At 72.8% G+C, this 56,307-nt stretch carries 56 protein-coding genes (2 of these 56 only partly in view); 48 read left to right on the plus strand and 8 right to left on the minus strand.

All coding sequences use genetic code 11. The features are described 5' to 3' along the window. The 21 genes from rpsH to glmM form a co-directional block, all read left to right on the plus strand. On the plus strand, positions 1-176 hold the 3' end of the coding sequence (gene rpsH, locus ACFV04_RS03720; RefSeq protein WP_354641027.1) for a 30S ribosomal protein S8. Its footprint begins 232 nt before the window's first position; the window shows 176 of its 408 coding nt (coding positions 233-408); its start codon lies beyond the left edge, outside the window; the stop codon is at positions 174-176. Positions 177-198: 22 nt separating this feature from the next. Next, on the plus strand, positions 199-738 hold the full coding sequence (rplF, locus tag ACFV04_RS03725; protein WP_360254664.1) for a 50S ribosomal protein L6: 540 nt from the start codon (positions 199-201) through the stop codon (positions 736-738). A gap of 3 nt (positions 739-741) precedes the next feature. Continuing rightward, a complete protein-coding gene (rplR, locus tag ACFV04_RS03730) occupies positions 742-1,125 on the plus strand; it encodes a 50S ribosomal protein L18 (RefSeq protein ID WP_030280785.1) in 384 nt (127 codons plus the stop codon). A 48-nt stretch (positions 1,126-1,173) separates the two neighbouring features. Next, a complete protein-coding gene (gene rpsE / locus ACFV04_RS03735) occupies positions 1,174-1,797 on the plus strand; it encodes a 30S ribosomal protein S5 (RefSeq protein ID WP_030055834.1) in 624 nt (207 codons plus the stop codon). Continuing rightward, on the plus strand, positions 1,797-1,979 hold the full coding sequence (gene rpmD / locus ACFV04_RS03740; RefSeq protein WP_030055835.1) for a 50S ribosomal protein L30: 183 nt from the start codon (positions 1,797-1,799) through the stop codon (positions 1,977-1,979). Before rpsE ends, rpmD begins: the two co-directional genes overlap by 1 nt. A 2-nt stretch (positions 1,980-1,981) precedes the next feature. After that, positions 1,982-2,434 carry a 50S ribosomal protein L15 gene (gene rplO / locus ACFV04_RS03745; protein WP_360254666.1) on the plus strand — a complete coding sequence of 151 codons (453 nt, stop codon included), beginning with the start codon at positions 1,982-1,984 and terminating at the stop codon, positions 2,432-2,434. 368 nt (positions 2,435-2,802) lie between these two features. Beyond that, positions 2,803-4,113: a preprotein translocase subunit SecY gene (gene secY, locus ACFV04_RS03750; RefSeq protein ID WP_360254668.1), complete on the plus strand. Its 1,311-nt coding sequence runs from the start codon at positions 2,803-2,805 to the stop codon at positions 4,111-4,113. Then, positions 4,113-4,766, plus strand: coding sequence for an adenylate kinase (locus ACFV04_RS03755; protein WP_380341311.1), 654 nt, complete (start codon positions 4,113-4,115; stop codon positions 4,764-4,766). Before secY ends, ACFV04_RS03755 begins: the two co-directional genes overlap by 1 nt. Positions 4,767-4,882: 116 nt before the next feature. Continuing rightward, positions 4,883-5,722 (plus strand): type I methionyl aminopeptidase, encoded by an 840-nt coding sequence (map, locus tag ACFV04_RS03760; RefSeq protein ID WP_380341310.1) that lies wholly within the window; start codon positions 4,883-4,885, stop codon positions 5,720-5,722. Positions 5,723-5,853: 131 nt separating this feature from the next. Then, complete coding sequence (mscL, locus tag ACFV04_RS03765) at positions 5,854-6,279, plus strand: large conductance mechanosensitive channel protein MscL (RefSeq protein WP_360254674.1); 426 nt, start codon at positions 5,854-5,856, stop codon at positions 6,277-6,279. A 194-nt stretch (positions 6,280-6,473) separates the two neighbouring features. Next, a complete protein-coding gene (infA, locus tag ACFV04_RS03770; protein WP_003956442.1) occupies positions 6,474-6,695 on the plus strand; it encodes a translation initiation factor IF-1 in 222 nt (73 codons plus the stop codon). A gap of 32 nt (positions 6,696-6,727) precedes the next feature. Then, a complete protein-coding gene (rpmJ, locus tag ACFV04_RS03775) occupies positions 6,728-6,841 on the plus strand; it encodes a 50S ribosomal protein L36 (RefSeq protein ID WP_003956441.1) in 114 nt (37 codons plus the stop codon). A gap of 174 nt (positions 6,842-7,015) precedes the next feature. Beyond that, positions 7,016-7,396, plus strand: coding sequence for a 30S ribosomal protein S13 (rpsM, locus tag ACFV04_RS03780; protein WP_030259703.1), 381 nt, complete (start codon positions 7,016-7,018; stop codon positions 7,394-7,396). 72 nt (positions 7,397-7,468) lie between these two features. Beyond that, positions 7,469-7,876, plus strand: coding sequence for a 30S ribosomal protein S11 (gene rpsK / locus ACFV04_RS03785; RefSeq protein WP_030232513.1), 408 nt, complete (start codon positions 7,469-7,471; stop codon positions 7,874-7,876). A gap of 149 nt (positions 7,877-8,025) precedes the next feature. Next, positions 8,026-9,048 (plus strand): DNA-directed RNA polymerase subunit alpha, encoded by a 1,023-nt coding sequence (locus tag ACFV04_RS03790; RefSeq protein ID WP_380341304.1) that lies wholly within the window; start codon positions 8,026-8,028, stop codon positions 9,046-9,048. 127 nt (positions 9,049-9,175) lie between these two features. Beyond that, positions 9,176-9,655, plus strand: coding sequence for a 50S ribosomal protein L17 (gene rplQ, locus ACFV04_RS03795; protein ID WP_380341301.1), 480 nt, complete (start codon positions 9,176-9,178; stop codon positions 9,653-9,655). A 92-nt stretch (positions 9,656-9,747) separates the two neighbouring features. Then, positions 9,748-10,683, plus strand: coding sequence for a tRNA pseudouridine(38-40) synthase TruA (gene truA / locus ACFV04_RS03800; RefSeq protein ID WP_360254678.1), 936 nt, complete (start codon positions 9,748-9,750; stop codon positions 10,681-10,683). Between the two features lie 42 nt (positions 10,684-10,725). Next, complete coding sequence (locus ACFV04_RS03805) at positions 10,726-12,384, plus strand: ABC-F family ATP-binding cassette domain-containing protein (RefSeq protein ID WP_380341298.1); 1,659 nt, start codon at positions 10,726-10,728, stop codon at positions 12,382-12,384. A 231-nt stretch (positions 12,385-12,615) separates the two neighbouring features. Continuing rightward, positions 12,616-13,059 (plus strand): 50S ribosomal protein L13, encoded by a 444-nt coding sequence (gene rplM / locus ACFV04_RS03810; RefSeq protein WP_030055846.1) that lies wholly within the window; start codon positions 12,616-12,618, stop codon positions 13,057-13,059. A 45-nt stretch (positions 13,060-13,104) separates the two neighbouring features. After that, complete coding sequence (rpsI, locus tag ACFV04_RS03815) at positions 13,105-13,608, plus strand: 30S ribosomal protein S9 (protein ID WP_224273932.1); 504 nt, start codon at positions 13,105-13,107, stop codon at positions 13,606-13,608. A gap of 163 nt (positions 13,609-13,771) precedes the next feature. Then, complete coding sequence (glmM, locus tag ACFV04_RS03820) at positions 13,772-15,136, plus strand: phosphoglucosamine mutase (RefSeq protein ID WP_380526600.1); 1,365 nt, start codon at positions 13,772-13,774, stop codon at positions 15,134-15,136. A gap of 125 nt (positions 15,137-15,261) precedes the next feature. On the opposite strand, the gene coaA is transcribed toward glmM, so the two are convergent. Continuing rightward, complete coding sequence (gene coaA, locus ACFV04_RS03825; protein WP_360254684.1) at positions 15,262-16,257, minus strand: type I pantothenate kinase; 996 nt, start codon at positions 16,255-16,257, stop codon at positions 15,262-15,264. 99 nt (positions 16,258-16,356) lie between these two features. On the opposite strand from coaA, the gene glmS reads away from it, so the two are divergent. The 6 genes from glmS to ACFV04_RS03855 all read left to right on the plus strand — a co-directional run bounded on the left by glmS (position 16,357) and on the right by ACFV04_RS03855 (position 23,340). Then, positions 16,357-18,213, plus strand: a complete 1,857-nt coding sequence (glmS, locus tag ACFV04_RS03830) for a glutamine--fructose-6-phosphate transaminase (isomerizing) (protein WP_360254686.1) — start codon at positions 16,357-16,359, stop codon at positions 18,211-18,213. Between the two features lie 114 nt (positions 18,214-18,327). Next, on the plus strand, positions 18,328-19,803 hold the full coding sequence (locus ACFV04_RS03835) for an NAD(P)H-hydrate dehydratase (RefSeq protein WP_380526602.1): 1,476 nt from the start codon (positions 18,328-18,330) through the stop codon (positions 19,801-19,803). Positions 19,804-19,955: 152 nt separating this feature from the next. Beyond that, positions 19,956-21,155, plus strand: coding sequence for an alanine racemase (gene alr / locus ACFV04_RS03840; protein WP_380341288.1), 1,200 nt, complete (start codon positions 19,956-19,958; stop codon positions 21,153-21,155). Beyond that, positions 21,152-22,420: an alpha/beta fold hydrolase gene (locus ACFV04_RS03845; RefSeq protein ID WP_380341285.1), complete on the plus strand. Its 1,269-nt coding sequence runs from the start codon at positions 21,152-21,154 to the stop codon at positions 22,418-22,420. The genes alr and ACFV04_RS03845 overlap by 4 nt, the downstream gene beginning before the upstream one ends. A gap of 108 nt (positions 22,421-22,528) precedes the next feature. Further along, positions 22,529-23,035 (plus strand): tRNA (adenosine(37)-N6)-threonylcarbamoyltransferase complex ATPase subunit type 1 TsaE, encoded by a 507-nt coding sequence (gene tsaE, locus ACFV04_RS03850; RefSeq protein ID WP_360254694.1) that lies wholly within the window; start codon positions 22,529-22,531, stop codon positions 23,033-23,035. Positions 23,036-23,145: 110 nt separating this feature from the next. Further along, positions 23,146-23,340 carry a hypothetical protein gene (locus ACFV04_RS03855; RefSeq protein ID WP_360254696.1) on the plus strand — a complete coding sequence of 65 codons (195 nt, stop codon included), beginning with the start codon at positions 23,146-23,148 and terminating at the stop codon, positions 23,338-23,340. A gap of 7 nt (positions 23,341-23,347) precedes the next feature. On the opposite strand, the gene ACFV04_RS03860 is transcribed toward ACFV04_RS03855, so the two are convergent. Continuing rightward, a complete protein-coding gene (locus tag ACFV04_RS03860; RefSeq protein ID WP_360254835.1) occupies positions 23,348-23,926 on the minus strand; it encodes a hypothetical protein in 579 nt (192 codons plus the stop codon). A gap of 152 nt (positions 23,927-24,078) precedes the next feature. On the opposite strand from ACFV04_RS03860, the gene tsaB reads away from it, so the two are divergent. The 5 genes from tsaB (at position 24,079) to ACFV04_RS03885 (ending at position 27,583) form a co-directional block, all read left to right on the plus strand. Further along, on the plus strand, positions 24,079-24,735 hold the full coding sequence (gene tsaB, locus ACFV04_RS03865; RefSeq protein ID WP_380341282.1) for a tRNA (adenosine(37)-N6)-threonylcarbamoyltransferase complex dimerization subunit type 1 TsaB: 657 nt from the start codon (positions 24,079-24,081) through the stop codon (positions 24,733-24,735). A 23-nt stretch (positions 24,736-24,758) separates the two neighbouring features. Next, the gene (gene rimI, locus ACFV04_RS03870; RefSeq protein WP_360254837.1) at positions 24,759-25,247 is read left to right on the plus strand and encodes a ribosomal protein S18-alanine N-acetyltransferase; all 489 of its coding nucleotides are present in this window, start codon (positions 24,759-24,761) and stop codon (positions 25,245-25,247) included. Beyond that, a complete protein-coding gene (gene tsaD / locus ACFV04_RS03875; protein WP_360254700.1) occupies positions 25,240-26,346 on the plus strand; it encodes a tRNA (adenosine(37)-N6)-threonylcarbamoyltransferase complex transferase subunit TsaD in 1,107 nt (368 codons plus the stop codon). The genes rimI and tsaD overlap by 8 nt, the downstream gene beginning before the upstream one ends. Next, positions 26,343-26,609 carry a hypothetical protein gene (locus tag ACFV04_RS03880; protein WP_360254702.1) on the plus strand — a complete coding sequence of 89 codons (267 nt, stop codon included), beginning with the start codon at positions 26,343-26,345 and terminating at the stop codon, positions 26,607-26,609. The genes tsaD and ACFV04_RS03880 overlap by 4 nt, the downstream gene beginning before the upstream one ends. A gap of 74 nt (positions 26,610-26,683) precedes the next feature. Beyond that, on the plus strand, positions 26,684-27,583 hold the full coding sequence (locus tag ACFV04_RS03885) for a polysaccharide deacetylase family protein (protein WP_380341279.1): 900 nt from the start codon (positions 26,684-26,686) through the stop codon (positions 27,581-27,583). A 19-nt stretch (positions 27,584-27,602) separates the two neighbouring features. On the opposite strand, the gene ACFV04_RS03890 is transcribed toward ACFV04_RS03885, so the two are convergent. Further along, positions 27,603-28,781 (minus strand): methyltransferase domain-containing protein, encoded by a 1,179-nt coding sequence (locus ACFV04_RS03890; RefSeq protein WP_380341276.1) that lies wholly within the window; start codon positions 28,779-28,781, stop codon positions 27,603-27,605. 17 nt (positions 28,782-28,798) lie between these two features. Next, complete coding sequence (locus ACFV04_RS03895) at positions 28,799-29,122, minus strand: hypothetical protein (RefSeq protein WP_380526607.1); 324 nt, start codon at positions 29,120-29,122, stop codon at positions 28,799-28,801. Between the two features lie 248 nt (positions 29,123-29,370). On the opposite strand from ACFV04_RS03895, the gene groES reads away from it, so the two are divergent. From groES to ACFV04_RS03910, 3 genes are all read left to right on the plus strand, one after another. Further along, positions 29,371-29,676: a co-chaperone GroES gene (gene groES / locus ACFV04_RS03900; protein ID WP_014136232.1), complete on the plus strand. Its 306-nt coding sequence runs from the start codon at positions 29,371-29,373 to the stop codon at positions 29,674-29,676. A gap of 135 nt (positions 29,677-29,811) precedes the next feature. Further along, the gene (groL, locus tag ACFV04_RS03905; RefSeq protein ID WP_360209031.1) at positions 29,812-31,440 is read left to right on the plus strand and encodes a chaperonin GroEL; all 1,629 of its coding nucleotides are present in this window, start codon (positions 29,812-29,814) and stop codon (positions 31,438-31,440) included. A 145-nt stretch (positions 31,441-31,585) separates the two neighbouring features. Then, entirely contained in the window at positions 31,586-32,584 is a 999-nt protein-coding gene (locus ACFV04_RS03910) for a LysR family transcriptional regulator (protein WP_360254710.1), read from the plus strand. A gap of 100 nt (positions 32,585-32,684) precedes the next feature. Here ACFV04_RS03910 and ACFV04_RS03915 read toward each other — a convergent pair whose 3' ends face one another. Beyond that, on the minus strand, positions 32,685-33,011 hold the full coding sequence (locus tag ACFV04_RS03915) for a WhiB family transcriptional regulator (protein WP_380341270.1): 327 nt from the start codon (positions 33,009-33,011) through the stop codon (positions 32,685-32,687). A 562-nt stretch (positions 33,012-33,573) separates the two neighbouring features. On the opposite strand from ACFV04_RS03915, the gene ACFV04_RS03920 reads away from it, so the two are divergent. From ACFV04_RS03920 to ACFV04_RS03935, 4 genes are all read left to right on the plus strand, one after another. After that, positions 33,574-34,185 carry a response regulator transcription factor gene (locus ACFV04_RS03920; protein WP_014136228.1) on the plus strand — a complete coding sequence of 204 codons (612 nt, stop codon included), beginning with the start codon at positions 33,574-33,576 and terminating at the stop codon, positions 34,183-34,185. A 500-nt stretch (positions 34,186-34,685) separates the two neighbouring features. Then, positions 34,686-35,243, plus strand: a complete 558-nt coding sequence (shbA, locus tag ACFV04_RS03925; RefSeq protein WP_196948785.1) for an RNA polymerase sigma factor ShbA — start codon at positions 34,686-34,688, stop codon at positions 35,241-35,243. A gap of 288 nt (positions 35,244-35,531) precedes the next feature. Further along, positions 35,532-37,034 (plus strand): IMP dehydrogenase, encoded by a 1,503-nt coding sequence (gene guaB / locus ACFV04_RS03930; protein WP_360254713.1) that lies wholly within the window; start codon positions 35,532-35,534, stop codon positions 37,032-37,034. Between the two features lie 221 nt (positions 37,035-37,255). Continuing rightward, complete coding sequence (locus tag ACFV04_RS03935) at positions 37,256-38,383, plus strand: GuaB3 family IMP dehydrogenase-related protein (protein WP_360254715.1); 1,128 nt, start codon at positions 37,256-37,258, stop codon at positions 38,381-38,383. Positions 38,384-38,456: 73 nt separating this feature from the next. On the opposite strand, the gene ACFV04_RS03940 is transcribed toward ACFV04_RS03935, so the two are convergent. Beyond that, positions 38,457-39,032, minus strand: coding sequence for a hypothetical protein (locus ACFV04_RS03940; protein WP_380341267.1), 576 nt, complete (start codon positions 39,030-39,032; stop codon positions 38,457-38,459). 252 nt (positions 39,033-39,284) lie between these two features. Between ACFV04_RS03940 and ACFV04_RS03945 the strand changes: the two genes are divergently transcribed. The 8 genes from ACFV04_RS03945 (at position 39,285) to ACFV04_RS03980 (ending at position 54,296) form a co-directional block, all read left to right on the plus strand. Further along, complete coding sequence (locus tag ACFV04_RS03945) at positions 39,285-41,297, plus strand: protein kinase (protein ID WP_380341265.1); 2,013 nt, start codon at positions 39,285-39,287, stop codon at positions 41,295-41,297. Positions 41,298-41,643: 346 nt separating this feature from the next. Continuing rightward, positions 41,644-42,762, plus strand: coding sequence for a protein kinase (locus ACFV04_RS03950; RefSeq protein ID WP_380526611.1), 1,119 nt, complete (start codon positions 41,644-41,646; stop codon positions 42,760-42,762). Positions 42,763-42,923: 161 nt separating this feature from the next. Next, positions 42,924-44,684 (plus strand): protein kinase, encoded by a 1,761-nt coding sequence (locus tag ACFV04_RS03955; RefSeq protein WP_380341259.1) that lies wholly within the window; start codon positions 42,924-42,926, stop codon positions 44,682-44,684. Positions 44,685-44,801: 117 nt separating this feature from the next. After that, complete coding sequence (locus tag ACFV04_RS03960) at positions 44,802-46,433, plus strand: succinic semialdehyde dehydrogenase (protein ID WP_380526613.1); 1,632 nt, start codon at positions 44,802-44,804, stop codon at positions 46,431-46,433. A 59-nt stretch (positions 46,434-46,492) separates the two neighbouring features. Further along, on the plus strand, positions 46,493-48,355 hold the full coding sequence (locus ACFV04_RS03965) for a GMC oxidoreductase (protein WP_380526615.1): 1,863 nt from the start codon (positions 46,493-46,495) through the stop codon (positions 48,353-48,355). Positions 48,356-48,769: 414 nt separating this feature from the next. Then, complete coding sequence (locus ACFV04_RS03970; protein ID WP_380526617.1) at positions 48,770-50,488, plus strand: proline-rich domain-containing protein; 1,719 nt, start codon at positions 48,770-48,772, stop codon at positions 50,486-50,488. Between the two features lie 999 nt (positions 50,489-51,487). Further along, positions 51,488-53,056 (plus strand): glutamine-hydrolyzing GMP synthase, encoded by a 1,569-nt coding sequence (gene guaA, locus ACFV04_RS03975; RefSeq protein ID WP_380341249.1) that lies wholly within the window; start codon positions 51,488-51,490, stop codon positions 53,054-53,056. A gap of 220 nt (positions 53,057-53,276) precedes the next feature. Further along, positions 53,277-54,296, plus strand: a complete 1,020-nt coding sequence (locus ACFV04_RS03980; protein ID WP_380526619.1) for a Rieske 2Fe-2S domain-containing protein — start codon at positions 53,277-53,279, stop codon at positions 54,294-54,296. 37 nt (positions 54,297-54,333) lie between these two features. Here ACFV04_RS03980 and ACFV04_RS03985 read toward each other — a convergent pair whose 3' ends face one another. Then, positions 54,334-54,543, minus strand: a complete 210-nt coding sequence (locus ACFV04_RS03985) for a hypothetical protein (RefSeq protein WP_359911252.1) — start codon at positions 54,541-54,543, stop codon at positions 54,334-54,336. Further along, positions 54,540-55,970, minus strand: a complete 1,431-nt coding sequence (locus ACFV04_RS03990; RefSeq protein WP_380526621.1) for a PspC domain-containing protein — start codon at positions 55,968-55,970, stop codon at positions 54,540-54,542. The genes ACFV04_RS03985 and ACFV04_RS03990 overlap by 4 nt, the downstream gene beginning before the upstream one ends. Positions 55,971-56,104: 134 nt before the next feature. Between ACFV04_RS03990 and ACFV04_RS03995 the strand changes: the two genes are divergently transcribed. Beyond that, positions 56,105-56,307, plus strand: the 5' portion of a protein-coding gene (locus ACFV04_RS03995; protein ID WP_380341243.1) for a PspC domain-containing protein. It continues 1,258 nt past the right edge of the window; 203 of the gene's 1,461 nt are visible here — the first part of the coding sequence; the start codon lies at positions 56,105-56,107; the stop codon falls past the right edge of the window.

The raw sequence follows: 56,307 nt of genomic DNA on the forward strand, positions 1-56,307 counted from the left end.
CCGGCATCAAGCGCATCAGCAAGCCGGGTCTGCGCGTTTACGCAAAGTCCACCAACCTGCCGAAGGTTCTCGGCGGCCTGGGCGTGGCGATCATCTCCACGTCCTCCGGCCTCCTGACCGACAAGCAGGCCGCCAAGAAGGGCGTAGGCGGAGAAGTTCTCGCCTACGTCTGGTAATTCGGGAAACGGAGGTACAGCAATGTCGCGCATTGGACGGCTGCCCATCCAGGTCCCCGCTGGCGTGGACGTCACCATCGATGGCCAGACGGTCTCGGTGAAGGGCCCGAAGGGCTCCCTCACCCACGTCGTCGCCGCGCCGATCGAGATCGGCAAGGGCGAGGACGGCACTCTGGCTGTCACCCGCCCCAACGACGAGCGTCTGTCGAAGGCCCTGCACGGCCTGACCCGCACGCTGGTGGCGAACATGATCACCGGCGTGACCGCGGGCTACCGCAAGTCGCTGGAGATCAGCGGTGTCGGCTACCGAGTTCTGGCGAAGGGCTCCGACATGGAGTTCCAGCTGGGCTACAGCCACCCGATCCTCGTCGAGGCCCCCGAGGGCATCTCCTTCGTCGTCGAGTCCGCCACCAAGTTCCACGTGGACGGCATCGACAAGCAGAAGGTCGGCGAGGTCGCCGCGAAGATCCGCAAGCTGCGCAAGCCGGACCCGTACAAGGCCAAGGGTGTCAAGTACGCGGGCGAGGTCATCCGCCGCAAGGTCGGAAAGAGTGGTAAGTAAGCGATGAGTGTCTCTGTCAAGATCGGCAAGGGCAACGCCTACAAGAGCGCCGCTCGCAAGCGCCGCGCGATCCGCGTTCGCAAGCGCGTCGTCGGCACCGAGGTGCGTCCGCGCCTCGTCGTGACGCGCTCGAACCGTCACATGGTCGCCCAGGTCATCGACGACGCCAAGGGTCACACCCTGGCGTCGGCGTCCACCCTCGACGTGTCCATCAAGGGCGCCGAGGGCGACAAGACCGAGCTGGCCAAGAAGGTCGGGAGCCTGGTCGCCGAGCGCGCCAAGGCCGCCGGCATCGAGTCGGTCGTCTTCGACCGCGCGGGCAACCGGTACGCCGGCCGCATCGCCGCCCTGGCGGACGCGGCCCGCGAGGCCGGGCTCGACTTCTAAGCCGCTCGTCGACTCTGTCGGCGGACGTAATCGAGAGAGGTAATTCCAATGGCTGGACCCCAGCGCCGCGGTAGCGGCGCCGGCGGCGGCACCGGCGGTGGCGAGCGGCGCGACCGTAAGCGTGACGACCGGGGCAACGCCCCCGCCGTCGAGAAGACCGCTTACGTCGAGCGCGTCGTCGCGATCAACCGTGTCGCCAAGGTTGTCAAGGGTGGTCGTCGTTTCAGCTTCACCGCGCTGGTCGTGGTGGGCGACGGTGACGGCACCGTGGGTGTCGGTTACGGGAAGGCGAAGGAGGTTCCGGCCGCCATCGCCAAGGGTGTTGAGGAGGCCAAGAAGAACTTCTTCAAGGTCCCCCGTATCCAGGGCACCATCCCGCACCCGATCCAGGGTGAGAAGGCCGCCGGCGTCGTGCTCCTGAAGCCCGCCGCCCCCGGTACCGGTGTTATCGCCGGTGGTCCGGTGCGCGCCGTCCTGGAGTGCGCCGGCATCCACGACATCCTGTCGAAGTCGCTCGGCTCCGACAACGCGATCAACATCGTGCACGCCACCGTGGCTGCTCTGAAGGGCCTCGTGCGCCCCGAGGAGATCGCCGCCCGTCGTGGCCTGCCGCTGGAGGACGTGGCCCCCGCCGCTCTGCTGCGGGCGCGTGCTGCTGGGGTGAGCGCCTGATGGCTCGCCTGAAGATCACGCAGACCAAGTCGTACATCGGCAGCAAGCAGAACCACCGTGACACCCTGCGTTCGCTTGGTCTCAAGCGCATGCACGACGTCGTGGTGAAGGAGGACCGTCCCGAGATCCGCGGGATGGCCCACACGGTCCGTCACCTGGTGACGGTTGAGGAGGTGGACTGATCATGGGCGAGAACCCGATCAAGATCCACAACCTGCGTCCCGCCCCGGGTGCCAAGACCGACAAGATCCGCGTGGGTCGTGGTGAGGCCTCCAAGGGTAAGACTGCCGGTCGTGGTACCAAGGGCACCAAGGCCCGCTACCAGGTTCCGCAGCGCTTCGAGGGTGGCCAGATGCCGCTCCACATGCGCCTGCCGAAGCTGAAGGGCTTCAAGAACCCGTTCAAGATCACGTTCCAGGTCGTCAACCTCGACAAGCTGGCCGAGCTCTACCCGCAGGGTGGAGAGGTCACCGTCGAGGACCTGGTCGCCAAGGGCGCGGTTCGCAAGAACTCCCTCGTCAAGGTGCTCGGCACCGGCGAGGTCTCGGTTGCGCTGCAGGTGACGGTCGACGCCGTCTCCGGCTCCGCCGCCGAGAAGATCACGGCCGCCGGCGGTACGGTCACCGAGCTCGTCTGAGCCCGCTGAATACCGCTTTCGAGCCCCGCACCTCCTTCGGGAGGTGCGGGGCTCGTGCCTTTTCCGGCCCGTTCCGGACCCGGTGGCCCGATTTCGGCCGCGGTCGGGAAATCGGATCGGTCGGCGCTCCGGGCCCCGGAAGGGCCCTCGTTCTTTTGTGTGGCAAACCCGGGCATCCCGTACCCCGTGAGTGGGGGACGGGCCGTACGCGCTTCTTCGGAGTGGCCGCGCACTGTTAGAGTCCGTGGAGTTCCCTTGTAGGCTGCGCGTAGGCTCGCCTGTGCCGTCTGTACGGGAGCCCGAACCGCAAACTCCCCATTCAGGACCGACCCTCCCGCCGACGACGCGCGGGAGGCGCAGGAGGCACCGTGCTCAGTGCGTTCGCGCGGGCGTTCCAGACGCCCGACCTGCGCAAGAAGCTGCTGTTCACGCTGGGCATCATGGTGCTGTTCCGGCTGGGCTCGCACATTCCGATTCCGGGCGTGAGTTTCACGGCCGTGAACGAGTGCGTGAAGGAGACCAAGAACAGCGGCCTCTTCGGGCTCGTCAACCTGTTCAGCGGTGGCGCGCTCCTCCAGTTGACGATCTTCGCCCTCGGCATCATGCCGTACATCACGGCAAGCATCATCCTCCAGCTCCTCACCGTCGTGATCCCGCGACTGGAGGCGCTGAAGAAGGAGGGCCAGGCCGGACAGACCAAGATCACCCAGTACACCCGCTACCTGACCATCGCGCTCGCCGTGCTCCAGGGCACCGGCATCGTGGCGACGGCCTCCAGCGGCGCGCTGTTCTCCGGCTGCCCGCTGGCCAACCAGATCGTCCCGGACACCGGCGTGTTCCGCATCGCCGTCATGGTCCTCACGATGACGGCCGGCACCACGGTCATCATGTGGCTGGGCGAGCTGATCACCGACCGCGGCATCGGCAACGGCATGTCGCTGCTGATCTTCACCTCGATCGCGGCGCAGTTCCCGTCCTCGATGTGGGCGATCAAGCAGTCCGGCACCATCGGCGGCGGCTGGGTCGAGTTCCTCTCCGTGGTCGCGGTCGGCATCATCGTCGTGATGCTCGTCATCTTCGTCGAGCAGGCCCAGCGCCGGATCCCGGTCCAGTACGCGAAGCGGATGATCGGCCGCCGGGCGTTCGGCGGCACCTCGACCTACATCCCGCTCAAGGTGAACCAGGCCGGTGTCATCCCGGTCATCTTCGCCTCGTCGCTGCTCTACATCCCCGCCCTGGTGGTCCAGCTGACCAACAGTCAGGCGGGCTGGGCCACGTGGATCCGGACGAACTTCGTCAAGGGTGACCACCCGATCTACATGGCCACCTACTTCCTGCTGATCGTCTTCTTCGCGTTCTTCTACGTCGCCATCTCCTTCAACCCCGAAGAAGTTGCCGACAATATGAAGAAGTATGGTGGGTTCATCCCGGGCATCCGGGCCGGCCGTCCGACGGCCGAGTACCTGAACTACGTGCTGACCCGTATCACGTGGCCGGGTTCGCTCTACCTGGGCCTGATCGCGTTGATCCCGATGATCGCCCTGGTCGCCTTCGGACAGCAGACCAACTTCCCGTTCGGCGGCACCAGCGTTCTCATCGTCGTCGGCGTCGGACTCGAAACTGTGAAGCAGATCGAGAGCCAGCTCCAGCAGCGCAATTACGAAGGGTTCCTCCGCTGATGCGTATCGTCCTCGTTGGTCCTCCCGGGGCCGGGAAGGGTACTCAGGCGCACCTGCTCGCCAAGACCCTGTCCATTCCCCACATCTCCACCGGCGACCTCTTCCGCGCCAACATCGGCCAGGGCACCCCGCTGGGGCTCGAGGCCAAGAGCTACATGGACGCGGGCCGTCTGGTACCGGACGAGGTCACCATCGGGATGGCCAAGGACCGCATGCTCCAGGAGGACGCCGTCAACGGCTTCCTGCTCGACGGCTTCCCCCGCAACCTGGGCCAGGCCAAGGCGCTGGACGAGTTCCTCGCCGAGCAGGGCATCGCGTTGGACGGCGTGCTCGACCTGGAGGTGCCCGAGGACGAGGTCGTCCGCCGGATCGCCGGTCGCCGACTGTGCCGCAACAACGGCGGCCACGTCTTCCACGTGGACTACAACCCGCCGAAGGCCGAGGGCGTCTGCGACGAGTGCGGCGGCGAGCTGTACCAGCGCTCGGACGACACCGAGGACAAGGTGCGCACGCGCCTGGAGGTCTACCACACGGAGACCGAGCCGATCATCGGGTACTACAAGGAGCAGGGTCTCCTGGTGACCATCCCGGCCCTCGGCAAGGTGGACGAGGTCACCGCCCGCGCGATCGAGGCGCTGAAGCAGGACAGCTGAGTCTCTCGGCGAACGTACGACGGTACGGCCGGATCGCCCGCCCAGCGGGTGGCCCGGCCGTTTCGGCGTCGTACGGTGGTAGGCAGTGGTAATCCGGACTTGGAAGGCGTGACCAGATGGTGGAGATCAAGACCCCCGAGCAGATCGCGAAGATGCGAGCGGCCGGGCTGGTCGTCGCCGAGGCCCTCAAGGCCTGCCGCGAGGCGGTCGCTCCGGGGGTGACCACCCAGGAGCTCAACGACATCGCGGACAAGGTCATCACCGACCACGGCGCCACCTCGAACTTCCGCGCGCACCACGGCGGCCTGTGGTTCCCGGGCGTGATCTGCGCCTCGGTGAACAACGAGGTCGTGCACGGCATCCCGGGCGAGCGGGTGCTGCAGGAGGGCGACCTCATCTCGATCGACTGCGGGGCCATCCTGGACGGCTGGCACGGCGACGCGGCGATCAGCGTGGCGGTCGGCGAGGTTCGGCCCGAGGTCGAGATGCTGAGCCGGGTCACCGAGGGCTCGATGTGGGCCGGCATCGCCCAGATGAAGAAGAACAACCGCCTGGTCGACGTCTCCAAGGCGATCGAGGGCTTCATCCGCCGCCAGCCGCTGCCGCCGAAGGGCAAGTGGGGCATCACCGAGGGCTACGGCGGCCACGGCATCGGCACCGCGATGCACATGGAGCCGCACGTGCTGAACTACGTCGAGCGCGGCCGCGGCAAGGGCCCGAAGCTGGTCCCCGGCACGGTCCTGGCGATCGAGCCGATGGTCTCGCTGGGCACCCCGCACACCACCGTCCTGGACGACGAGTGGACGGTCGTCACCAACGACGGCACCTGGGCCTCGCACTGGGAGCACTCGGTGGCCGTGACCGAGCAGGGCCCGCTGGTCCTGACCGCGTTCGACGGCGGCACGGCCGAACTGGCGAAGCTGGGCATCACCGCCGCTCCGGACCCGCTCGCGTAGTCCCGGCGGCGGCCCGCCGCCGCCGGTGAAGGGGCCCGAGTCCTGGAGGTTTGGACCTCCAGGGCTTTTGTCCTATTTTTATCGGCTGGCAGTGGTCGGCACTGGCCGTACGAGCGAGCAGGAGACAGCACGTGCTCAAGGGATTCCGCGACTTCATGATGCGCGGCAACGTCGTCGACATGGCGGTCGGTGTGGTCATCGGTGCCGCGTTCACCGCGGTGGTGACCGGCTTCGTGTCCGCCTTCCTCACCCCGCTGGTCGGCGTGGTGGTCGGCGCGGCCGGCGACTTCAGCTCGTACAAGGCGACGGTGGCCGGGGTCACCTTCCCGTACGGCCAGTTCCTCAACGTCCTGATCGCCTTCGTCATGACCGCCGCGGTGCTCTACTTCTGCGTGGTCCTGCCGATCACCAAGGCGACCGCGCGCTACCTGCCGAAGAAGCCGAAGGCCCCGAAGCGCCCCTGCCCCGAGTGCCTCACCGAGATCCCCGAGGCCGCCCGTCGCTGCTCGGCCTGCACCGCGCAGGTCGAGCCGCTGACGGTCACGCTCGGGGCCTGAGACGGCGGGTGTGACGGGTGCCGCCTTCCGGGACCCCCGTTTTGGTCCACCGGATGCGCTGGCGTAGGATGGACCGTCGGCTCACTCGTAGCGTGCTTCAGCACGCCCTCTTCCCCTCGGGGGCGGGGTGAACCCAGGTTCGCACGAGCGTTCCGCATACGGTAGCCGGTCCCGGAAGGTGGATCTCGCAGTTCATGGCTAAGAAGCAAGGCGCCATTGAGATCGAGGGCACCGTGATCGAGTCTCTTCCGAACGCGATGTTCAAGGTCGAGCTGCAGAACGGTCACAAGGTCCTCGCGCACATCAGTGGCAAGATGCGCATGCACTACATCCGCATCCTGCCGGACGACCGGGTCGTCGTGGAGCTCAGCCCCTACGACCTCACGCGCGGCCGGATCGTCTACCGCTACAAGTAAAACGTCAGATCTAGACCCGGAGAACCTGAAGCATGAAGGTCAAGCCGAGCGTCAAGAAGATCTGCGACAAGTGCAAGGTGATCCGCCGTCACGGCCGGGTCATGGTGATCTGCGACAACCTGCGCCACAAGCAGCGCCAGGGCTGATCTCTCCCCAGCATTTCTCGTAGTACTTCGCGCGACGCGAAAACGTCATAAGCGGGCTGCCCGATCCGTCCCCCGGGACGGACTGCCACCCCCGGTCAGAGGCCGGGGCTCCCTCACCGAGAGGTGCAGGAGTAGGTAGCACGCAAGACCTCTGAAAAAGCACAGGAGCCTTGAATGGCACGCCTCGCCGGCGTTGATCTCCCCCGTGAGAAGCGGATCGAGATCGCCCTCACCTACGTGTACGGCATCGGCCGTACCCGCGCCCAGCAGACCCTCGCCGAGACCGGCGTCAACCCGGATGTCCGCGTTCGCGACATCACCGAGGAAGACCTGGTCAAGCTGAGCCAGTACATCGACGCCAACTACACGGTCGAGGGTGACCTCCGCCGTGAGGTGGCCGCCGACATCCGCCGCAAGGTCGAGATCGGCTGCTACGAGGGTCTGCGTCACCGTCGGGGCCTGCCGGTCCGCGGCCAGCGCACCCACACCAACGCGCGTACCCGCAAGGGCCCGCGTCGCGCGATCGCCGGCAAGAAGAAGCCGGGCAAGAAGTAGTCCGTCCCGTAACCGGACATCCCTCCGGCCCGCGGGTCAGCGGACCGACCACCTCAGTAGGAGAACAGACTTATGCCCCCCAAGGGTCGTCAGGCTGCCGGCGCGAAGAAGATCCGCCGCAAGGAAAAGAAGAACGTCGCTCACGGCCACGCGCACATCAAGAGCACGTTCAACAACACCATCGTTTCGATCACCGACCCCGCGGGCAACGTGATCTCCTGGGCCTCCGCCGGCCACGTCGGCTTCAAGGGCTCGCGCAAGTCCACCCCGTTCGCCGCGCAGATGGCCGCCGAGGCCGCTGCCCGTCGCGCGCAGGAGCACGGCATGCGCAAGGTCGACGTCTTCGTGAAGGGTCCGGGCTCCGGCCGCGAGACCGCGATCCGTTCGCTCCAGGCCACCGGCCTGGAGGTCGGCTCGATCCAGGACGTCACCCCCACCCCGCACAACGGCTGCCGTCCGCCGAAGCGCCGCCGCGTCTGACGCAGCGCCTTCGGGCACTCGGTAGTACTGCTTGAAACCTCGTACGGGCTCCCACACACAGTGATTCGTCGCTTCCTGCGGGAGCCCGTACGCTTGGTCCTGTCGGCATCAAATAGTGGGTGCCGAAGACAACTGGAGGAACATCCCCCATGCTTATCGCTCAGCGTCCCTCGCTGACCGAAGAGGTCGTCGACGAGTTCCGCTCGCGGTTCGTGATCGAGCCGCTGGAGCCGGGCTTCGGCTACACCCTCGGCAACTCCCTGCGCCGCACGCTCCTGTCGTCGATCCCGGGTGCCGCTGTCACCAGCATCCGCATCGACGGCGTCCTGCACGAGTTCACCACCGTGCCGGGCGTCAAGGAGGACGTGACCGACCTCATCCTCAACATCAAGCAGCTGGTCGTCTCCTCGGAGCACGACGAGCCGGTCGTGATGTACCTGCGCAAGCAGGGCCCGGGTGTCGTCACCGCCGCCGACATCGCCCCGCCGGCGGGTGTCGAGGTGCACAACCCCGAGCTGATCCTCGCCACGCTCAACGGCAAGGGCAAGCTGGAGATGGAGCTGACCGTCGAGCGCGGTCGCGGCTACGTCTCCGCCGTCCAGAACAAGGCCTCCGGCCAGGAGATCGGCCGCATCCCGGTCGACTCGATCTACAGCCCCGTGCTGAAGGTCACCTACAAGGTCGAGGCCACCCGTGTCGAGCAGCGGACCGACTTCGACAAGCTGATCGTCGACGTCGAGACCAAGCCCGCCATGCGTCCGCGCGACGCCATGGCCTCGGCCGGCAAGACCCTGGTGGAGCTGTTCGGCCTCGCCCGCGAGCTGAACATCGACGCCGAGGGCATCGACATGGGCCCGTCCCCGACGGACGCCGCCCTGGCCGCCGACCTGGCGCTGCCGATCGAGGAGCTGGAGCTCACGGTCCGCTCCTACAACTGCCTCAAGCGCGAGGGCATCCACACCGTGGGTGAGCTCGTCGCCCGCTCCGAGGCCGACCTGCTCGACATCCGCAACTTCGGTGCGAAGTCGATCGACGAGGTCAAGGCGAAGCTGGCCGGCATGGGCCTGGCCCTCAAGGACAGCCCGCCCGGGTTCGACCCGACCGCCGCCGCCGACGCCTTCGGCGCCGACGACCTGGACGACGCGGGTTACGCGGAGACCGAGCAGTACTGAAAGACTTGACCGCGGGGGCGGTTCCCCGGAACCGCCCCCGTCGTCGTGAAAGTCGTGCGGGCACAGTGCCCGTACGCCCGCTGCGGTACCTGGTACGGCCGCAGTCGGAGATTCGAGGAGTAATTCCATGCCGCGTCCCACCAAGGGTGCCCGCCTCGGCGGCGGCCCGCACCACGAGCCGCTGCTGCTCGCCGGTCTGTGCCGGGAGCTGTTCCAGTACGGCCGCATCACCACGACCGAGGCCAAGGCCCGTCGGATGCGCCCGCTGGCGGAGAAGCTGATCACCAAGGCGAAGAAGGGCGACATCCACAACCGTCGCCTGGTTCGCAAGACGATCACCGACATCGCCGTGCTGCACACTCTCTTCACCGAGATCGCGCCGCGCTACGAGAACCGCCCGGGTGGCTACACCCGCATCACCAAGATCGGTCCCCGTCGTGGCGACAACGCCCCGATGGCCGTGATCGAGCTGGTCGAGGCGCTGACCGTCGCGCAGAACGCCGTCGGCGAGGCCGAGGCCGCCACCAAGCGCGCCGTCAAGGAGGCCGACGAGGCCGCCGCGGTCGAGACCAAGGCCGACGAGGCCGAGGCCGCCGAGCAGGCCTGACACCTCCGGGTGTGAACCGGGCCCGCTTCCCCATCGCTGGGGGAGCGGGCCCGTTCCCTTGTCGCGGGACCGAACGCGGGAGAAGAGAAGCAGTGGTCAACGATTGCGCCGAGCAGCCGCCGGTGAAGGACGGCCCGGCGGACGGGTACGTCCGGGTCCGGCTCGATCTCGCCTACCAGGGCGCCGAGTTCTCCGGCTGGGCCCGCCAGAAGGGCGGCCGCCGGACGGTCCAGGAGGAGATCGAGACCGCGCTGCAGATCGTCACCCGCAGCCCGGAGCTGTTCCCCCTGACGGTGGCCGGCCGCACCGACGCCGGGGTGCACGCGCGCGGCCAGGTCGCACACGTCGACCTGCCCGCCGAGCTGTGGGAGGCGCACCGGGAGAAGCTGCTGCGGCGGCTGGCCGGGCGGCTGCCCGGGGACGTCCGGATCTACCGGGTCGGCGAGGCGCCGGCCGGGTTCGACGCCCGCTTCTCGGCGATCTGGCGCCGGTACGCGTACCGGGTCGCCGACCACCAGGGCGGGGTGGACCCGCTGCTGCGCGGTCATGTGCTCTGGCACGACCGGCCGCTGGACGTGGACCGGATGAACGAGGCCGCGAAGCTGCTGCTCGGCGAGCACGACTTCGCCGCGTACTGCAAGAAGCGCGAGGGCGCCACCACCATCCGCACCCTGCTGGAGCTGCACTGGGACCGCGTCCCGGTGGACCCGTACGCGGCCCAGGAGGGCTCGCTCGCGGTCGCCACCGTCCGGGCCGACGCCTTCTGCCACAACATGGTCCGGGCGCTGGTCGGCGCGATGCTGCTGGTCGGCGACGGGCACCGGCCGGTGGAGTTCCCCGGCGAGGTGCTGGCCGGCGGGGTGCGCAACTCCGCCGTCAACGTGATCCGGCCGTACGGGCTGACGCTGGAGGAGGTCGGCTACCCGCCGGACGACCGGCTGGCCGAGCGGAACCGGGCGGCACGGCGGATGCGGACCCTCCCGGGACGGCCCGCCCTACCACAGCCGGAGCCCGGAGCCGCCCCCTAAATCGGTTTGGGCCGGGGGCGTCGGCTTGGGACAATCCTCTCCATGGGACACGTCGAGATTTCGCACCTGGAGTACTACCTGCCGGACGGGCGGGTGCTGTTCGACGACGCGTCCTTCCGGGTCGGCGAGGGCGCCGCGGTCGCCCTGGTCGGCGCGAACGGTGCCGGCAAGACCACGTTGCTGCGGATGATCGCGGGGGACCTCCAGCCGCACGGCGGCTCGGTGACGATCAGCGGCGGGCTCGGCGTGATGCGCCAGTTCGTCGGCACCACCGGCCGCGAGGACCAGCGGTCCACCCCAGGCGCGCTGCCGGCGGACGCCTCGGTCCGCGACCTGCTGGTGTCGGTCGCCCCCGAGCGGATCGCCACGGCGGCCCGCGCGGTGGACGCCGCCGAACTGGCGATGATCGCCCAGGACGACGAGAAGACGCAGATGGCCTACGCCCAGGCGCTCTCCGACTGGGCCGACGTCGGCGGCTACGACTACGAGACCGACTGGGACGTCTGCACCACGGCGGCTCTCGGCGTGCCCTTCGACAAGGCCCAGTGGCGCGGCCTGAACACGCTCTCCGGCGGCGAGCAGAAGCGGCTCGTCCTGGAGACGCTGCTGCGCGGGCCCGAGGAGGTGCTGCTGCTCGACGAGCCGGACAACTACCTGGACGTCCCCGGCAAGCGCTGGCTGGAGGAGGCCATCAAGGCCACCTCGAAGACCGTGCTGTACATCTCGCACGACCGCGAGCTGCTCTCCCGCACCGCCGAGAAGATCATCAGCGTCGAGTCCGGCGCCGCCGGAAGCAGCGTCTGGGTGCACGGCGGCGGCTTCGACTCCTTCCACGAGGCCCGCAAGGACCGCTTCGCGCGCTTCGAGGAGCTGGGCCGGCGGTGGGACGAAGAACACGCCAAGCTCAAGAAGCTGGTGGTCACCCTGCGCCAGGCCGCGTCGGTCAGCCACGCCCTGGCCACCCGCTACGCCGCCGCGCAGACCCGCCTGAAGAAGTTCGAGGAGGCCGGCCGGCCGGAGGAGCCCCCGCGCGAGCAGTCCATCAGCATGCGGCTCAAGGGCGGGCGCACCGGCGTGCGCGCCTTCACCATGGAGCAGCTGGAACTCACCGACCTCATGCAGCCCTTCGACCTGGAGGTCTTCTACGGCGAGCGGATCGGGGTGCTGGGCGCCAACGGCGCCGGGAAGTCCCACCTGCTGCGGCTGCTGGCGGGCGACGAGACGGTCGCGCACACCGGCGCCTGGAAGCTGGGCGCCCGGGTCGTCCCCGGCCACTTCCGGCAGACCCACGCCCACCCGGAGCTGTTCGGCCGCACCGTCCGCTCGATCATCGAGGAGGAGCACGCGCTCAGCCGCGGCGCCGCGATGGGCGCGCTGCGCCGGTACGAGCTGGACCGCCAGGAGGAGCAGAAGTTCGAGTCGCTGTCCGGCGGGCAGCAGGCCCGGCTGATGATCCTCAAGCTCGAACTCTCCGGTGTGACGGCCCTGTTGCTCGACGAGCCGACCGACAACCTGGACCTGGAGAGCGCCGAGGCGCTGCAGGCCGGGCTGGAGGCCTTCGACGGCACCGTGCTGTGCGTCACCCACGACCGCTGGTTCGCCAGGACCTTCGACCGCTTCCTGGTCTTCGGGGCCGACGGCCGGGTGTTCGAGTCGCCGGAACCGGTCTGGGACGTGACCCGGGTGGAGCGCGAGCGCTGAGTGCGCACGGGGGTGCTCCCGGGCATTTTTGACCCGCTCCGCCCCTGCCGGTAACCTGGACGCTTGATGTGCGTATTGGCTCGCTCTATCTCACGTGAGAGGTCGGTACGCCGGAGACATCAGGTCGACGACCAGCGGTCACCCTTGAATTGCGTCCAAGGGTGGTCAGGCTGCTCTTCCGTCCGGGTGCTCCTGTCAGGACTCACTCACTGAAAAGCGAAGGCTACGACCGTGCGTACGTACAGCCCCAAGCCCGGCGACGTCCAGCGTCAGTGGCACGTCATCGACGCGACCGACGTCGTGCTCGGCCGCCTGGCTTCCCAGGCCGCCAACCTCCTCCGGGGCAAGCACAAGGCGATCTACGCGCCGCACGTTGACACTGGTGACTTCGTCATCATCATCAACGCCGACAAGGTGCACCTGTCCGGTAACAAGAAGACCCAGAAGCTGGCCTACCGCCACTCGGGCTTCCCGGGCGGTCTGCGCTCGGTGCGCTACGACGACCTGCTGGCGAACAACCCGGAGAAGGCCGTCGAGAAGGCCATCAAGGGCATGATCCCCAAGAACAGCCTGGGCCGCCAGATGCTCTCGAAGCTGAAGGTCTACTCGGGCGACCAGCACCCGCACGCTGCCCAGCAGCCGGTGCCGTTCGAGATCACCCAGGTCGCGCAGTAATTCGGCCACCAAGCCCCCCAACACTGAAAAGAGCTGAGGAACACCGTGGCCGAGACCACTGAAACCCTTGAGGTCGACTTCGACGAGACCGTCGTCGAGGGCGAGTACACCTCCGAGGAGAGCTACACCTCCGAGTCGCTGGCCGGTCGCTTCGGCGAGGCCGTCCCCGGCGCCGGCCTGGGCCGTCGCAAGGAGGCGATCGCCCGCGTGCGCATCGTCCCCGGCACGGGCCAGTGGAAGATCAACGGTCGCACCCTTGAGGGCTACTTCCCCAACAAGGTGCACCAGCAGACCGTGAACGAGCCCTTCAAGCTCCTGGAGCTGGACGGCCGTTACGACGTCGTCGCCCGCATCAGCGGTGGCGGCGTGTCCGGCCAGGCCTACGCGCTGCGCCTCGGCGTGGCCCGTGCCCTGAACGAGGCCGACGTGGACAACAACCGCGGCGCGCTGAAGAAGGCCGGCTTCCTGACCCGTGACGCCCGCGCCGTCGAGCGCAAGAAGGCCGGTCTCAAGAAGGCCCGCAAGGCGCCGCAGTACAGCAAGCGCTAATCGCGTCCCAGGGGGTGCGGTCCGTCCTCGCGGCGCACCCCCTGGATGCGCGAAACCGTCGCCCCGGAGTACCACGCGTACTCCGGGGCGACGTGTTCCCCGGCTACTGTGCGGCGGCCGGGATCATCGGTTGGTTCCGAGCAGTGGTGATGGAGGACGGACAGTGGGACGACTCTTCGGTACGGACGGCGTACGCGGGGTGGCCAACGAGGGACTGACGGCGGAGCTCGCGCTCGGGCTGTCCGTCGCCGCGGCGCACGTGCTCGGCGAGGCCGGTGCCTTCGACGGCCACCGGCCGGTCGCGGTGGTCGGCCGTGACCCGCGCGCCTCCGGGGAGTTCCTGGAGGCCGCCGTCATCGCCGGTCTGGCGAGCGCCGGGGTCGACGTCCTGCGGGTCGGCGTCCTGCCCACCCCGGCCGTGGCGTACCTCACCGGCGCGCTCGGCGCCGACTTCGGCGTGATGCTGTCCGCCAGCCACAACGCCATGCCGGACAACGGCATCAAGTTCCTCGCCCGCGGCGGCCACAAGCTGGACGACCGGATCGAGGACGCGATCGAGTCCCACTACCGCAAGCACACGCTCGGCGAGGAGGACTGGAACCGTCCGACCGGTGCGGCCGTCGGCCGGGTCCGCGAGTACACCGAGGGCTTCGACAAGTACGTCGCCCACCTGATCGGCGTGCTGCCCAACCGCCTGGACGGCGTCAAGGTCGTCATCGACGGCGCCCACGGCGCGGCCGCCTACGTCGCCCCCGAGGCCTTCGCCCGGGCCGGCGCCGAGGTCGTCCACACCCTGGGGGCCGAGCCCACCGGCCTCAACATCAACGACGGCGTCGGCTCCACCCACCTGGACCGGCTGCGCACCGCGATGAAGGAGTACAAGGCCGACCTCGGCATCGCGCTGGACGGCGACGCCGACCGCTGCCTGGCCGCCGACGCCGAGGGCGACGAGGTCGACGGCGACCAGATCATCGCCATCCTCGCGGTCGCCATGAAGGAGGCCGGCACCCTGCGCGGCAACACCGCGGTGGCCACCGTCATGTCCAACCTCGGCTTCAAGCTGGCGATGGAGCGCGAGGGCGTCGAGCTGGTGGAGACCGCCGTCGGCGACCGCTACGTGCTGGAGGCCATGAAGGAGCACGGCTTCGCGCTGGGCGGCGAGCAGTCCGGCCACGTCATCATGCTGGACCACGCCACCACCGGCGACGGCACCCTGACCGGCCTGATGCTGGGCGCCCGACTGGCCGCCACCAAGCAGCCGCTGGCCGACCTGGCCGCGGTGATGACCCGGCTGCCGCAGGTCCTGATCAACGTCAAGGGCGTCGACAAGTCCCGGGTGCACAGCAGCCCCGAGCTGGCCGCCGCGCTCTCCGCCGCCGAGACCGAGCTGGGCTCCACCGGCCGGGTGCTGCTGCGCCCGTCGGGCACCGAGCCGCTGGTCCGGGTGATGGTCGAGGCCGCCGACCCGGCGCAGGCCGAGGCGGTCGCGCAGCGGCTCGCCGAGGCCGTGCGCACCCACCTGGGCTGAGCCCGTCCGTTCCGCCGCGCAGAAGGCCCCCACCGGGTTTCCGGTGGGGGCCTTCCGGCGTGTGCCGGGGTGTTCGTCGGGGCCGGTCGGGCCGGCGCGGGCCGTCCGCGGGCCGTCCGCGGGGCTCAGAGCTTGCGCAGCAGCGCCCGGCGGACCTTGTGGTCCTGGCCCTTCTGCAGGATCAGGGTGGCCCGGCCGCGGGTCGGCAGCACGTTCTCCAGCAGGTTGGGCTTGTTGATGGTGCGCCAGACCTGGCGGCCGTACTCCATCGCCTCCTCCTCCGGCACCTCGGTGAAGCGGCGGAAGTAGGAGTTCGGGTCCTGGAAGGCCGTCTGCCGCAGCTTGCGGAAGCGGTCCAGGTACCAGTGCTCGATGTCGTCGGTCCGGGCGTCGACGTAGATCGAGAAGTCGAAGTAGTCGGCCACCGCGAGGCGGGTGCGGCCGTCCGTGCCGGGCAGGGCCGGCTGGAGCACGTTCAGGCCCTCGACGATCAGGATGTCCGGGCGCTCCACGGTCAGCCGCTCGTCCGGCACGATGTCGTACACCAGGTGCGAGTAGACCGGAGCGCTGACGCTCTCCTTGCCCGCCTTCACGTCCGCCACGAAGCGCGTCAGCGCCCGGCGGTCGTACGACTCGGGGAAGCCCTTGCGGGCCATCAGACCGCGGCGGCGCAGCTCGGCGTTGGGGAGCAGGAAGCCGTCGGTGGTGACCAGCTCGACCCGGGGGTGCTCGGGCCAGCGCGCCAGCAGCGCCTGGAGCAGGCGCGCGGTGGTCGACTTCCCGACGGCGACCGAGCCGGCCACGCCGATGATGAACGGCGTCCGGGTGCGCTCGGTGTCCGGGGTGTCCAGGAAGGTGCCCAGGGTGCCGCGCAGTTCGTGCGTGGCGTGGATGTACAGGTTCAGCAGCCGCGACAGCGGCAGGTAGACGTCACGCACCTCGTCGAGGTCGAGGGCGGTGCCGAGGCCGCGCAGCTGCTCCACCTCCTCGGCGGTCAGCGGCAGCGGCGTACGCTCGCGCAGCGCGCTCCACTCGGCCCGGCTGAGGTCCACGTAGGGGGACGGGGACGGGCCGGCCGTGGCAGCGCCCCGCGTACAGAGTTCGGTCAGCACATGCTCCATTGTGAGCCGTAGCGGCGTTCACGGTGGTTGTGGTGTCGGTCACGCAGCGTTGGCGCGAGGCGGGAAAACGGCCACAGAACCGCCCTTATGCTGGCACGCATGTGCGGAATTGTTGGATACGTGGGCGCGCAGTCCGCCCTCGACGTAGTAATCGCAGGCCTGCAGCGCCTTGAGTACCGGGGTTACGACTCGGCCGGTGTCGCGGTGCAGGTCCAGGACTCCGACGGGCAGTGGAGCCTGTCCACCGACAAGCGGGCCGGGAAGCTCGCCAACCTGGAGAAGTCGCTCGCCGAGTCCCCTCTGCCCGGCGGCACCACCGGCATCGGCCACACCCGCTGGGCCACCCACGGCGGCCCGACGGACGCCAACGCCCACCCGCACCTGGACGACGACCTGCGGGTCGCCGTGGTGCACAACGGCATCATCGAGAACTTCGCCCAGCTGCGCGCCGAGATCGCCGAGCGCGGCCACACCCTCCGGTCCGAGACCGACACCGAGGTCGTCGCCCACCTGCTGGGCGAGGCCTACCAGGGCGACCTCGCCGAGGCCATGCGGATCGTCTGCCGCCGGCTGGAGGGCGCCTTCACCCTCGTGTCGGTGCACGCCGACGCGCCGGACGTCGTGGTGGGCGCCCGTCGCAACTCGCCGCTGGTCGTCGGCCGCGGTGAGGGCGAGAACTTCCTCGCCTCGGACGTCGCCGCCTTCATCGCGCACACCCGCGAGGCGATCGAGCTGGGCCAGGACCAGGTCGTCGAGCTGCGCCGCGAGGGCGTGACCGTCACCAACTTCGACGGCACCCCGGCCGACGTGCGCGAGTACCACGTCGACTGGGACGCCTCCGCCGCCGAGAAGGGCGGCTACGACTACTTCATGCTCAAGGAGATCGCCGAGCAGCCGAAGGCCGTCGCGGACACCCTCCTCGGCCGCATCGGCACCGACGGCCGGCTCACCCTCGACGAGCTGCGGATCTCCGACGCGGACCTGCGGTCGGTCGACAAGGTCGTCATCGTCGCCTGCGGCACGGCCTTCCATGCCGGCATGATCGCCAAGTACGCGATCGAGCACTGGACCCGCATCCCCTGCGAGGTCGAGGTCGCCTCCGAGTTCCGCTACCGCGACCCGATCATGGGTCCGGGCACCCTGGTCATCGCCATCTCGCAGTCCGGCGAGACCATGGACACCCTGATGGCCCTGCGGCACGCCCGCGAGCAGGGCGCCAAGGTGCTGGCGATCTGCAACACCAACGGCTCCACCATCCCGCGCGAGTCGGACGCCGTGCTGTACACGCACGCCGGCCCGGAGGTCGCGGTCGCGTCCACCAAGGCGTTCCTGACCCAGCTGGTCGCCTGCTACCTGGTCGCCCTGTACCTGGGCCAGGTGCGCGGCACCAAGTGGGGCGACGAGATCTTCGCCGTCATCAAGGAACTCGGCGACGCGCCGAAGCAGGTCGAGCAGGTCCTGGAGACCATGGAGCCGGTGCGCGAGCTGGCCCGCTCGCTGGCCGACGCCCGCTCGGTGCTGTTCCTCGGCCGCCACGTCGGCTTCCCGGTGGCCCTGGAGGGCGCGCTCAAGCTCAAGGAGCTGGCGTACATGCACGCCGAGGGCTTCGCGGCGGGCGAGCTCAAGCACGGCCCGATCGCGCTGATCGAGGAGGGTCTGCCGGTCGTCGTGGTCGTGCCCTCGCCGCGCGGGCGGTCGATCCTGCACGACAAGATCGTCTCCAACATCCAGGAGATCCGGGCCCGTGGCGCCCGCACGATCGTGATCGCGGAGGAGGGCGACGAGGCCGTCGTCCCGTACGCGGACCACCTGATCCGCATCCCGGTCACCCCGACCCTGCTCCAGCCGCTGGTCTCCACGGTCCCGCTCCAGGTCTTCGCCTGCGAGCTGGCCACGGCCAAGGGCCACGAGGTCGACCAGCCGCGCAACCTGGCGAAGTCGGTCACCGTCGAGTAACCGCCCGGCCGTTCGGCACGGCGTCCCTGCGGCGGCTGCGTCCTGCCGCAGGGGCGCCGTCGTGCTTCCCGCGGGATAGCGTCGGCGGTAGTCGACCGCTGGAGGAGTGCCGTCATGCGTCATGCCCACCGTGTGGAAGCCGTCCGGGCCGCCGAGGCGGAGCTGATGGCGCGGCTCCCGGAGGGGACGCTGATGCAGCGGGCGGCCGCGGGGCTGGCGGCGACCTGCGCGCGGCTGCTGACGCGGCGTCGTGGCCGGGTGTACGGGAGCCGGGTCGTGGTGCTCGCGGGCAGCGGGGACAACGGGGGTGACGCCCTGTACGCCGGGGCCGCGCTGGCCCGGCGCGGGGCGCGGGTGACGGCCGTGCTGTCGGCGCCGGAGCGGGTGCACGCGGGTGGGCTGGCCGCGCTGCGGGCGGCCGGCGGACGGGTCACGGCGGAGCGGGACGTCGGCCTGGCCGAGTTCTCGCGCGCGGACCTGGTGCTGGACGGGATCGTCGGCATCGGCGGCCGCGGCGGGCTGAGGCCCGGGGCGCAGCCGTACGCGCAGGCCGCGCGGCGCGGCGTGGTGGTCGCGGTGGACCTGCCCAGCGGGGTGGACGCCGACACCGGCGAGGTGCCGGGCGCTGCGCTGCGCGCGGACGTCACGGTCTGCTTCGGCACGTACAAGCCCGGATTGCTGGTCGACCCGGGGGCCTCGTACGCGGGCGCCGTGCAGTTGGTCGGGATCGGGCTGGACCTGCCGGAGGCGGACGTGACGGCCCCGCAGCACGCGGACGTGGCGGCGCTGCTGCCGCTGCCCGGCGCGGAGAGCGACAAGTACCGGCGGGGCGTGGTCGGGGTGGCGGCCGGCTCGGTGACGTACCCGGGGGCGGCGGTGCTGGCGGTCGCCGGGGCGCAGCGGGGCGGCGCGGGCGCCGTCCGCTACGTGGGCACGGCGGCCGAGGAGGTGGTGCGGCGCTTCCCGGAGACGCTGGTCACCGAGGGCGGTCCGGCCGGGGCCGGCCGGGTGCAGGCCTGGGTGGTCGGGCCGGGCGGCGGCGAGGGGGCGCGGCAGGCGCTGGCCGAGGCGCTGGCAAGCGACGTCCCGGTCCTGGTGGACGCGGACGGGCTGACCGAACTGGCCCGGCTCGGACCGGACGCGCTGGCCGGACGCACCGCGCCCACCCTGCTCACCCCGCACACCGGCGAGGCCGCCCGCCTGCTGGCGGGGGCCGAGGGCACCCCGCCGCCGGCCGCCGACGAGCTGGCTGCCGCCCGGCTCGCCACCGCCCGCCGACTGGCGGCCGCCTACCGTGCGACGGTGCTGCTGAAGGGCTCCACCACGGTGGTCGCCGACCCGGGCGGCGCCGTCCGGGTGAACCCCACCGGCACCTCCTGGCTGGCCACGGCGGGCAGCGGCGACGTCCTGGCCGGCCTGGCCGGCTCGCTGCTGGCGGCGGGCCTGTCGCCGCTCGACGCCGCCTCGGCGGCCGCCTACCTGCACGGCCTGGCCGGGCGCGAGGCGGCGGGCGGCCCGGGCGCGCCGGTGACGGCGCTCGCGGTCGCGGAGGCGCTGCCCGCGGTGTGGCGGGCGGTCCGGGGGGGCTGAGGGAGCGGAACCGTACGCTCCGCCGGCGGCGTCCGAGGAGGGCGTGACGAACGGTCCGCCGCGGACCGGCACGGCGGGCGGGTCCCGCCCCCGGCCGCCGCGTCGACGGGCCGTTCGGCGAGGACTCCGGGACGTCTGGGAGACTGACCCTGATGACAACTGCGAACACGACCGGCTCAGCCACCCTGACCGACGGGCTGCGGGCCGAGGCGACCATCGATCTCGGCGCGCTGCGGGGCAACCTCGCGGCGCTGCGCGAGCGTGTCGGCAGCGCGGCGGTGATGCTCGCGGTCAAGGCGAACGCCTACGGCCACGGCGCGGTCGAGTGTGCCCGCGAGGCGGTCGCCAACGGGGTCGGCTGGCTCGGCTGCGCGACGCCCGACGAGGCGCTGGCGCTGCGGGCCGCGGGCATCCGCCCGGAACACGCCCGCGTCCTGTGCTGGCTGTGGACGCCCGGCGGGCCGTGGCGCGAGGCGCTCCGCGCCGACCTGGACATCTCGGTCAGCGGCCAGTGGGCGCTGGACGAACTGCTGCCGGCCGTCCGCGAGACCGGCATCCCGGCGCGCGTGCACCTCAAGGCCGACACCGGCCTCGGCCGCAACGGCTGCCAGCCGCAGGACTGGCCCCGGCTGGTGGCTGCCGCCCGGCGTGCCGAGGCCGAGGGGCTGCTCACCGTGGTCGGCGTCTGGTCGCACTTCGCGGCCGCCGACGAGCCCGGACACCCGTCGATCCAGGCCCAGCTGGACTCCTACCGCACTGCGCTGGCCGTGGCCGAGGGGGCCGGCCTGCGCCCCCTGGTGCGGCACCTGGCGAACTCGCCGGCCGCCCTGCTGTTGCCCGAGTCGCACTTCGACCTGGTCCGCACCGGCCTGGCCGCGTACGGGCTGTCGCCGGTGCCCGAGGTGGGCTCGCCGGCCGACTTCGGGCTGCGCCCGGTGATGTCGCTGACCGCGCGGCTGGCGCTGGTCAAGGAGGTCCCCGGCGGGCACGGGGTCAGCTACGGCCACCACTACACGACGCCAGGCCCGACCACGCTGGGCCTGGTCCCGCTCGGCTACGGCGACGGCGTCCCCCGGCACGCCAGCGGCACCGGCCCGGTGCTGGTCGGCGGCAAGTGGCGCACGGTGGCCGGCCGGGTGGCGATGGACCAGTTCGTCGTGGACCTGGGCGGGGACGCCCCCGGGGTCGGCGAGGAAGCCCTGCTGTTCGGCAACGGCGAGCGCGGCGAGCCGACCGCCGAGGACTGGGCCCGCGCCTGCGGCACCATCTCGTACGAGATCGTCACCCGGATCGGCGCCCGGGTGCCCCGCCGCTACCTGGACGGCAGCCGCCCCGAGGGCCCGTCGGCATGACCGACGCGCCGACCGGGGACGGAGCGGTCGCGGCGGTCGCCAAGGCGGCCGGCGCGGCCTCCGGGGTGAGCCGGGCGGGCGTGATCGGGATCTCGGTCGGCGTCCTGGCGGCCGGCGCGGCCGCCGGGGTGGCGATCGAGCGGCTGACGGTCGGGCGGGCGATGCGCCGCCGGGCCCGGGCCGAGCTGGACGCGAGCGCCCCGTTCGGATCGCTGCGCGGACGCCCCCGCAGGGTGGCCGCGCCCGATGGCACCGAGCTGTACGTGGAGCTGGACGGCCCCCGGCCCGAGTCCGAGTCCGAGTCCGACGGCGACGGGTCCGGCCGGGAGCCGCTGACCGTGGTGTTCTGCCACGGCTACTGCCTCAACCAGGACAGCTGGCACTTCCAGCGGGCCGCGCTGCGCGAGGGCGTGCGGATGGTCTTCTGGGACCAGCGCAGCCACGGCCGCTCCGAGCGCTCCCGCTCGTACCTGGCGGGCGAGCCGGCCGGCATCGACCAGCTGGGCGGGGACCTCAAGGCGGTGATCGACGCCGTCGCGCCGACCGGTCCGCTGGTGCTGGTGGGCCACTCGATGGGCGGCATGACGGTGATGGCGCTGGCCGACCAGCACCCGGAGCTGTTCCGGGAGCGCGTCGCCGGGGTCGCCCTGATCGGCACCCTCGCCGGCGACTGGAACGAGGTGAACCTCGGCCTGCCGAAGGCCGGGGCGAAGCTGTTCAAGAAGGTCGCGCCCGGCATGGTGAAGCTGCTGGGCCGCCAGGTCGACCTGGTGGAGGCGACCAGGCGGCTGGGCTCCGACGTGGCCGGCGTCTTCTACCGGAAGTTCTCCTTCGGGAGCCGGGACGTCGACCCCGGCGTGGTGCGCTTCGCGGAGCAGCTGCTCGACGCCACCCCGATCGACGTGGTCGCCGAGTTCTACCCGGTGTTCGGCGCGCACGAGAAGTACGGGGCGCTGGCCGCGCTGCGCGGCCTGCCGGCGCTGGTGCTGGCCGGGACGAAGGACCTGCTGACGCCCTCGGCGCACAGCGAGGCGATGGCCGAGCGGCTGCCGGGCGCCGCGCTGGTCCTGGCCGAGGGCGCCGGGCACCTGGTGATGCTGGAGCGCCCCGAACCGGTCGACCGCGAGCTGGCGCTGCTGCTGCGCCGGGCCGCCGACTTCGCCGGGGCCGCGCCGCTGCCCGCGGCCGTCCTCGACCTGACCCGGGAGCCGGCCGCCGGGACGCCCGCCGAGAGCGCCGGCGAACCGGCCGTCGACCCCGCCTGACTCCTGCCCCGGCACCCGTGCGCCGCACCGGGGGGCGGCGATGTGGCACGGTAGCGGTGGCGGCCGGTGGTCGGCGCGCCGGTACGGACCGAAGGGCAAGACACGCGCATGGGCTCGCACGCCACTCTCACCGTCCCCACCCCGGAGCGGATGGGCCGCCTCGGCCGGGAGCTGGCCGCGCTGCTGCGGCCCGGGGACCTGGTGCTGCTCTCCGGTGAGCTGGGGGCGGGGAAGACCACGCTGACCCGGGGCCTGGGGGAGGGACTGCGGGTCCGCGGGGCGGTGACCTCGCCGACCTTCGTGATCGCCCGGGTGCACCCCTCGCTGGTCGGCGGCCCGGCCCTGGTGCACGTGGACGCGTACCGGCTCGGCGGGGACCTGGACGAGATGGAGGACCTCGACCTGGACGTCTCGCTGCCGGAGTCGGTGGTCGTGGTCGAGTGGGGCGAGGGCAAGGTCGAGCGGCTGTCCGAGGACCGGCTGGAGGTCCGGATCGAGCGCGCCCTGGGCGACACCGCCGACGGGGACGACCAGGACCCGCGCCGGGTGCTGCTGACCGGTGTCGGCCCGCGCTGGGCGGACGTGGCGCTCGTGACGCTGGCGGGACAGGAGTAGCGGCGGGTCGCGACGACTTGCCGACAGGCTGTCGGCAAGATGTTGCGGGCGGGGTACCGGGCGTGGTGGGATGGGTGCTGCGGTTAGGTCTGCCTAACTAGGGAGGCGCCATGTCGAGCACCACCCCCGCCCCGGAGCGCGCCGCCCGCGCCGCCGGGGCCGGAGAGCCCGCCCGTCGCGCTCCGGGCGAGCCGATGAGGGCACTGCTGGCCGCCTGCGCGGCCGCCGAGGCGGTGTCCACCCCGCCCGGGCCGGAACCGAGGCAGGCCGAGGAGCCCGGGACGAGGACGCCCCGGGCCGCGTGAGGCCGCCTCAGGCGACCACGACCACCTTGGTGTCCTTCGGCGCGAAGTCCCAGAGCAGCTGCCCGTCGGCCCGGCCGCTGCGGATGCCGCCGGTCTTGGCCTTCGGGTCCGCGGTCGCGGTCGGCGTCGAGGTCGAGCCGTCCACCGCCGCGCTGAAGCCGAACACCACGCCGCTCTGCTGCGCGAAGCGCACCACGTGCTCGATCTGCCGCCCGTCCGTGCCGGTGGCGGTCGCGGTGCGGCTGTACACGGCGTAGCTGCCGGGGGCCGGCTCGACCGTGCCCGGGGCGACCGGGAAGGCCGCCGTGACCTGCGGGTTCTTCTTCGGCTCGACCAGCCAGACGAAGTGGCTGCTCACCGAGTAGACCACCCGCGTGCCGGTGCCCGAGGTGGCCGGCAGCGGCGGGACGGTCGGGGTGGGCGAGGCGCTCGGCGCCGTCGCGGTGGCGGTGCCGACCGCCGTGGTGGTGGGGGTGGGCTTGGCACCGCCGGCCCGGTCCTGGGCGCCGTTGGCCTGGAAGGCCAGCAGGCTCACCACCGCCAGGGCCCCCAGGGTCAGCCCCGTGACCACCACTCCAGGACCCATCTTCGCCACGTGCCGCTCCCGCTGCCGTCCTTTACGTACGGCCTTATCGTGCCAGGTCCCTCCGTCCGGGGCGCAGCGCGTCGGATGTGTGTTCCCGGTTGGAACGCCTTGCCGATCAGTCGGTCGGCCCAGCGTCGGTCTAACCTTGACCCGTGCTGCTGCTCGCGTTCGACACCGCTACCCCCGCCGTCACCGCCGCCGTCCACGACGGCACCGCCGTCCTGGCCGAGACCCACCAGGTCGACGCCCGGCGCCACGGCGAACTGCTGCTGCCCGCGATCGACCGGGTCCTGCGGGCGGCCGGGGCGGACAAGCACCGGCTGACCGGCATCGCCGTCGGCGTCGGCCCGGGCCCGTACACCGGCCTGCGGGTCGGCCTGGTGACCGCCGCCGCGCTCGGCCACGCCCTCGGGGTGCCGGTGCACGGCGTCTGCACCCTGGACGCGATCGCCTTCCAGGCCCGCGCCGAGGGCCTGACCGGCGAGCCGTTCACGGTGGCCACCGACGCGCGCCGCAAGGAGGTCTACTGGGCCTCCTACGACGCCGAGGGCCGCCGCACCGAGGGCCCCGCCGTGGACCGCCCGGCCGAGCTGACCCCGCAGCCGCACTCCGTCGGCGCCGGCGCGCTGCTCTACCCCGACGCCTTCCCGGGCGCGCACGGCCCCGAGCACGTGTCGGCCGGCGCCCTGGCCGGCTTCGCCGCCGCCGAGCTGGCCGCCGGGCGCGAACTGCTGCCGAACGTCCCGCTGTACCTGCGCCGCCCGGACGCCCAGGTGCCCGCCGGCTACAAGGCGGTGCTCCCGGCGTGAACCACGGCACCACCCTGCGCCCGATGCGCTGGTGGGACATTGCGCCGGTGATGGAGCTGGAGCAGCGGCTCTTCCCCGAGGACGCCTGGTCCACCGGGATGTTCTGGTCCGAACTGGCCGAGGCCCACGCCGGCGGCACCCGCCACTACACCGTCGCCACCGCCGCCGACGGCACGGTCGTCGGCTACGCCGGGCTGATGGCGATCGCCGGCGAGGGCGACGTCCAGACCATCGCCGTCGACGACCGCCACCAGGGCGCCGGCCTCGGCACGGCCCTGCTCACCGACCTGATCCGGGAGTCCGCTCGGCGCGGCTGCGCCGAACTGCTGCTGGAGGTGCGGGTGGACAACCCGCGCGCCCAGCGGCTGTACGAGCGCCACGGCTTCGAACCGGTGGGCATCCGGCGCGGCTACTACCAGCCCGCCAACGTCGACGCGCTGGTGATGCGCCTCGACCACCCCAGCACCGACAGCACCGACCCGAAGGACATTGAGGACACCCCCCATGGCTGACGAACCGCTCGTCCTCGGCATCGAGACCTCCTGCGACGAGACCGGCGTCGGCATCGTGCGCGGCACCACGCTGCTGGCCGACGCGGTCGCCTCCAGCGTCAACGACCACGCCCGCTTCGGCGGCGTCGTCCCGGAGATCGCCAGCCGCGCCCACCTGGAGGCGATGGTCCCGACCATCCAGCGCGCCCTGGACACCGCCGGGATCAAGGCGAGCGACCTGGACGGCATCGCGGTCACCGCCGGCCCCGGCCTGGCCGGCGCGCTGCTGGTCGGCGTCAGCGCCGCGAAGGCGTACGCCTGGGCGCTGGACAAGCCGCTGTACGGGGTCAACCACCTCGCCTCGCACATCTGCGTCGACCAGCTGGAGCACGGCCGGCTGCCCTCGCCGACGATGGCCCTGCTGGTGTCCGGCGGGCACTCCTCGCTGCTGCTCAGTGAGGACATCACCACCGACGTCCGCCCGCTCGGCGCGACCATCGACGACGCGGCCGGCGAGGCCTTCGACAAGGTCGCCCGGGTGCTCGGCCTGGGCTTCCCCGGCGGCCCGGTGGTCGACCGGACGGCCCGCGAGGGCGACCCCAAGGCGATCGCCTTCCCGCGCGGCCTGAGCGGCCGGAACGACCCCGAGTACGACTTCTCCTTCTCCGGGCTGAAGACCGCCGTCGCCCGCTGGGTGGAGGCCAAGCGCCGGGCCGGCGAGGAGGTGCCGATCGCCGACGTGGCGGCGTCCTTCCAGGAGGCCGTCACGGACGTGCTCACCCGCAAGGCCGTCAAGGCGTGCAGGGCCAACGGCGTCGACCACCTGATGATCGGCGGCGGCGTCGCGGCCAACTCCCGGCTGCGCGAGATGGCCCAGCAGCGCTGCGACCGGGCCGGCATCCGGCTGCGGGTGCCCCGGCCGGGCCTGTGCACCGACAACGGTGCGATGGTCGCGGCGCTGGGCGCCGAGATGGTCTGGCGTGACCGCGCGCCGTCCGCATTCGACCTGTCCGCCGACTCCTCGCTGCCGGTGACCGAGGTCCACGTCCCGGCCGCGGGCATCGCGCACGGGGACGTCCACGGCCAGGCCTACGACGCCCTCGGCGGCGGCGCCGGATGACCGTCGCCGCGATGTGGGAGGCCCGGGCGGCGGACGGCCGCGGGGCCGAACTCGCCGCCTGGGCACGGGGAACGGCGCTGCCCGCGCTCCGCGGCGCGGCCGGGCTGGAACGCCTCGAACTGTTCTCCGCCCCGGGCGGGCGGGTGCTGCTGATCGCCTGGTGGAGCGGCGAACCGCAGCCGGTCGCCGACCCGCCGGCCGAACTGCTCGGCCGCCCGGTGCACCGCTGGTCCTTCACCAGCGAACACGTCGAACAGGCCTGAACGGGAACCACAACCCCGGCCGCTACCGTGAATCAGCTGATAGAAAGCTGAACGGGAACCGGGAGTGCGGTGCGGTGAGCAGGGACGGTCGGAGCAGGACCAGGACGTACGCGGCGGGGGCCCTGGCCCTGCTGGCCTTCGCCACCGCGTGCGGCGACAACGGCGGGGGCGGCGCCGCCCCCGCCACCGGCACGGCGGCGTCGGCCGCGCCCCAGACGACCGGGGCCGGGGCCGCCCCGACCACCCCGGGCGCCACCCCGGCCGGCGCCGGCGCGGCGGCCTGGGCGAAGTGGAACCTCACCCCGCTCCCGCCCGCCCCGGCACCGCCCGCGGACAAGCCCGTCAAGCTCGAACGGACCGGCCCGGTGCCGGTCTTCAGCGACGTGAAGACGACCGACAAGGTGGTCTTCATCACCATCGACGACGGCGCCGAGAAGGACCCGAAGTTCGTCGAGATGCTGACCGACCTCAAGGTGCCGATCTCGATGTTCCTGACCAAGGACATCGTCAAGAACGACTACGGCTACTTCAAGCCGCTCCAGGCGCTGGGCAACCACATCCAGAACCACACCGTGGACCACCCGGTGATGAGCAAGCTGTCCCCGGACAAGCAGAAGTCCGAGGTCTGCGACGACCAGTCGGCGCTCACCCAGCAGTACGGCACCGCCCCGCTGCTGTTCCGCCCGCCCTTCGGCGACGGCGCCAACACCCCGACGCTCAACACCTCGGTGCAGCAGTGCGGTCCGCGCGCGATCGTGCTGTGGCGGGAGTCGATGCAGATCCACGACATGCAGTACCAGGCGGCGGACAAGAAGCTGAAGCCCGGCGACATCATCCTGGCGCACTTCCGCGGCCCCAAGGAGCTCAAGGGCGCCACGATGACCCAGATGTTCGGCGACCTGCTGGCCCGGATCCAGGAGCAGGGCTTCTCGGTGGCCCGGCTGGAGGACTACATCCAGGCCCCCGCCTCCTGACGGCCCCTAGCCCCTGCCCCTAGCCCTGGGCCCGGACCGGCTGCCCCAGCATCATCAGCGGGCCGTGGTCGGTGCGGCTGAGGATCACCGTGACGGTGTTCGGCCCGGAGGGCTTGAGCTGGCGGCGCAGCTCCTCCGGGGTGATCGCCATCCCGCGCTTCTTGATCACCACCGTGCCGACCGCGCGCTCGCGCAGCAGCGCCTTCAGCTTCTTGATGTGGAAGGGCAGCACGTCGGTGAGCTCGAAGGCGTGCGCGTACGGGGTGGCGACCAGTTCGTCCGAGGTCACGTAGGCGATCTTCGGGTCGATCAGCCGGCCGCCGACCTGCTCGGCCACCTCGGCCACCAGGTGGGCCCGGATCACCGCACCGTCCGGCTCGTACAGGTAGCGCCCGACCGGGCCGGCCGGCGGGTCGGGCAGGTCGCCGCCGGTCAGGCTGGCGCCCTGCGGGAGCAGGGTGGCGCGGTGCGGGCGGGTGGCCCCGGTGCCGAACCAGAGCACCGCCTCCTTGACGTCGCCGTGGTCGGAGACCCACTCGGCCTCGGCGTCCGCCGGGACGGCCTCGTGCGGGATGCCGGGCGCGACCTTCAGCGCGCCGATCGGGGTCCGCCGGCCGGCCTCGATCGCCCAGGAGAGCGGCGGGGCGTACGCCTCCGGGTCGAACACCCGGCCGCGCGCGGTCCGTCGGGCCGGGTCGGTGAACACCGCGTCGTACCCGGTCACGTCCACCTCGGCGACGTCCGCGCAGCGCACCTCGACCAGTTCGGACAGGCCGAGCGCGGCGGCGTTCGCGGCGGTGGCGGCGCAGGCCGCCGGGTCCCTGTCGACGGCCAGCACCTCGATGCCCGCGCGGGCCAGCGCCAGCACGTCCCCGCCGATGCCGCAGCACAGGTCCGCCAGTCGCCGGACGCCCAGGTCGGCGAACCGCCGGGCCCGCCACTCGGCCACGCTGCGCCGGGTGGACTGCTCGACCCCGTTGGGCGTGAAGTACATCAGGTCGGCGTCCGCCCCGAACTTCGCCCGCGCCCGCTGCCGCAGCCGCGCCTGCCCGAAGGCCGCCGACACCAGCTCCGCCGGGTGCCCCCGCCGCAAGCGGGTGGCCAGCGCCAGCTCCTCCTCGGGGGTGAACTCGCGCAGCTCGGCGAGCAGGGCCTGGCCCTCGGGCGTCAGCAGGGGCTGGAGGTTCTCGGTGTCCACGGTGCCATTCTCGCGGGTCAGGCGCCGGGGAAGCCCGCCACGGCCCAGCCCGGCACCAGGAACGGGGAGACGGCGGCGACGACCGGCAGGACCCGGTAACCGGCGCGCCGGGTGCGGAACGCGACGGACAGCGGCACCCCGAGGCTGACCGCCACGCCGACGAGCACGCCCAGCAGGGCGACCACCTCCACGCCCTTCCCGCCGTCCGCGCAGGCGAAGAGGATCGCGACGGTCACGAGGTGCGCGAGCGCCGGGATCGCCCCGAGGACCGGCAGGAGGACTGCGGACCACAGGACGTCGGCGGTGCGGGTCGGGCCGATGCGAACCGGGGTGTCGGGCATGGCACGAGTGTGTCGACCCCGGTCACGGGCGCACATGAGTACGGGTACTCATCCGTCGTCAGGATCTTCCGGGGCGCGTCGTTGGCACTCTGGTTGACTGAGTGCTAACACGGGCCTATGGTCGTCCTTGGCACTCCCCACCGGGGGAGTGCTAACGCGAAGACGCGTGCCTGACCCCCGCGACGGCAGGCTCGCAGGCTCGCCCTACCCGTTAGAAAACCCCGTAATCTCCGAAGGGGAGCTCGGACGTGACCACCAGCAGCAAGGTTGCCATCAAGCCGCTCGAGGACCGCATCGTGGTCCAGCCGCTCGACGCCGAGACCACCACGGCCTCCGGCCTGGTTATCCCGGACACCGCCAAGGAGAAGCCCCAGGAGGGCGTCGTCCTGGCCGTCGGCCCGGGCCGCTTCGAGGACGGCCAGCGTCTGCCGCTCGACGTCGCCGTCGGTGACATCGTCCTGTACTCGAAGTACGGCGGCACCGAGGTGAAGTACCAGGGCGAGGAGTACCTCGTCCTCTCGGCTCGTGACGTTCTCGCCATCATCGAGAAGTAAACGCAGCATCGAGAAGTAAGTCGTTCCGACCCGCCCCGGATCCGTGTCCCAAGTGACAGGGGCCCGGGGCGTGGTTGTTGGTTCACGTAGTTCGGCGGCCGGTGGGCCGGCCGCAGCCCCGAGGGAATAGGGAACATGGCGAAGATCCTGCAGTTCGACGAGGACGCCCGCCGCTCGCTGGAGCGCGGTGTCAACAAGCTGGCCGACACCGTCAAGGTGACCATCGGCCCCAAGGGCCGCAACGTCGTCATCGACAAGAAGTTCGGCGCCCCGACCATCACCAACGACGGTGTCACCATCGCCCGTGAGGTCGAGCTGGACGACCCGTACGAGAACCTTGGCGCGCAGCTCGTCAAGGAGGTCGCCACCAAGACCAACGACGTCGCGGGTGACGGCACCACCACCGCCACCGTGCTGGCCCAGGCCCTGGTCAACGAGGGTCTGCGCAACGTCGCCGCCGGTGCCGGCCCGGCTGCCCTGAAGAAGGGCATCGACAAGGCCGTCGCCGCCGTCTCCGAGCACCTGCTGTCCGTCGCCCGCGAGATCGAGGGCAAGGACGACGTCGCCGCCGTCGCGTCCCTCTCCGCGCAGGACACCCAGGTCGGCGAGCTGATCGCCGAGGCGATCGACAAGGTCGGCAAGGACGGTGTCATCACCGTCGAGGAGTCGAACACCTTCGGCGTGGAGCTGGACTTCACCGAGGGCATGCAGTTCGACAAGGGCTACCTGTCGCCGTACTTCGTCACCGACGCGGAGCGTCAGGAAGCGGTCCTGGAGGACCCCTACATCCTGATCAACCAGGGCAAGATCTCCTCCATCCAGGAGCTGCTGCCGCTGCTGGAGAAGATCCTGCAGGGCGGTGCCTCCAAGCCGCTGCTGATCATCGCCGAGGACGTCGACGGCGAGGCGCTGTCGACCCTGGTCGTGAACAAGATCCGTGGCACCTTCAACGCCGTCGCCGTCAAGGCCCCGGGCTTCGGCGACCGCCGCAAGGCGATCCTCGGCGACCTGGCCACCCTGACCGGCGGCACGGTCATCTCCGAGGAGGTCGGCCTCAAGCTCGACCAGGTCGGCCTGGACGTGCTGGGCACCGCCCGCCGCGTGACCATCACCAAGGACGAGACCACCGTCGTCGACGGTGCCGGTGACGCCGAGGCCGTGGCCGGCCGCGTCGCCCAGATCAAGGGTGAGATCGCCGCCACCGACTCCGACTGGGACCGCGAGAAGCTGCAGGAGCGCCTGGCCAAGCTGGCCGGCGGCGTCTGCGTCATCAAGGTCGGCGCCGCCACCGAGGTGGAGCTGAAGGAGCGCAAGCACCGCCTGGAGGACGCCATCTCGGCGACCCGCGCCGCGGTCGAGGAGGGCATCGTCGCCGGCGGTGGCGCCTCCCTGGTCCACGCCGCCAAGGTGTTGGAGGACGGCCTGGGCCTGTCGGGCGACGAGGCGACCGGTGTCGCGGTCGTCCGCAAGGCGCTGCACGAGCCGCTGCGCTGGATCGCCCAGAACGCCGGCCTCGAGGGCTACGTCATCACCCACAAGGTCGCCGAGCTGGAGACCGGCCACGGCTACAACGCGGCCACCGGCGAGTACGGCGACCTGCTGAAGGCCGGCGTCATCGACCCGGTCAAGGTCACCCGCTCCGCCCTGGAGAACGCGGCCTCGATCGCCTCCCTGCTGCTCACCACCGAGACCCTCGTGGTGGAGAAGAAGGAGGAGGAGGCCGACAACGGTCACTCCCACGGCGGTCACGGCCACTCGCACTGAGGCCCGAGCCACTGACCGGAGGCCCGGTCCGCACCCCGCGAGGGGTGGCGGGCCGGGCCTCCGGCCGTCGCGGTCGCTGTAGCCGTCGACCCTTCGACTATCAGCAGAATTTTGCAGAACGCAAAGATTGCCTTATAACTAAGGCATGATCGAGGCCCGCCACCTGCGCGTCCTGCGTGCCGTCGCCCGCACCGGCTCCTTCTCCGCCGCCGCCCGCGAGCTGGGGTGCACCCAGCCCGCCATCAGCCAGCAGATGAAGGCGCTGGAGAAGTCCGTGGACACCCCGCTGGTGGTCCGCTCGGGCCGCGGGATGCAGCTCAGCGAGGCCGGACGGGTCCTGCTCAAGCATGCCACCGGGATCCTGGCCGGGCTCTCCGCCGCCGAGGAGGAGGTGGCCGCGATCGCCGGGCTGCGGGCCGGCCGGGTGCGGCTGGTGTCCTTCCCGACCGCGAGTTCCACCCTGGTGCCGCCCGCCGTCGCCCGCCTGCGGGACAGCCATCCGGGGGTGCGCGTGTCGCTGGTCGAGGCGGAGCCGCCGGAGTCGCTGGCGATGCTGCGCGGCGGTGAGTGCGAGATCGCGCTGGCCTTCCGCTACCCGCAGTCCGACGGCGCCGCTCTGCTGCCGGCGCCCGCGCACGGCACGCCGCGGGAGGCGCGGGCCGAGGCGAACCTGGAGGCCCAGCAGCTGACCGCCGGAACGGACTGGTCCGATCTGGTGGTCACGCCGCTGCTGGACGACCCGCTGGTGGGCCTGCTGCCGGCCGCCCACCCGCTGGCCGGGCGGGGCGGGCCGGTGGGGCTGGGCGAGCTGGCGGGGGAGCAGTGGATCGCGGGCTGCCCGCAGTGCCGGGGCCACCTGGTGGAGCTCTGCGCGGGGGCGGGCTTCGAGCCCCGGATCGACTTCGCGACCGACGACTACCCGGCGGTGGTCGGCCTGGTGGCGGCCGGGCTGGGGGTGGCGGTGCTGCCCCGGCTGGCGCTGCAGTCGGTGCGTCCTGACGGCGTGTCGACGGTGCCGGTACGGACGGCCTCGGGGGCGCCGGCGGTGCGCCAGGTGGTCGCGCTGACCCTGGCGGACCTGGCCGAGGTGCCGGCCGTGGCCCTGATGCTGGAGCGGCTGGCGGGGACGGCGGCCGCCCGCTGACGGTGGGTGACGGGGCTCGGCGGCGGGGGCCCTGATCGGCCGCGACGGGGCTGTGGCGCCGCGCAGAAACGTTTCTTCACGGCGCGTCGTGGAGGCGGGTCTAGTGCCGCGCGACCGCCGGCGGGGTCAGTGGGACCTCCACCAGCCGGTGCCGCGAGCGCCCCAGCATCTCCTCGCGCTCGTCCTCGGTCATCCCGCCCCAGACCCCGTACGGCTCGCGGACCGCCAGTGCGTGCGCCGCGCACTCGGCGATCACCGGGCAGCGCATGCAGACCTCCTTGGCGCTGGCCTCGCGCGAACTGCGCGCGGCCCCTCGCTCGCCCTCGGGGTGGAAGAAGAGCGAGCTGTCCACGCCACGGCAGGCTGCGGAGAGCTGCCAGTCCCAGAGGTCCGCGTTGGGACCGGGGAGGCGGGAGAAATCTGCCATGGCTCATTCCCTTCAGAGGCTGTCGGCCGTCGGCCGGGCGTTCGGCGGGCTGCTGCCGAGCGGCACGGCGGGGCTTCGATGCACTGGTGTGGACACCTGGAAATATGACTTAAGGCAACTCCATGGACAAGTCACCCACACACTGGCACAACAGTCAATGACCATACGAAAGCTATAAAAACGGGCAAAGTGGGCAAGGGTCCTCGGCGGGCGCGGGCGTGGCAATCGGGTGGCCGACGGGCGCGCGACGCACCGAATCGGTGTGCGGGTCGCACGCCCACCGCGCGCGAGCTGCGGAAAAGTGCGGCGTGTGCACCGCGATGCGGCTGATCGGTAATGGGTTGGCCACGTACAGTGGTGGAGATGGCTCTGAAGGCCGTAACTCATTCGAGTGACGGTCGTTGGAAGTGCGGAGGCGGTTAGCGGGCGCCGGACGTCGGGAACGATCGCGGGCAAGTTGGGGCGATCAGCACGGAGTCTGTCGCCGATCGGCCGTGTCGGAGAGGTTCGTACCAGCCAGGAGGCTCAACGTGACGCGGATCAGCTGCGGAGGACGACGGTCATGACTTCCGTTCTCGTTTGCGACGATTCCCCGCTCGCCCGCGAGGCGCTTCGCCGCGCGGTCGCGACCGTACCCGGTGTGGACCGGGTCACCACCGCGACGAACGGGGAGGAGGTCCTCCGCCGCTGGGTGGCCGACCGCTCCGATCTCGTTCTGATGGACGTCCGGATGCCCGGCCTCGGCGGGGTCGAGACGGTCCGGCGGCTGCTGTCCGCCGACCCGGGCGCGCGGATCATCATGCTCACCGTCGCCGAGGACCTCGACGGCGTCGCGCTCGCGGTGGCCGCGGGTGCCCGCGGGTACCTGCACAAGGACGCCTCCCGCGCCGAACTGCGGGCCACCGTCACCCAGGCCCTCGCCGACCCGACCTGGCGGCTCGCCCCGCGCCGGCTGCGCAGCCCCGACATGGGGGCCGCGCCGACGTTGACGGCGCGTGAGATCCAGGTGCTGGAGGGCATGAGCCACGGCCGCAGCAACGCCGAGATCGGGCGCGAGCTGTTCCTGTCCGAGGACACGGTCAAGACCCACGCCCGACGGCTGTTCAAGAAGCTCGGGGCCTCGGACCGCGCGCACGCGGTGGCGCTGGGCTTCCGCTGGGGCCTGGTCCGCTGACCACCGGCCGCGCCGCCGGGTGCGGCGCGCCGCCGGCGATCCCCGGAGCGGGTGTCGCACAAGCGTGTGACGTTACGGTCCCGAGGTTGCACCATGGAGGAGTGGAGCACCTCGGGGACCAGCGGACAGGCACTGCGGCGAACGACGCAGCCGCAGGACACTCGGCGGACGGCGCGACGGACGGAACCACCGACGGCGGGGCGGGAGGCGGCACGGTGCAGGAGGGGCCGGTGGTGCGCGGAACGCCCCACGGTGCGGCAGCGCATAACGTTCCGGTGCACAACTCCGGACGCGGTGCCGCGTTTTCCCGCTCGACCAGGCACCATGGACCGATGCGCGACGACGTCGCCGGTGCGGCCGGCCAGGCGGACCCGGTGGAGGCCGAGCCCTCCGGTCCGGGCCACGATCCGTCGTACGCCGATTCCGTCGCTCCCGGCGGTTCCGGTGTCGGGGCCGGACCGGGCCGCCCGCCGGTGCTCGGCACGGGCGGCTCCCCGCTGATGGGTGAACTCGTCGCGGCCGCGGTGCGCGGCGAGGGCCCGGCGATCGACGCCCTGCTCGCCTACGTCCACCCGCTGGCCCTGCGGTACTGCCGCGCCAAGCTGGTCCGGCTGCCCGGCGGGGCCCGGCACCACGTGGACGACGTCGCCCAGGAGGTCTGCGTCGCGGTGCTGTGCGCGCTGCCGCGGTACAAGGACCAGGGGCGGCCGTTCGAGGCCTTCGTGTACGGCATCGCCGCGCACAAGATCGCCGACCTGCAGCGGGCCGCGATGCGCGGGCCCGGCTCGACCGTCGTCCCGCAGGACGACCTGCCGGAGGTGCCGGACGAGGCGCTCGGCCCGGAGGAGCAGGCGCTGCTGAGCAGCGACGCGGCCTGGGCCAAGGAACTGCTCTCCAACCTGCCGGCCCGTCAGCGCGAGCTGGTGCTGCTGCGGGTGGCCGCCGGGCTGTCCGCGGAGGAGACCGGCGAGGTGCTCGGGATGTCGCCCGGCGCGGTCCGGGTGGCCCAGCACCGGGCGCTCAGCCGGCTGCGGGCGCTCGCGGAGGAGTCCTCCTGACCCCGACCGCTCCGGTCGGCCCCGCCGTCGGCCGGGTTCCGCGGCGCGGCGGAATGTGGCGCCCCGGCGGGGTTGTTGTCAAGGGCACACGAGGACACATTCGCGGTGCCAGTACCATGGGGTATCGGCGCCTGGGCGGGTTGCCAAAGTTTCACGGGTGCGCGCTGGGTCCCCTTGGAGGATCCTCCCATTGCACCCGGCTTCGGCGGTCTGCGCGAGTGAGCGATGAATGCGCCCCCACCCTCAGGGCGTGAGCGGATAAGGCCGGCCACGGAAGGTACCCCCCAAATGTCTTACAACGCCGCAGGCGTACCCGAGAAGTTCGCCATGCTCGGGCTCACGTTCGATGACGTCCTGCTGCTGCCCGGGGCCTCCGAGGTGCTGCCGAACTCGGTGGACACCTCCTCTCGGGTCTCCCGGAACGTCCGCGTCAACATCCCGCTGCTCTCCGCGGCCATGGACAAGGTCACCGAGGCGCGGATGGCCATCGCGATGGCGCGCCAGGGCGGCGTCGGCGTGCTGCACCGCAACCTCTCGGTCGAGGACCAGGCCAACCAGGTCGACCTGGTGAAGCGCTCCGAGTCCGGCATGGTCACCGACCCGATCACGGTCGGCCCCGAGACCACGCTGGCCGAGGCCGACGCGCTGTGCGCCAAGTTCCGCATCTCCGGCGTCCCGATCGCCGACGAGGCCGGCAAGCTGCTCGGCATCGTCACCAACCGCGACATGGCCTTCGAGTCGGACCGCAGCCGCCAGGTCCGCGAGATCATGACCCCGATGCCGCTGATCACCGGCAAGGTCGGCATCTCCGGGGTGGACGCGATGGCGCTGCTGCGCCGCCACAAGATCGAGAAGCTGCCGCTGGTCGACGACGAGGGCCGGATCAAGGGCCTGATCACCGTCAAGGACTTCGTCAAGGCCGAGCAGTACCCGAACGCCGCCAAGGACGCCGAGGGCCGTCTGCTGGTCGGCGCCGCCGTCGGTGCCAGCGCCGAGGCGTTCGACCGGGCCCAGGCCCTGGTCGAGGCCGGTGCGGACTTCCTGGTGGTCGACACCTCGCACGGCCACAGCCACAACGCGCTGGCCTGGATCGCGAAGATCAAGTCGGCCGTCGGGGTCGACGTGGTCGGCGGCAACGTCGCCACCCGTGACGGCGCCCAGGCGCTGATCGACGCCGGCGTGGACGGCGTCAAGGTCGGCGTCGGCCCCGGCTCGATCTGCACCACCCGCGTGGTCGCCGGCATCGGCGTCCCGCAGATCACCGCCATCTACGAGGCCGCCCAGGCCTGCCAGGCGGCCGGCGTGCCGGTCATCGGCGACGGCGGCCTGCAGTACTCGGGCGACATCGGCAAGGCGCTGGCCGCCGGTGCCGACACCGTGATGCTCGGCTCGCTGCTGGCCGGCTGCGAGGAGTCCCCGGGCGAGCTGCTGTTCATCAACGGCAAGCAGTTCAAGTCCTACCGCGGCATGGGCTCGCTGGGCGCCATGCAGTCCCGCGGCCAGGGCCGCTCGTACTCCAAGGACCGCTACTTCCAGGCCGAGGTGGCCTCGGACGACAAGCTCGTCCCCGAGGGCATCGAGGGCCAGGTGCAGTACCGCGGCCCGCTGTCCGCCGTGCTGCACCAGCTCATCGGCGGCCTGCGCCAGACCATGGGCTACGTCGGCGCCGCCACCATCGCCGAGATGGAGAGCAAGGGCCGCTTCGTCCGGATCACCTCGGCGGGCCTCAAGGAGAGCCACCCGCACGACATCCAGATGACCGTCGAGGCGCCGAACTACTCCGCCCGCTGACCGGTCCGCCCGGCTCGGACGACCGAGGGGCCCGTCGCCGCACCCGCGGCGGCGGGCCCCTCGCCGTGTTCGCCCCCTCCGCCTGTCCGGCCCCGCCGCGGGTCCGCCCCTGTCGCGGGTCCGGGGAGCGGGCCGTCGGGGCGGTGCCGCCGGTAGTACGGGATACTGGGGTGCGGCCGGGGTGACCCGGCGGGCACAGCAACAAAGCAGAAGGGCTCGAAGTGACTGAGATCGAGATCGGGCGAGGCAAGCGCGGCCGCAGGGCGTACGCCTTCGACGACATCGCCGTCGTCCCCAGCCGCCGTACCCGGGACCCGAAGGAGGTCTCTATCGCCTGGCAGATCGACGCCTACCGCTTCGAGCTGCCGTTCCTCGCCGCCCCGATGGACAGCGTGGTCTCCCCGCAGCAGGCCATCGCCATCGGCCGCCTCGGCGGCCTGGGCGTGCTGAACCTGGAAGGCCTCTGGACCCGCTACGAGGACCCGCAGCCGCTGCTCGACGAGATCGCCGCGATCACCGACGAGGCCACCGCGACCCGCCGGCTGCAGGAGATCTACGCCGCGCCCATCCGCGCCGAGCTGATCAAGCAGCGCATCCAGGAGGTCCGCGACTCCGGCGTGGTCACCGCCGCCGCGCTCTCGCCGCAGCGCACCGCCGAGTTCTCCAAGGCCGTCGTGGACGCCGGCGTCGACGTCTTCGTCATCCGCGGCACCACCGTGTCGGCCGAGCACGTCTCCAGCGCCGCCGAGCCGCTCAACCTGAAGCAGTTCATCTACGAGCTGGACGTCCCGGTGATCGTCGGCGGCTGCGCCACGTACACCGCGGCCCTGCACCTGATGCGGACCGGCGCGGCCGGCGTGCTGGTCGGCTTCGGCGGCGGCGCCGCCCACACCACCCGCAACGTGCTCGGCATCCAGGTGCCGATGGCCACCGCCGTCGCCGACGTCGCGGCCGCCCGCCGCGACTACATGGACGAGTCCGGCGGCCGCTACGTGCACGTGATCGCGGACGGCGGCGTCGGCTACAGCGGCGACATCCCGAAGGCCGTCGCCTGCGGCGCCGACGCGGTGATGATCGGTGCCGCGCTGGCCCGCGCCACCGACGCCCCGGGCAAGGGCTTCCACTGGGGCATGGAGGCCGTCCACGAGGAGCTGCCGCGCGGCAAGCGGGTGGACCTCGGCACGGTCGGCACCACCGAGGAGATCCTCACCGGTCCGTCGCACACCCCGGACGGCACCATGAACCTGTTCGGTGCGCTGCGCCGCGCGATGGCCACCACCGGCTACACGGAGCTCAAGGAGTTCCAGCGGGTCGAGGTGACGGTCAACCCGGCGCTCGACCACCGCTGAGCCGTGCGCTGACGAAGGCCTCCGCCGGGTACGGCGGGGGCCTTCGGGCTGTCCGGGGGCGGTCGGCGGGGGGTCAGCCGCGGTCGGCGGTCCGGCGGGTGAGGAGGAAGCCGCCGATCAGGGCGATGGCGTAGAACGCCGCGTCGAGCGGGCGGAGGTCGGCGCGCCAGGCGGCCAGGGTGTCGTGGAGGAGGCCGCGGGGGCCGGGACCCCCGGCGTGCACCCGGCGCAGGTGTTCGGTCAGCTGGCCGATCAGGAGCGCGCCCGCCGCGAGCAGGGCGCCGAGCGGCGGGAGGAGCCGGTTCCGGCCACCGAGCAGGCCGAGCGGGAGGGCGACCAGGCCGGCCGGGGCGATGGCCAGCCAGCCGAGGCTGTCGGCGGCGCGCAGCGGGGCGCAGCCGTAGGCGAGGCCGCCGAGCAGCATCGCGAGGACGGCGAGGACGAGGGCCGGAGCGGTGCGCCGGCGGCGGGGGGCGCGCCGGGGCAGCGGGGCGACGGATTCGACGGTTTCGTAACCGTTCACCGGGGCGCCGGGCATGCCCGGCACCACGTAGCCCTCGGGGGAGGCCGGTGCCGGTGCGACCGAGTAGTGCTGGGCGGTGCGCGGCCGCGCCGATGGGCCGTCAGTGCCCGGTACGGGTGCGGTCATGGGCGTCGAATCCCCCCGGAAAAGACGATGAGCTGCCGAACGGTAGCAGTGATTCGGACGGATCTTGGCGAGTTTTCGATCACAGATCGGGCACGGAGCGCCGCTCCCGTTCCGGTTCGTCCCGGGTCGGGACGGGGGGCGGGTGGTCGCGAGCCCCCGGGACAGGGGATGATGGAGGCTTGGGCGTTCGGGCCCGGCCGGTCCGACACGCCGTCACCACGACCGCCAGCAGCACATGGGGGAACGTTCCGAATGACCCAGGCGCAGGGTTCCACCGGCCGCCTCCTGGCCGGCCGCTACCGCCTGAACGGCGTGCTCGGACGCGGCGGCATGGGCACCGTCTGGCGCGCCGAGGACGAGATGCTGGGCAGGACCGTCGCGGTCAAGGAACTGCGGATGAACGCCAGCGTCGAGGAGGAGGAGAAGCACCGGCTGATCGTCCGGACGCTGCGCGAGGCCAAGGCGACCGCCCGGATCCGGCACAACTCGGCGGTCACCGTCTTCGACGTGGTCGACGAGGACGACCGGCCGTGGATCGTCATGGAGCTGGTCGAGTCCCGCTCGCTGGCCGACGTCATCCGCGAGGACGGACCGCTCGCGCCCGTCCGGGCCGCCGAGATCGCGCTCGACGTGCTGGGCGTGCTGATCGCCGCGCACGCGCTCGGGATCCTGCACCGGGACGTCAAGCCGTCCAACGTGCTGATCGGCGATGACGGCCGGGTCGTGCTGACCGACTTCGGCATCGCCAGCGTGGAGGGCGACGCCTCGGTCACCTCCACCGGCATGCTGGTCGGCGCGCCCTCGTACATATCCCCGGAGCGGGCCCGCGGGCAGAAGCCGGGGCCGCCGGCCGACCTGTGGTCGCTGGGCGGCACGCTGTACGCGATGGTCGAGGGCCGCCCGCCGTACGACCGGGGCTCGGCGCTGGCCACCCTGACCGCGGTGATGACCGAGGACCTCGCCATGCCGGCGAACGCCGGGGCGCTGAAGCCGGTGATCGAGGGGCTGCTGGAGAAGGACCCGGCCGAGCGGCTGGACGCCTCGCAGACCCGGTCGATGCTCAAGCGGGTGGTCGCGGAGGCCACCGTGAAGGCCGAGTCGACCACCGAGCACGCGATGCCGGTGGAGACGGGGGCCGCCACGCCCGAGCCGTCGTCCAAGCCGCGGCCGACGTCCGAGCCCAAGCCGGCGGCCGAGCCCGAGGCCGTGGCCGAACCGACGCCTACGCCGACGCCGGAGCCCGGGCCGGAGAAGCCCGAGGCCGTCCGGAAGCGGACCGTGGGCGGGCTGCTGGGGACGGTCCGGGTGGGCAGCCGGGCCCGGGACGAGGAGCCGCCCGCGGCGGCCGTGGCGGAGCCCGCTGCCGCGGCGACGGAGCCGGTGCCCGACCCGATCCGTCCGGTGACCAGCGAGTGGACGATGGGCGCGACGCAGGCCGCCGGGGCCGACCCGCGCACCGGCCGGCGGCGGCTGGCCATCGCCACCGTGGTCGTGGTGCTGCTGCTGATCGCGGGAGTGGTCGCGGTGCTCCAGGCCGTCGGCGGCGACGCGAAGGGCGCGTCCACCCACGGCGCGGGCGCCACCTCGCCGGTGGCGACGACCGCGGACACCCCGCCGAGCCAGGGCGCGGCGCCGTCCGCGACGGAGCCCGCGCCCGCACCGGCGGAGACCGGGACGCCGGGCGCCGACGCCACCACCCCCGCCGCTCCCGCTCCCGCGCAGCCCGCCGCCACCACGCCGACGGCCCCCGTGCAGACCCCGGCTCCCGTGCAGACCCCCGCTCCCGTGCAGACCCCGGCGCCGTCCGCGCCGGGTGGTGCGGTGCCGGCCGGGTACCACGAGTACAAGGACCCGAGCGGCTTCTCGGTCGTCCTGCCGGACTGGCTGCAGCCGGCCGGGTCCGACTCCAACCGGCGGATCTTCAAGAACCCGGCCGACGGCAGTCAGCTGCGGATCGAGTGGACCACCTCGCCGGGCGACAGCGCCGTCGCCGACTGGCAGCAGTCCGAGCCCAACGTGCGCGGCCAGGTCACCAACTACCAGCGGCTGAACCTGTCGGCGATCACCTACCGGCAGTGGACCAACGCGGCGGACTGGGAGTGGACCAACGGCACGCCCAGGACCCACTCGCTCAACCGCGGCTTCGTGACCGGGACCCCGGCCAAGTACGGCTACTCGATCTACTGGATCGTCCCGGACGCGCAGTGGGCCGCGCAGGCCCCGGTCCGGGACGTCGTCTTCGGCACCTTCCAGCCCGCGCCGTGACCGCGGGGACGGCTTCCGGGCGGCCGTCCGCGCGGCCCGGCCGATGAGTTGCGCGCCGTCGCCGGGCGCCGGGGGATGACGGCGCCCGGAACCGGTACCGGCGGCTGCCCGTCCTAGGGTGGACAGTCGGCGGGTGACGCCCCCGCGGACGCGGCCGGGCGGCACCGGGCGACCGGCTCCTCGCCGTCGATGACGGCCCCTCGACGGTGCGGACGGCCTCCGCCCGGGCGGTCCGGTCGTCGTTCCCCGCCACCCGGAAGGCGGTGTCGACCGGTCAGGTCCGGTCCACCGGGCCGGGTGCGAAGGAGCCGCTCAGTAGGCTGCTCGGTGAGCGAGAGGAACTGGCATGCGAGGTGGCCCCGGGCAACTGCTGGCGGGACGGTACCGGCTGACGGACCGTCCCGAACCCTTCCGCGCCCACGCGGTGGACGAGCGGACCGGTGAATCGGTACTGCTGCGCGCCCTGGAACTGCCCGCGCTGCTGACCGCCGGTCAGGACCCGGAGGACGTGGTGCCCGCGCAGGCGGACCGGCTGGTGCGGCGGGTGGCGGCGGTCGGCTCGGCCGCGCCGGCCAAGCACCCGCGGCTGCTGCGCGGGGTCGGGGCCTTCGTCGAGGGCGAGCTGCTGTGGACGGCGGAGGAGCGCCCGGCCGGGCCGACGGCGGCCGAACTGCTGGTCGACGGGCCGGTGCAGCCCTACCGGGCGGCCGAGTTGGCGGCGGACCTGGCCGGCGCGCTGCGGGCGCTGCACGAGGCCGGCCTCACCCACGGCAACCTGACCGCCGATTCGGTACTGGTCTGCGAGGACGGCGCGGCGATGCTCGGCGGGTTGCTCGCCGGGGTGGCGCAGGAGGGGCTGGCCGAGGAGCTCGGCGGGCCGGGCGGGCGGCGCCGGTACGACGTACGGGCCACCCTGGTCGGCCCGGTGGCGGAGCGCTGGCCGCTCGACGGCGGCCCGGCGGGCGACTGCTGGGCGCTCGGGGTGTTGCTGCACCGGCTGGTCACCGGCCGCTCGCCGTACCCCGAGGGCGGTGTGCCGGAGCTGGTGACGGCCGTGCGGGACGGGCGGCGCGAGCACTCGGCGGCCTGCGGGCCGCTCGGGCCGCTGGTGGAGCGGCTGTTGCAGCCCGACCCGGTGCTGCGGCCGACCGCGGAGGCGGTGTGGCGGGAGCTGGCGGAGCTGCTGGCGGGCGCGCCGGAGCCGGTGGACGAGGAGCGGGTGGCGCGGGCGGTGACGCTGAAGCCGCAGGCGCCGTTGGTGGTGCGGCCGCGCCGGGGCGGCCGACGGGGCGCAGGATCCGGGAATTCCGGGAGTGCCGCGGCGGGCAACGGCCCCGGTGACGGGCCCGGCGGTGGCGGGAAACCGCCACGGATACCCCCCGCCCTCCTGGGACCGCTGCTGGTGGGGGGAGTCCTTGCCCTGCTGGCGCTGGGAATTGCCGCCGTGGTGCTGTTCGCAGGCTGACGGCCCGGACGGACCGGGTGTCGCCGCTCCGGGAGGCGGGCGTGATTACCGGGGGCGGCACGCTGCGCCTAATGTGTGCGTGGGATTTGTTCGAACAGTGGTCTGCACCAGGCCCTCCGTCGCGGTGACGGCAGGCGGAATGTGTGGGGGAGCGGTCGCAGATGGGTGTGCAGGACGGGCCGGAAGCGGCCGAGGCGGAGCGGTTGCTGGCCGGGCGTTACGAGCTCGGCGAGCGGCTCGGCCGTGGCGGCATGGGCACCGTCTGGCGGGCCTGGGACCGGATGCTCGACCGCGAGGTCGCGGTCAAGGAGCTGACCGTCAACCACCTCCCCGAGGAGGACCTGCAGATCCTGCACACCCGGATGAAGCGCGAGGCCAGCGCGGCCGCGCGGATCAAGCACCCCGGCGTGATCACCGTGCACGACGTGCTGGAGCAGGACGGCCGGCCGTGGATCGTGATGGAACTGGTCGACGGCCGCTCGCTGGCCGACGTGATCAGCCAGGACGGCACCCTGCAGCCGCGCGCCGCGGCCGAGGTCGGCAGTCAGGTGCTCGCCGCGCTGCACCGCGGCCACCAGCTGGGCGTGCTGCACCGGGACGTGAAGCCCGCCAACGTGCTGCTGGAGCGCGGCACCGGGCGGGTGGTGCTGCTGGACTTCGGCATCGCGAAGTACGAGGGCTCCACCGAACTGACCCGGCCGGGTGACCTGGTGGGCTCGCCGGACTACCTGGCACCGGAGCGCGCCCAGGGCGAGCGCCCCGGACCGGCCTCCGACCTGTGGGGCCTCGGGGCGACGCTGTACGCGGCGGTCGAGGGCCAGTCGCCGTTCCGCCGGGACTCGCCGATCAGCACGCTGGCCGCGGTCGTCGACGAGCCGCTGCCGGAGTCGCGCCGGGCCGGGCCGCTGGGGCCGGTGCTGGCCGCGCTGATGGCCAAGGACCCGGACGAGCGCCCGACCGCGGACGAGGTGGCCAGGATGCTGGCCGAGGTCCAGGCCGGGCACACCATGGGCTTCAAGAGCGTCGCGCCGCTGCGGGCGCCCACCCAGTCGGTACCGGTGGTGGACCGCCGTGAGCACCCTGCGGAGACCGCGGAGGCCCCGGACGGGGGTGCCGAGGGCGCCGAAGGGCCGACCGAGCAGCACGCACCCGCCGGCACGCCCACGGCCACGGCCACGCCCGCCGTCCACGAGACCTCGGGCGGCGGGGCGGACGCCGCGCGGGCGCACACCGGGCCGGTCGCGCCGGTGGCGCACGCCGTCACGCCCGCGCGCGGCCCGGCCAAGCGCCGCAACACCGCCAGGATCGTCGCCGTCGCGGTGGCGGTCGGCCTGCTGGCGGCCGCCGGCACCTTCCTCGTCACCCGGCACGTGGTGGGCGGCGGTTCCGAGGAACCGACGCCGACCGCGCCGGTCGAGTCCACCGGGCCGGAGCCCACCACCGGCGCCAGCCCCTCGGCGGCGGCGCCCGACGGCTACCGCTGGGTCGACGACCCGGCCGGCTTCCGCTTCCCGCTGCCCTCGGGCACCCCGGCCTGGCAGCGCAGCACCACCTCCGACAACCAGATCTACTACAGCCCCGACAGCAAGACGCACTACCTGCAGTTCGCCGTCACCGCCGGACAGTCGGTGAAGCCGTTGGAGCACATGCGGCAGATGGAGGGCTCCGTCTCCAAGTCGCTGAAGGACTACAAGCAGCACAAGATGACCAGCGTCGCGGTCAACGGCCACGAGGCGGCCGTCTGGGAGTTCAGCTACGCCGCCCAGGGCGGCGGCCGACGCCGGGCCGTCGAGGCCGAGTTCATCGACGACGACGGCACCAGCTACGCGATCTACTCCTCCAGCCCGGAGCGGGGCAACGAGTGGACCGAGGCCGAACAGCGCTTCAACGCGGTGCTCCGCGACTTCACGCCGACCCGCTGAGCCGGGGCCGGCCGCGGGGAGGCTCCGGCGGCCGGGACGCCCGCTTTCGCCCGACTGCGGCAGATTCTTGTTACCCACGGGTACCGGACCGGCCGCCGAAGGCCTAGGCTGCGCCGTATGTCGGACCTCACAGCAGATGCAGTGGCCACCGAACACCCCGGCGCCGGCAACCCGGCGGCCCCCGGCGGGGCCAGGACCGTCGCGGCGGCCGTCCCGCCGTCCCTGGTCGACCGGCTGGCCGTCGGCGTCACCGCCACCGGCGAGCCCGACCTGGTGGAGACCGTCGCCCCGCTGACCGGCGAGCGGCTGGCCTGCCTGCCGCAGTCCACCCCGGCCGACGTCGAGGTCGCCTTCCAGCTGGCCCGCCGCGCCCAGACGGCCTGGGCCGCGCTGCCGGTGCGCCGACGCGCCGCCGTCCTGCTGCGCTTCCACGACCTGCTGCTCAAGCGGCAGGACGAGGTGCTCGACCTCATCCAGGCGGAGACCGGCAAGGCCCGGCTGCACGCCTTCGAGGAGGTGCTGGCCGTCGCCATGGCCGCCCGGCACTACGGGCGGACCGCCCACACGTACCTCAAGGACAAGCGGCGCGGCGGCGCGCTGCCGGTGCTCACCCACGCGGTCGAGGCCCGCCGCCCCAAGGGCGTGATCGGCCACATCTCGCCCTGGAACTACCCGCTGGAGCTGTCCGTCGGCGACGCCCTGCCCGCCTTCGCGGCCGGCAACGCGGTGGTCAACAAGCCCGACACCCAGACCGCGCTGACCGCCCTGTGGGCCCGCGAGCTGCTCGTCGAGGCCGGGCTGCCGGCCGACCTGTGGCAGGTCGTGATCGGCGACGGGCCGGTGATCGGCCCCGCCGTGGTGGAGCACGCCGACTACGTCTCGTTCACCGGCTCCACCCGTACCGGCCGCGACGTCGCCCAGCGCGCCGCCGCCCGGCTCGTCGGCGCCTCGCTCGAACTCGGCGGCAAGAACGCCATGCTGGTGCTCTCCGACGCCGACCTCGACGCCGCCGCTGCGGGTGCCGTCCGGGCCTGCTTCTCCTCCGCCGGGCAGCTGTGCATCTCGATCGAGCGGCTGCTGGTGCACCGCTCGGTGGCCGACGAGTTCCTGGAGCGCTTCGCCGCCCGCACCCGGGCGCTGCGCCTCGGCGGCGGCCTCGCGTACGGCGCGGACATGGGCTCGCTGGTCTCCGTCCGCCAGCTGGAGACCACCACCCGGCACGTGGAGGAAGCGGTCAAGGCGGGCGCCACCGTGGTGGCGGGCGGGCACGCCCGGCCGGACCTCGGCCCGTTCTTCTTCGAGCCGACCATCCTCGACGACGTCACCCCGGAGATGGCGGTCTGCTCCGAGGAGACCTTCGGCCCGGTCGTCTCCGTCTACCGCTTCGACACCGAGGAGGAGGCGGTGGCCGCCGCCAACTCCACGCCCTACGGCCTGAACTCCAGCGTCTGGACCAAGGACCTGCGGCGCGGCCGGACGGTCGCGGCCCGGCTGCGCACCGGAACGGTCAACGTCAACGAGGCCTACGCGGCCGCGTACGGCTCGGTCGCCTCCCCGATGGGCGGCATGGGCGACTCCGGGCTGGGCCGCCGGCACGGCGCCGAGGGCATCCTGCGCTTCACCGAGGCGCAGACCATCGCGACCCAGCGGCTGATGCCGATCGCGCCCTCGTTCGGCCTGGACGACAAGCAGTTCGCCGCCGTGATGACCGGCGGGCTGCGCGCGCTCAAGGCGCTGCGCTTCAGGTAGGCCCGAGCGGCACGCGGGCCCCGCCGTCGTGCGGGGCCCGACCCGCGTTTCCCACAGGCATGTTCATCCCGGCGAAGGAGCGGTGGCAGATGGTGGAGTCCGGCGGTGCGGCGGAGTTCGACTACGACGTGGTCGTGGTCGGGTCCGGCTTCGGCGGATCGGTCGCGGCACTGCGGCTGACCGAGAAGGGCTACCGCGTCGCGGTCCTGGAGGCCGGGCGGCGCTTCGACCGGGACGAACTGCCCAAGAACTCCTGGGACCTGCAGAACTACCTGTGGGCACCGCAGCTCGGTCTGTACGGCATCCAGCGGATCCACCTGCTGGCCAACGTGCTGATCCTGGCCGGCGCCGGGGTCGGCGGCGGGTCGCTGAACTACGCCAACACCCTGTACGTGCCGCCGAAGGCCTTCTTCGAGGACCGCCAGTGGCGCCACATCACCGACTGGCAGGAGGAGCTGGCGCCGTTCTACGACCAGGCGCAGCGGATGCTCGGGGTCCGGCTGAACCCGACCGTCACCCCCTCCGACGTCCACCTCAAGGCGGCCGCCGAGCAGATGGGCGTCGCCGACACCTTCCACATGGCGCCGGTCGGGGTGTTCTTCGGCGACGGCGAGGACGCCGGGGGCACCTCCGGGGCGGGGTCCGGCGGAGGGGCGGTGAAGGCGGCGCCCGGTGAGGAGGTCGCCGACCCGTACTTCGGCGGCGCCGGCCCGGCCCGCAAGGCCTGCGTGGAGTGCGGCGAGTGCATGACCGGCTGCCGGCACGGCGCCAAGAACATGCTCACCGAGAACTACCTGTACCTGGCGGAGCGGGGCGGTGCGGAGATCCACCCGCTCACCACGGTGGCCCGGATCCGGGAGATCGGCGGGGTCGACGGGAGCCGCGGCTACGCCGTGGACGTGCGCCGCACCGACTCGCGCTCGAAGACGGACCGGGTGAAGGCGGGCGCGCGGACCGTCACCGCCGCCCGGGTGGTCGTCGCGGCCGGCACCTACGGCACCCAGTCGCTGCTGCACCGGATGCGCGCGGCCGGGCACCTGCCCCGGATCTCCGCCCGGCTCGGCGAGCTGACCCGCACCAACTCCGAGGCCCTGGTGGGCGCGCAGACCACCGACCGGCGCTACGGCGCCAAGGCGGACTTCACCAAGGGCGTCGCGATCACCTCCTCGATCCACCCGGACGCCAACACCCACATCGAGCCGGTCCGCTACGGCAAGGGCTCCAACGCGATGGGCGCGCTGTCGATCGCCCAGGTCAAGGGCGCCGGACGGGGCCCGCGCTGGCTGCGCTACCTGGGCAACTCGGTGCTCCACCCGGTGACCTTCGCCCGCTCGATGGACCAGCGCGGCTGGTCCGAGAAGACGATCATCGGCCTGGTGATGCAGTCGCTGGACAACTCGATCACCGTCTCGCTGAAGAAGGGCCCGCTCGGCAAGGACCGGCTCACCTCCAGCCAGGGCCACGGCGCCCCCAACCCGACCTGGATCCCGGCCGCCGAACGCGGCGCCCAGGCGCTGGCCGCCGAGATCAACGGCTTCGCGGGCAGCACCGTCGGCGAGATCTTCGACATTCCGATGACCGCGCACTTCCTCGGCGGCTGCCCGATCGGCGACGCTCCCGAGACCGGCGTGGTCGACCCGTACCACCGGCTGTACGGCTACCCCGGGATCAGCGTGGTGGACGGCGCGGCCGTCTCCGCCAACCTCGGCGTCAACCCCTCGCTCACCATCACCGCGCAGGCCGAGCGCGCCATGTCGATGTGGCCGAACAAGGGCGAGGCCGACCGGCGCCCGGAGCAGGACGAGGCGTACCGGCGGGTCACCCCGGTGGCGCCGCTGCGGCCGGCCGTGCCGGAGGGCGCGTTCGGCGCGCTGCGGCTGCCGCTGCTGCCCGTCCCGGAGGTCCCGAAGAAGCAGGGCTGAAGCCCCTGCGAAGGGCCAATCAGGGTGCCGGCGTTCCCGGTTGACATCCGTTCGGGTCCGATGGGATAAACGGGCTCCTTGGGGCAGCCCAGGGACTCGTCGAGCGGGGGGAACCGGTCCATGGCCAACTGCGCATCGTGCGGCGCGACTTCGGTGGAGGGGGCGTCGGCCTGCGGCTCGTGCGGGCGGCCGGTCGCGCCCCCGCCGCCGCCCGCAGCCCCGCCCGCAGTCCCGCCCGCAGTCCCGCTCGCCGCACCTCCGCCGGTGCCGCCCGCCGTGCCCCCGGCCGTACCCCCGCCGCGCGGTGCTCCCGGTGCGCCCGGTTCATCCGGTGCGCCCGGTGCGCCCGGTGCGCCCGGGAGCCCGCCGGGGTTCGCGGCGACGCCGCCGTACGGCCCCGGCGGGGGCCCGGCCGTGCCGCCCGCGGTGGGCAGTTGGGGCACCGGGACGCCGTACGCCCCTCAGTCACCCGTCCACCGCCTGCTCACCGGGGCGGACTGGCGCCCGGCCCTCAGGGCGGCCGTCGCGCCGACCCTCGTCCTGCTGCTGGCCGCACTGATCGCGGCCGTCCCGAGCGACTACCAGTACGAGTACCGGTTCCGGTCGCCGGACTTCGGCGACCGCTTCGGCGCGACGCTGTCGATGGCGCTGAACGCCCTCGGCGCGCCCTTCAGGATCGGGTACCAGAGCCCGCTGAGCCGGGGCCACGCCGAACGGATGGACATCGTGCTCCGGGTGGCGCCGATGACCGTCACCGTCCTGTGGTGCCTGGCGCTCTGGCGCGGCCTGCGGGCCGGGCTGCGCCGCCACAAGGCGGTGGTGGGACAGCTGACCCGCGCCCAGGCCGCCGGGGAGGCGCTGCGCACCGCCCTGGTCCTGGCCGGGGTGACCACGGTGCTCTGGGCAGTCGGCGGTACGACCTGGCAGCCGCGGGACACCTTCGACGTGCCCGACTACACCGGCACCAGCGGCCAGGACCTGTCCCGGCCGGTGATCACCGCGGGCGCCGGCTGGCTGGAGGCGGTCGGCTGGACCCTGCTGCTGGCCGGACTGCTGGCCTTCGTCGTCCACGGCACCGACGCGCTGCGCTGGGCGGCCTGGCGCAGCCGGTCGGTGCGCGGCTGGGCGGTCGCCGCGCTGAGCGCGGGCCAGGCGATGGCGGTGTCGGTGGCGCTGTCCGCGGTGGCGGCCTTCGTCCTGGTCGCGGCGAACAGCACGAGCGGTGGGCAGGTCGGGCTGGCGCTGGCCTTCCTGCCCAACCTCGGCCTGGCCCTGCTGGGCTTCGGCTCGGGGGCGACCTTCCAGGCCCACAGCGGCCTGACCGGCGGGGAGACGTCCTGGGGCAAGCGCAGCGAGGACCTGAACCTCTCCTTCTTCGACCTGCACGACCAGGTGACCGCCGACTGGCGCTGGGCCGGCCTGCTGGCGCTCGTCGCGGCGGGGACGCTCGGCTGGACGGCGCACCGGCGGCAGCTGGACGCGGCCGACCGGCTGCGGCTGGCGGCCGTGCACGCCGCGGCGCTCACCGTGCTGATGGCGGTGGCCGGGGCGATGGTGACCCGGACCTCGTCGATGGCGGGCTGGAGCCGGACCTCCGACCTGCAGGTGTCCCAGGAGAACGCGGTCGGGCTGACCTTCCTCACCGTCCTGGCGGCCAACGCGGTCTGGGCGCTGGCCGGTGCGCTGCTGGTGCCGCCGCTGCTGGCGGCGGTCCGCGGCGGTGGCGCGGGTGCCGGGAACACCAAGGGCCCGTACGGCGGTGCGTCGTACGACGGTGCACCCGGGGGCGCGGCTCCGCATCCGTACACCCCGCTGCCGCCCGTGCCGTCGGAGGTGCCGCCCGTGCCGACGTCGCCGCACGGTGTTCCCGCGCACGGCGTTCCCGCGCAGGCCGGCCCGCGGCAGGACGTGCCGGGCGGGGGCGCTCCGGCGCACGACGTCCCGCTGCGGGCCGCCGCGCCGCAGGACGGGCCGCCCGCGCCCGGGAGCGGGGTGAGCGAGGTGCTCGGCTCGCACGAGGCGCCGCCCACCCCCGCGGCGGGGACCCGGGCCGGTGCGCCGACGGTCGCCGACGTGCCGTCCCCCCGGGGCGAGGAGCCGGTCGATCCGAGCGTCTGGCGCGAGCACCCCTGAGCCCGGCGGGCCCTGGAAAGGGCAAAGGGCCCCGCGGGGGAACGGGGCCCTTTGTCGCTCAGCACTCGGCGTCAGGGCCGCGCCGGTGCTGGGGTGACGGCGCCGGGGGAGGAGCGCCGTCGTGTCGGTTGGCTTCGGTCCGCGTCGCGGCTCCCGGTACGGGTGGCCGTCGGTGCGGGGCGCGCACGCGCGTGGAACGGCTCGCGGCGCGCGGGTCTGCGCCGGTTCCTCGCTCACGGAGCGTGAAGTGAAAACCGCTGTCGCCTGGCTGTGCGGCGGCTGCGGCACGTCGTCGGCCGGCCTCCTCGGCTAGCCGTCAGGTCGCCGGGAGAAAGGCTTACAACGAGCATCGTGCTGGACGAGGGGCTCGCTCTGCAACCGATTCGGCACAGTTCGATCCGGTGCATGTGTTGCCGGGACAGCCGCCAATGATCACGGTGCGTAGTGGCCTGGGGGTTGCGGCGCACCGGGACGCGCGTAGCGGCGCGGGACTGACGGAGAAGTGCGCCGGGTGTGCACCGGCTCGGGCCGGGGGTGCGACGGCCGGTCCCGGGCGTCCCCGGACTCCGGCCGTCCCACCTCTCGGCCCAGTCGCGGCCGGGGTCGCTGTCCCCTGCTGGCCGGCCGCGGCACCCGCGCACGGTCCCACGGAGCCGCGCTCCCGGCAGACCGGGTGGCGGCGCCACGTGCGCCGGTGGACTGGGGTGAAGCTCCACGCGTGGTCCTGCAGCCGTACGGCGGTGCCCCCGCGGGGGTCGGTCGGCGCGTCTGGCGGACGCGGCGCGGCCGTGCGGTCGTCTGAAGCAACGAATCGCGGCCCCGCCCGGTCACGGCCCTTTGGACGTGCAGACGAGTGAAACCGGACAGCCCGGTAGAATCGGTGTCCAGACACCCCACACCCGTCGCCACCGCGTCCCCGCAGGGGGAGGCGGCTCCGCGTGACACCTCGATACCGCTGCCGGAAGGCCGTCTGTGTCCTCTGCAATTCCCGTCCAGTCCGTGCCGGAGAACGACACCGTCCTGGTGGTCGACTTCGGTGCCCAGTACGCCCAGCTCATCGCCCGTCGGGTGCGTGAGGCGCGGGTCTACAGCGAGATCGTGCCGAGCAGCATGCCGGTGGCCGAGATGCTCGCCAAGAACCCCAAGGCGATCATCCTCTCCGGTGGCCCGTCGTCGGTCTACGAAGAGGGCGCGCCGCAGATCGACCGCGCGATCTTCGAGGCCGGTGTCCCGGTCTTCGGGATGTGCTACGGCTTCCAGCTGATGGCCGTGACGCTCGGCGGCACCGTCGACAACACCGGCGCCCGCGAGTACGGCCGCACCCCGCTGGCCGTCTCCCGCGCCGGCTCCACCCTGTTCGAGGGTGTCCCCGCGCAGCACTCGGTGTGGATGTCGCACGGCGACGCCTGCTCCGCCGCGCCGGAGGGCTTCACCGTCACCGCCTCCACCGACGTGGTCCCGGTCGCCGCCTTCGAGAACGACGAGGCCCGCCTGTACGGCGTCCAGTACCACCCCGAGGTGCTGCACTCCGACCACGGCCAGCAGATCCTGGAGCACTTCCTCTACCGCGGCGCCGGCATCGCCCCGACCTGGACCACCGGCAGCGTGGTCGAGGAGCAGATCGCCCTGATCCGCGAGCAGGTCGGCACCAAGCGCGCGATCTGCGGCCTGTCCGGCGGCGTGGACTCCGCGGTCGCGGCCGCCCTGGTCAACAAGGCCATCGGTGACCGGCTGACCTGCGTCTACGTCGACCACGGCCTGATGCGCAAGGGCGAGACCGAGCAGGTCGAGAAGGACTTCGTGGCCGCCACCGGCGTGCAGCTGAAGGTCGTCGACGCCGCCGAGCGGTTCCTGAACGCGCTGAAGGGGGTCACCGACCCCGAGGAGAAGCGCAAGATCATCGGCCGGGAGTTCATCCGGGTCTTCGAGCAGGCCCAGGCCGAGATCATCGCCGAGGCCGGCTCGCAGGGCGAGTCGGTCGACTTCCTGGTCCAGGGCACCCTGTACCCGGACGTGGTGGAGTCCGGTGGCGGCACCGGCACCGCCAACATCAAGTCCCACCACAACGTGGGCGGCCTGCCCGAGGACCTGCAGTTCCAGCTGGTCGAGCCGCTGCGCAAGCTGTTCAAGGACGAGGTCCGGATGGTCGGCCAGGAGCTGGGCCTGCCGGAGGAGATCGTCCAGCGCCAGCCGTTCCCGGGCCCCGGCCTGGGCATCCGGATCGTCGGCGAGGTCACCCAGGAGCGCCTGGACCTGCTCCGCGACGCCGACGCGATCGCCCGCGAGGAGCTGACCGCGGCCGGTCTGGACCGCGAGATCTGGCAGTGCCCGGTCGTGCTGCTCGCCGACGTCCGCAGCGTGGGCGTGCAGGGCGACGGCCGCACCTACGGTCACCCGATCGTGCTGCGCCCGGTCTCGTCCGAGGACGCCATGACCGCCGACTGGTCGCGCCTGCCCTACGACGTGCTGGCCCGGATCTCCACCCGGATCACCAACGAGGTCCGCGACGTGAACCGCGTCGTCGTCGACGTCACCAGCAAGCCGCCGGGCACCATCGAGTGGGAGTAGGCACTCCCGCCGGCCGCCGGCGCCCGTCCTCGACGGGTGCCTGAGGCCGGAGCCTGAACGGTCGCGCCGTCGTTCCCGTATGCAAGGGAGCGACGGCGCGGCCGTTCGCGGTGCGGGAGCCGCTCCCCGGGTGGGCCCTCCCACCGAAAGTGGGCAGGAGCGGGCAGAATGCGGACCGGACCTGTCAGGGAGTGGCAGGCCGAGAAGGAAGGTGTGCGGGATGTCGGAGGCCAGCAACGCGGAGCCGACCGGCGGGGGAGCGGCCGGCCGGGCCGACCGGGCGGCACAGTGGCGGGCGCTCGCGTCCGGGTACGCGCTGCTCCCGCTCCGGCTCTTCCTCGGAATCACCTTCGTCTACGCCGCCCTCGACAAGCTCTCCGACGCGCACTTCCTGGCCGGCGCGGGCGACCCGGCCTCCTTCGTCTCGCAGACCCAGGCCGCCAAGGCCGGCGGCAGCCCGATCTCCTTCCTGCTCGGCCCCGCCCTCGACCACCCGACCCTGTTCGCGCTCGCCATCGCCTTCGGCGAGCTGGCGGTCGGCCTCGGCACCCTGCTCGGCCTCTGGGGCCGGGTCGCCGCACTCGGCGGCGCGCTCCTCAACCTCAGCCTCTGGCTGACCGTCAGCTGGAGCGTCTCGCCGTACTACCTCGGCAACGACCTCGCCTACCTGATGGCCTGGACCCCGCTGGTGCTCGCCGGCACCCCGTACCTGTCCCTGGACGGCTACTTCGCCCGCCGGGCCGAGCGCGACCGCGGGCGAGGGCTGGGGGAGGACCAGGTCAAGCGCCGGGCGCTGGTGGACGGCGGCATCGCGGCCGTCGCGGTCGGCGGCGCCGGACTGCTGACCGGTTCGCTGACCCGCACCTTCGGCCGGGGCAGGCAGGCCGTGGCCAAGCAGTCGGCCGCCCCCGTCCCCGGCGCCGCGGCCCCCGCCCCCACCGTGCCCGCCGCGAGCGTGCCGGTCGGCGGCTCGGCCCAGGTCAAGGACCCCGCCACCGGGGACGCCGTCTACATCGTGCAGCCCACGGCGGGCCAGTACTGCGGCCTCTCCTCGGTGTGCACCCACTCCGGCTGCGCGGTGGACGCCCCGAAGAACGGCCGGCTCTACTGCCCCTGCCACGGCTCCCGGTTCGACGCCGGCACCGGCGCGGTGGTCAACGGGCCGGCGGTCAAGCCGCTGCCGAAGTACACCGTCACCAAGGACGGCGACCAGCTGACCCTGGGCCCGCAGCAGAGCTGAGGACCGGGACGGCCCGCGCCGGGAGCCCCGGCGCGGGTCACTCCTCGCGGTCCGGGCGGCCGCGCCGGGCCACCGCCGCGACCGCGCCCGCCAGGCCGCCGACGCCGAGCACGATGAAGGTGACCGGGATGACGATCCGTCCGTTCACCGACTGGTCGTTGAGCGCGGCGACCAGGTAGAGCACGGCGAGCACGGTGAACAGCGCGCCCGCGATCAGCGAGAACAGGTCGAGCCGGTGCTTCCTCACTGCTGGACCACCTTGATGTTGCCGAGCCCGATGCCGAGTTCGAGGTTGAGCGTGCCCTTGGAGGCCCGGCCGTCGACCGGGCCGATCAGATAGGTGTGCCGTCCGGTGCTGTCGCTGCGGTCACCCGGGGTGTCGATGTTGCCGAGGCCCACGCGGGCGACCACGTTCACGGTCACGTCGTCCGGCACGGTGACGGTCATGTCGCCGGCGCCGAGGTCGACCTTGGTGGCGAGGGTGGCGCCGGCCGGGTCGAGCCCCGCCAGGTCCAGCCGGACCTGCCCGGCGCCCAGGTTGTAGCGGTCGTGCAGGTCGGAGGCCGTGGTGACCGTCCAGTCGCGCTCGCCGACGGCGTTCTTCATCGAGTCCGGCGAGTGCCCGACGAAGGCCAGCGCCAGGGTGAGCAGCAGACCGGTCGCCGCCAGCTTGCGGGCCCGGCCGAACTTCGCGCCGACCAGCAGGGTCAGGCCGACCACCAGCAGCGCGGTGGCCAGCGCGGTCGAGCCCAGCACGGTCGGGTCGTGGTGGCTCGTGGACGCGGACCAGACCGCGGCGGCCGCGCCGATCGCCAGCAGGAAGCCGAAGAAGCCGAGCGCCGAGCGCTCCCGGGGGCGCCGCACCACGGCGGGCTCGGAACGGCGCTTCGGGTCCTCCTTGCGCAGCGGGTCGCCCTCGGGCAGGTCGGCGCGCTGCCACCACGGCTGGGCCGGGCCGCCGGCCGGCGGCACCGGGGTGCCGAACGGCGGGGTGGGGGTCGCGGACGCGTTTCCGCCGTACGGGTTGCGCTCGGGGTGGCGCGGGTCCCACAGGTAGCCGCTCGCGCCCGGCGCCGGACCGTCGGCGGGGACCGTCCCGGCGGCCCGGTCGGCGGCGTGCCCGGCGCCGGCCGCCCCGTCCGGCTCCGGCCGCGGCCAGACGTAGCCCTCGGACCCGGGCGCGGGGAAGTGACGGTCGTACGGGCCGCCGCGCCGGCGCCCGGGCCCCCGGCCGCGCCGGCGCTCCGGGTCGTAGCGCACCGCCAGGAAGACCAGGCCGGCGAGCAGCAGCAGCGGGAACATCTGGTCGCCGTCGCCCATCGAGGAGAAGAACACCCCGGTGCCGATCACGGTCAGCAGCACCGCGCCGACCGACTGGCCGTCCACCCGGCCGGTGAGCACCCGCTGGAGCTCCGTGCGCCCGCCGCGCCCCTTCGACTCCTCGTCGGTCGGGACGATCAGCCAGGCCAGGCCGTACAGGAACAGCCCGAGGCCGCCGGAGAGGCAGAGCACCACGACGACCACCCGGAAGACCACCGGGTCGATGTCCAGGTGCCGGCCGAGGCCGCCGCAGACGCCGGCCACCACGCGGTGGTGCTCGGCCCGGGTCAGTGGCGGTCGCGGTTCCGGCGGGGCGGCAGGCCCGGCCTCCTCGATGCGGTGGTCCTCGGTCATGGGCACCATCCTTCCGGCAGGTGCCGGTCCGGCCCAACCGGGAGTACCCCTGCCCGTACCCTGACTTGTCCCTGAGACGGGCTAGGGACACACCCTGATGCGCCCGCGGCGGCGCGCGTGGAACCATCGGTGGCGTGGCAGCCCCCGGTACCGATCCCCGAACCACCGCCCCCGACGCCGCGCCGTCGGCCGGCGCGGACCCCAACCCGACCGACGGCGGGAAGCCGCCGTACCGCCGGCTCTACCGCAGCCCGCAGGGCCGGATGCTCGGCGGCGTCGCGCACGGCCTGGCGGTGCACCTCGGGCTGCCGGTGCGCTGGGTGCGGCTCGCCTTCGT

The sequence above is a fragment of the Kitasatospora sp. NPDC059599 genome (assembly GCF_042735125.1).
GTDB lineage: Bacteria > Actinomycetota > Actinomycetes > Streptomycetales > Streptomycetaceae > Kitasatospora.

Bases quoted from the DNA above. Each gene is read 5' to 3' on its own strand.
- rplF (WP_360254664.1), top strand. From the start codon at position 199: ATGTCGCGCATTGGACGGCTGCCCATCCAGGTCCCCGCTGGCGTGGAC.
- rplR (WP_030280785.1), top strand. From the start codon at position 742: ATGAGTGTCTCTGTCAAGATCGGCAAGGGCAACGCCTACAAGAGCGCC.
- rpsE (WP_030055834.1), top strand. From the start codon at position 1,174: ATGGCTGGACCCCAGCGCCGCGGTAGCGGCGCCGGCGGCGGCACCGGC.
- rpmD (WP_030055835.1), top strand. From the start codon at position 1,797: ATGGCTCGCCTGAAGATCACGCAGACCAAGTCGTACATCGGCAGCAAG.
- rplO (WP_360254666.1), top strand. From the start codon at position 1,982: ATGGGCGAGAACCCGATCAAGATCCACAACCTGCGTCCCGCCCCGGGT.
- ACFV04_RS03755 (WP_380341311.1), top strand. From the start codon at position 4,113: ATGCGTATCGTCCTCGTTGGTCCTCCCGGGGCCGGGAAGGGTACTCAG.
- map (WP_380341310.1), top strand. From the start codon at position 4,883: ATGGTGGAGATCAAGACCCCCGAGCAGATCGCGAAGATGCGAGCGGCC.
- infA (WP_003956442.1), top strand. From the start codon at position 6,474: ATGGCTAAGAAGCAAGGCGCCATTGAGATCGAGGGCACCGTGATCGAG.
- rpmJ (WP_003956441.1), top strand. From the start codon at position 6,728: ATGAAGGTCAAGCCGAGCGTCAAGAAGATCTGCGACAAGTGCAAGGTG.
- rpsM (WP_030259703.1), top strand. From the start codon at position 7,016: ATGGCACGCCTCGCCGGCGTTGATCTCCCCCGTGAGAAGCGGATCGAG.
- rpsK (WP_030232513.1), top strand. From the start codon at position 7,469: ATGCCCCCCAAGGGTCGTCAGGCTGCCGGCGCGAAGAAGATCCGCCGC.
- ACFV04_RS03790 (WP_380341304.1), top strand. From the start codon at position 8,026: ATGCTTATCGCTCAGCGTCCCTCGCTGACCGAAGAGGTCGTCGACGAG.
- rplQ (WP_380341301.1), top strand. From the start codon at position 9,176: ATGCCGCGTCCCACCAAGGGTGCCCGCCTCGGCGGCGGCCCGCACCAC.
- ACFV04_RS03805 (WP_380341298.1), top strand. From the start codon at position 10,726: ATGGGACACGTCGAGATTTCGCACCTGGAGTACTACCTGCCGGACGGG.
- coaA (WP_360254684.1), bottom strand. From the start codon at position 16,257: ATGGAGCATGTGCTGACCGAACTCTGTACGCGGGGCGCTGCCACGGCC.
- glmS (WP_360254686.1), top strand. From the start codon at position 16,357: ATGTGCGGAATTGTTGGATACGTGGGCGCGCAGTCCGCCCTCGACGTA.
- ACFV04_RS03835 (WP_380526602.1), top strand. From the start codon at position 18,328: ATGCGTCATGCCCACCGTGTGGAAGCCGTCCGGGCCGCCGAGGCGGAG.
- alr (WP_380341288.1), top strand. From the start codon at position 19,956: ATGACAACTGCGAACACGACCGGCTCAGCCACCCTGACCGACGGGCTG.
- ACFV04_RS03845 (WP_380341285.1), top strand. From the start codon at position 21,152: ATGACCGACGCGCCGACCGGGGACGGAGCGGTCGCGGCGGTCGCCAAG.
- tsaE (WP_360254694.1), top strand. From the start codon at position 22,529: ATGGGCTCGCACGCCACTCTCACCGTCCCCACCCCGGAGCGGATGGGC.
- ACFV04_RS03855 (WP_360254696.1), top strand. From the start codon at position 23,146: ATGTCGAGCACCACCCCCGCCCCGGAGCGCGCCGCCCGCGCCGCCGGG.
- ACFV04_RS03860 (WP_360254835.1), bottom strand. From the start codon at position 23,926: ATGGGTCCTGGAGTGGTGGTCACGGGGCTGACCCTGGGGGCCCTGGCG.
- rimI (WP_360254837.1), top strand. From the start codon at position 24,759: ATGCGCTGGTGGGACATTGCGCCGGTGATGGAGCTGGAGCAGCGGCTC.
- tsaD (WP_360254700.1), top strand. From the start codon at position 25,240: ATGGCTGACGAACCGCTCGTCCTCGGCATCGAGACCTCCTGCGACGAG.
- ACFV04_RS03880 (WP_360254702.1), top strand. From the start codon at position 26,343: ATGACCGTCGCCGCGATGTGGGAGGCCCGGGCGGCGGACGGCCGCGGG.
- ACFV04_RS03895 (WP_380526607.1), bottom strand. From the start codon at position 29,122: ATGCCCGACACCCCGGTTCGCATCGGCCCGACCCGCACCGCCGACGTC.
- groL (WP_360209031.1), top strand. From the start codon at position 29,812: ATGGCGAAGATCCTGCAGTTCGACGAGGACGCCCGCCGCTCGCTGGAG.
- ACFV04_RS03910 (WP_360254710.1), top strand. From the start codon at position 31,586: ATGATCGAGGCCCGCCACCTGCGCGTCCTGCGTGCCGTCGCCCGCACC.
- ACFV04_RS03915 (WP_380341270.1), bottom strand. From the start codon at position 33,011: ATGGCAGATTTCTCCCGCCTCCCCGGTCCCAACGCGGACCTCTGGGAC.
- ACFV04_RS03920 (WP_014136228.1), top strand. From the start codon at position 33,574: ATGACTTCCGTTCTCGTTTGCGACGATTCCCCGCTCGCCCGCGAGGCG.
- shbA (WP_196948785.1), top strand. From the start codon at position 34,686: ATGGGTGAACTCGTCGCGGCCGCGGTGCGCGGCGAGGGCCCGGCGATC.
- guaB (WP_360254713.1), top strand. From the start codon at position 35,532: ATGTCTTACAACGCCGCAGGCGTACCCGAGAAGTTCGCCATGCTCGGG.
- ACFV04_RS03940 (WP_380341267.1), bottom strand. From the start codon at position 39,032: ATGACCGCACCCGTACCGGGCACTGACGGCCCATCGGCGCGGCCGCGC.
- ACFV04_RS03945 (WP_380341265.1), top strand. From the start codon at position 39,285: ATGACCCAGGCGCAGGGTTCCACCGGCCGCCTCCTGGCCGGCCGCTAC.
- ACFV04_RS03950 (WP_380526611.1), top strand. From the start codon at position 41,644: ATGCGAGGTGGCCCCGGGCAACTGCTGGCGGGACGGTACCGGCTGACG.
- ACFV04_RS03955 (WP_380341259.1), top strand. From the start codon at position 42,924: ATGGGTGTGCAGGACGGGCCGGAAGCGGCCGAGGCGGAGCGGTTGCTG.
- ACFV04_RS03960 (WP_380526613.1), top strand. From the start codon at position 44,802: ATGTCGGACCTCACAGCAGATGCAGTGGCCACCGAACACCCCGGCGCC.
- ACFV04_RS03965 (WP_380526615.1), top strand. From the start codon at position 46,493: ATGTTCATCCCGGCGAAGGAGCGGTGGCAGATGGTGGAGTCCGGCGGT.
- ACFV04_RS03980 (WP_380526619.1), top strand. From the start codon at position 53,277: ATGTCGGAGGCCAGCAACGCGGAGCCGACCGGCGGGGGAGCGGCCGGC.
- ACFV04_RS03990 (WP_380526621.1), bottom strand. From the start codon at position 55,970: ATGACCGAGGACCACCGCATCGAGGAGGCCGGGCCTGCCGCCCCGCCG.